Below are 57066 nucleotides of genomic sequence, written 5' to 3'. Positions count from 1 at the left end.
ACGCGGCCGATGACGGCGCGGGCGAACTGGCGCTCGTCCTCCCCGCTCATGGGGGCGACGCCGGAGGAGGCGTCCTCGCGGCGCTGGCGCGCGAGGACGTCGGCGGTCTCCTCGCGCAGGCGGCGCAGGAGCAGCTGGTCCACGGGGACTCCTCCGGGTGAGGTCAGGTTGGGTCAGGTCGGGTCGGGCTGCACCGCAGGGCTGCTCAGCGGCGGGCGAGCACCGGGGCGGGGGTCGTGCGCCGCTCGGCGAGCGCGAGGACGCCCGGGAGCAGGCTCCGGCCGGACCGGACGAAGGACGTGCGACCGGCGCCAGGGCGGGCGGTCTCCAGGGCGCGGACGCCGCGGGCGTCCTCGGCGATCACCCCGAGCACCGGCACGCCCGCCCCGCCGCTGGCCAGCAGCGCCTCGACGTCGGCGGCGGCGCGCGGGTCGCGCTCGCCGGCCCGCACGACGACCCCGAGCGGCACCCCGCCGGGCTCGCCGAGACGCAGCGGCTCCGCCAGCGTGGCGAGGCGCTCGCGCAGGTGCGCGAGCGCGGTGACGTCGGCTTGGACGACGAGCACGACGGCGTCCGCGCCGGCGAGCACCGGCATGAGCGCCGCCCCGGGCAGCACCCGGCCGCAGTCGGCGACGACGTCCCGGTCGGCGGGGTGCAGCGCCGCCGCGACGCTGCCCCACACGGGCCCGAGCCCGGCGACCTGCTCGGGGGCGCTGACGCCGACGAGGACGTCGAGGCCGCCGGCGACGGGCTGCAGGTGCGGTGCCAGCGCGACGTCGGCGCCCCGGCGCACGGCCGCGCCGAGGGAGAGCAGGCCGCGGTCCTCCAGCAGCGGCGTGCCCTCCGGCGACCGGTACCGCAGGGCGACGTCCCCGCCCGCCGGGTCGACGTCGGCGAGGGCGACCTCCCGGGGCCACAGGGAGGCGAGCAGCACGGCGAGGGCGGTCGCCCCCGGGGAGCCCTTGGCGCTGGCGACGGCGACGAGCACGGCTCAGCCCGCCCGCTCGACCAGGACGAGGGCGAGCTGGCCAGCCGCCGCCGCCGCGGCGACCTCCGGCGCCTCGACGGCGTCCACGAGGACGGTGGCGACGGGCGTGCCGCTCGCCGTCGTCCCCTCCTGCGCACCGCTGCTGGTGGCCGAGACCCTCGCCCGGTCCACGAGCACCTCCCCGGTCCCGTCCACGACACGCACGAGCTGGACGACGTCGCCGGTGGCGAGCCCCTGGGCCGGCACGCGGTCGCCGGGCACCGGCACGCCGACGGCGACGGAGCCCCCGGCGAAGGGGTCCTGCCGGTTGAGCATGGCGGTGTCGAGGAGCCGCCCGGCGGGGATCTCCTGGACGGCGTAGGTGCCGACGACCGACGCGACGCCGGCGGCCGGGACGAGGTCGAGGCCCTCGGCGGAGACCTGGCGCTCGACGAGGTCGGCCTCCGTGAGGCGCTCGCCCACCGCGACGTCGCGCGCGGCGACCAGCACGGCGACCCGGTCGTCCGCGCGCAGCGCGACGAGGCCGGCCACCGCGGCGCCCCCGACGACGAGGAGGACGGCGAGCGCCGCCATCGCCGGCCGCCGCTCCCGCGGGGGCGCCGGGAGCCGCTCGGACGCTTCCGCCTCGCGGGCGCTGCGCAGGCCGCGGGCGGTCCGGGCGCGCTGGCGGTCGCGCGGGGCGTCACCCGCCTCGGCGCGCCGCTGCCGGGTGCCCGCCTGCTGGGTACCCCTCTGCGGGATGCCCGCCTGCTGCGTGCTCGTCGCCATCGGCGCCTCCTCTGGTCGGGCGCGGCCCCCCGCGCACCTGTCGGCAGGTCCGGTCGAGACGCTCGAGCCGGTCACCCGCCGTGACGACGCTAGGGCGCCGGCGCCCGCTCCCGTCACCCTCGGGCGAGGAGTTCGCCCGTCCGGGCGCACGTGGGGCCTGCACGCCACCGAGGTGGGTGACGCTGCGCGGCAAGCCTTCCCCCGCTCGGCGTCGCCCTCCTACCGTCGAGCCAGCCTCGCGGCAGCAGCCGCGGGGACCACAGAGGGAGGGGCAGCACATGGCTGGTGGGGTGCACGTCGAGCACGAGGCGCTCGCCGCGCAGGCGAGCAACCTGGCGGCGACGAAGGGCGAGCTGGAGTCCGTCCTGACGCGCCTGCAGGGGCAGATCCAGGAGCTCGTGTCGAGCGGGTTCGTCACCGACTCGGCGTCCGTGAGCTTCGGGGAGGCGCACGAGCGCTGGACGACGGCGGCCCGCGCCACGGTCGTCGAGCTGGAGACGATGGGCAGCTACCTGGGCTCGGCCTCCGAGGCCTTCGCCAGCGTCGACCAGCAGTTCACCGTCCGGCTCTGACGGACGTCGCCCGACCCCCGATCCGCCGGCTGGACCCACGGACGGGCCGCACCACCTGACCACGACGGGACCCATCTCTGTGCTGAGCGGACTAGTCGACGTGCACATGAAGCTCGAAGCGGAAGAGGTCTACGAGGGACGGCAGACCTGGGACGAGAGGTGAGGCGCTCCTACCTGGCCCCCGCCCTGGCCGTCTCCCTGCTCCTCGGGTGCGCGAGACTGCCCGAGGCCCCGGCGTTCCTTCTGCAGCCGGCGGACCTGGAGGGCGTCGAGGTCGTCGAGGCCGTCGAGGCCGTCCTTCCGATGGGCAGCTTCTTGCCCTGCCAGGTCCTCGGTGACCCCCAGCGCCATGTCTGGGGCACCGGTGTGCACGTCGAGTACCGCGTCGAGGTCGACGACGCCGCCGGCTTCGTCATCAGCGGTGCCTTCGCCCCCGCCGACGAGCTCGCCACCGAGCTGCTGGACTTCCTCGACGGCGCGGCCAGCGCCTGCCGCTCAGACGTCGAGGTGGTCCTCGACGAGGGCGCCGCGGCCGCCGTCGCCGACGCCGCAGACGTGGACGAGGCCGACGTGAGGGTCCTGAGGTCCGGGCCCGGCTGGACACCGAACTGGCGCGCCTACGTCCTGCTCGACGACGGCCGCCTGGTCGTCGTGCAGGCCGGCGGCACCGACGTCGTCGCGGCCATCGACCTGCCCGCGACCACCGCTGCCGCCGTCAGCCACCTGCGCGACCACCACGAGAACCCGACCGCCCCATGAAGGCGCCCCTCCCTCCGCACTAGGTGAGCCGGTGGTCCTCGGTCGGCCTCTCTCTCGTGTGCGCCGGGCTCCTCCTCGGGTGCTCCTCCGGCCCGCGGGTCCCGGCGGGCTTCCCCCACCCCGAGGACCTCGGCGCCCCACCGGACGTGCACGTCTACGCCGGCGACCAGCTCAACGACCTGGGCGTCTGCCCCTTCGACGTCGAGGTCGTGGGCGGCCTGGGTTCCTTCCGCGGGGCGCAGGTCGTCTACCTGTCCGACACCCGCGTGGTCGCCGTCCTGCTCAGCGACCTCACCGACGCCGAACGGGCCCAAGACCTCGTCGCGGAGGTCCAGGACTCGACCGGACCGTGCTCACGCGAGCACAACACGCTCGCCGACGACCCGATGATGGCCGCGACCATCGCCCACGCCACCGGCGTCCAGCCCGACGACGTGACCGTCCAGCGCAGCCTCTGGTACGACGTCGTCGACCTGTCCACCGTCGTCCGGCGCTCGGGCCGCTCCGTGGTCTCCCTCGGGGACGGACGCCTGGTCATGGTCACGATGTCCGACGAGCCCGACGGGCAGGACCCCGACGACCTCGCCCAGATCACCACCACTGCCGTCACCAGCGCCCGCACCATCGACGACGTGCCCGATCACGACGACATCCCCGACTTCGACGACCGCTGACCCTTGACCCCCCAGGGCCACCAGGCACGGCCCGCAAGGCCCCAGCCACGACGTCGACCACCGACTACAGCCCGTCCACTCCTGCGACGACACGGAAAGGGAGCGAAGAGGAGTGATGAGAAGAACTCCGCTGGGCCCCGTCGCCCTCGCCGTCGCCGTCCTGCTGGCCGGCTGCGCCACCGAGGAGGCGCCCAGCCCCTACCTCCAGCCCGGCGACGTCGTCAGTCGCGGCGACGTCGAGGTCGTCCTCGACGAGCCGACGACGCTCTCCTTCGGCCGCGGGGCGCCCTGCTACGTGCGGGGCGCCCCGGAGCCTGACATGGGCTCGAGCGGGGACTACGTGGTCTACGAGGTCACCGACCGCCAGGACGGGCAGGACGTGGACGGCGGCCTCATGTCCGCGGCGCTGGCCCCCGAGCCGGAGGTGCTGCAGCGCCTGCCCGCCTACCTCGACGCCGCCCCGGACGCGTGCCTGTCCGACATCGTGGTCGAGCTGGACCAGCAGGCCGCCGACGAGGTCGCCGCGGCCGCCGAGGTCCCCGTCGACGACGTCCGGGTGCTGCGCCGCCCGATCGACGAGCTCTGGCGGGCCTACGTGATCGTCGACGGACGCGTCGCGGTGGTCCAGGTCGACGGCCCGGGTGTGGCCGACGCCGTCGACCTGACCTCGACCGTGGCCGCCGCCGTCGCGCGCCTGCGGGACTACCCCGGCGACCTGCCCCCGCAGGACAGCTGACCCGGCGGCGTCACCGGGGAGCGTCCACGAACAGGCAGGCACGAGGCACAGGGCTCTCGGAGGGCCGCGGCGGACGCCGAGCCGTCACCGCCCCCGCAGGTCCTCGACGCCGAAGGCCTGCGGCAGCACCGCCGTCATGGGCACCACGCCCTCGGGGGTGTCGAGCAGGCACGTGGGGCCGCCGTTCTCCCACAGCAGCTGGCGGCACCGCCCGCACGGCATCAGCGCCGTCCCGGACCGGTCCACGCACGCGACCGCGACCAGCCGCCCGCCACCGGTCGCGTGCAGCGCGCTGACCATGCCGCACTCGGCGCACAGCGTGACGCCGTACCCGGCGTTCTCCACGTTGCAGCCGACGACGACGCGCCCGTCGTCGACCAGCCCCGCCACCCCGACCGGGAACCCGGAGTAGGGCGCGTACGCGCGCGCCATGACGTCGGTCGCAGCCGCCCGCAGGGCGTCCCAGTCGACGTCGCGGGCGTGGGCGGCGTCGCCGGCCGGTGCGTCGCTCACTTCTCGTACGGCGTCCCGGCCGCCGCCGGGCCGCGCACCCGGCCCGCGAGCCCGGCGACGGCGAAGATCGTCGCGAGGTACGGCGCCATGAGCAGGAACTGGCTGGGGATCGGCGTCCCGATCACCGAGAGGATGTTCTGCAGGTTCGACGCGAAGCCGAAGAGCAGCGCGGCGCCCAGCGCCCCCAGCGGGTGCCACCGGCCGAAGATCATGGCCGCGAGGGCGATGTACCCGTTGCCCGCCGTCATCTCCCGGTTGAACGCGAGTCCGGCGGCTGACGCCCCCAGGGTGAAGGACGCGCCGCCCAGCCCCGCGATGGCCCCGCCCAGGACCACGGAGCGGAAGCGCGTGCGCTGCACGGGGATGCCGACGGTGTCGGCGGCCTTGGGGTGCTCTCCCACCGCCCGCACCCGCAGGCCCCACCGGCTGCGGAAGAGCATGACGGTCAGTGCGGCGACGACGACGTACATGAGGTAGACGAGCAGGTTCTGCCCGAACAGCACCGGCCCCACGACGGGGATCGAGTACAGCAGCGGGACCTGGATCTGCGGCAGCCCCGTGGGGGAGTTCCACCCGGGGTTGTCCGCGAGGACCGTCGAGAAGAGGAAGCTCGTCAGGCCGATGGCGAAGACGTTGAGGACGACGCCGACGATGATCTGGTTGACCAGGTACCGGACGGTGAAGACCGCGAGCAGGAAGCCGATGAACATCCCCCCCACCGGCGCGGCCAGCAGCCCGACGTAGGCCGTCCCGGCGAGCGACGCCGCGACCGCGCCCAGGAAGGCCCCCAGCAGCAGCTGCCCCTCGATGGCGATGTTGACGACGCCGGAGCGCTCGCTCACGACGCCGGCCATCGCCCCGAAGACCAGCGGCGCACCGAGCAGCAAGGTGCCGCCGAGCAGGCTGACCAAGGAGATCCGCGAGCCGGTGACCACCCACACGAGGAACGCGAGCACGAGCAGGACGCCGTAGACCGGCACGACCCACCTCGGGGTGAGCCTGCCGGCGGCCGTGGACGCGACCGAGAAGGCCGCGAGCCCCGCGCACCCGAGCAGCAGGACCAGCGCCGCCCAGCGGCTCGGCAGCACCAGGTCGGGCAGCTGGACGACGTCCTGCGCGCTGGCGACCACGAAGGTCGTCGTCCCCCCCTCGGCGAGCACGACGAAGAACAGGACCCCGACCACGGCGAAGGCGGACATGACGACGGCGCCGCGCCGCGAGGGGCGCGGGCCGTCAGGCCCGGCGGCGGTCTGCGAGCCGGCGCTGGGCGCCGTGCTCGTCGCGGACGGCAGGCTCATGCGCCGGCCCCCCGCGGGGTCTTGAGCCGGAAGATCGCCCGCACCAGCGGCGGCGCGGCGATGAAGAGCACGATGAGCGACTGGACGACGAGGACGATGTCCACCGGCGTCCCGGTGCGCGCCTGCATCGAGATGCCGCCCGCCTGCAGCGCCCCGAAGAGCAGCCCCGCGAGCACGACGCCGAGCGGGCGGGAGCGGCCGAGCAGGGCCACCGTGATGGCGTCGAAGCCGAAGGAGCCGGCGATGCCCGCCGTCAGGGAGTCCTCCGTGCCGAGCAGGTGCACGGCCCCGGCCAGCCCCGCCAGGCCGCCCGAGAACAGCATGACGACGACGAAGGACGTCGGCACCGAGATCCCCGCCGTCCGCGCGGCGGCCGGGTTGGCCCCCACCGCGCGCAGCGAGAAGCCGATGGTGCTGCGCTCCAGCAACCACCACACGAAGACCGCCGCGAGCAGCACGAGCAGGAAGCCGGCGTGCAGGCGGAAGCTCGGGCCCAGCAGCAGCGGCAGCTGTGCGGAGTCCGCGACGGGCGGGGTGATGGGGTTCGCCTGGTTCTCGCGCTGGAAGGCCTCGAGCGTCAGCAGGTAGTCCGCCAGCCGCAGCGCCACGTAGTTGAGCATGATCGTCACGATGACCTCGTGGGCGCCGGTGCGGGCCTTCAGCGCCCCGACGACCCCGCCCCACAGCGCCCCGCCGACGATGCCGCCGAGCAGCGCGAGCAGCAGGTGCACCCCGACCGGCAGGTCGAGCGCGAAGCCGACGTAGGCCGCGAGGAGGGCCCCGATGATGATCTGCCCCTGCGCGCCGATGTTGAAGAGGCCGGCGCGGAAGCCCAGCGCCACCCCGAGCCCCGCGGCGATCAGCGGCGTCGCGACCGTGAGGGTCTCGGTGAGGGGCCGGACCACCCGCGCCGGGGTGGCGGCCGTCCAGTCGAGGACGGCGCCCTGCACCAAGGCCGTGTACGCCCCGCCGACCGCGGAGGCGAGGGCGACGAAGAAGTCGCTGGGGCGCGCCGTGAGGTAGGTGGCCGTCTCCTGGACGTCCGGGTCGGCGACGGCGATGAGCACGGCCCCGACGACGAGCGCGAGGACGACCGAGAGCACCGACAGCAGCACCGGCCCGTCCCGCAGCTCGGCCAGCGCCGTGGCGAAGCGCCCCGGCTCGCGGCCGGGTGGCGGCGACTGCTGGTCAGGCTGCTCGCCCTGGGTCTGCGTCTGCTGGGCGCTGCTCACGCGCTCTCCTGCCGCTCGGGTCGGCCGCCGGCCGCGGCGACCGCCGCCGCCTCGTCCGTGCCCGTGCTGCGGTCGTCGGCCCGACCAGCACGGGCCCGGCCCCCCTGGACCCGGACCTGCTCGCGGGCCTCGTCCTCGGGCACGCCCGCCATCATGAGGCCGAGGACGTCCCGCTCGGTGTCGCCGTCGACGACCCCGATGACCGTGCCGCGGTACATGACGGCGATGCGGTCGGCCAGCTGCAGCACCTCGTCCAGCTCGGTGGAGACGATGACGACGGGCGTCCCCGCGTCCCGCTCGGCGACGATCCGCTGGTGCACGAACTCGATCGACCCGACGTCGAGGCCCCGGGTCGGCTGCGAGGCGATGAAGAGCTCCAGGTCCCGCGAGAGCTCCCGCGCGAGCACGACCTTCTGCTGGTTGCCGCCCGACAGCGTGCCGACGGGCGCCTCGACTCCGGTGGTGCGGACGTCGAACTCCTGCACCTGCTTCTCCGCGTTCTCCCGGATCGCGGTGCGGCGCAGGCTGAGACCGCTGCGGTACGCCGGTGACCGGGTGAGGTCGAGGACGAGGTTCTCGGCCACGGTCAACGTGGCGACGACGCCGTCGGTCGAGCGGTCCTCAGGGACGAAGCCGACCCCGGCGTCCAGGACGCCGCGCACGCCGAGGCCGAGCAGCTCGCGGCCCCCGAGCGTCACCGACCCGGACTCGGCGTCGACGAGCCCGAGGACGGCCTCGGCGAGCTCGCTCTGGCCGTTGCCGTCCACCCCCGCCACGGCGAGGATCTCCCCGCGCGCCACGGACAGGGAGACCCTGTCGACGGCGCGGGCGCCGCGGGGGTCGCGCACCACCAGGTCGGAGATCACCAGGTGTGCCTCCCCCGGCTGGGCGGGAGCCTTCTCCACCCCCAGGCTCACCGAGCGGCCCACCATGAGGGAGGCCAGCTCGTTCTCCGACGTCTCCGGGTCCGCGGTGCCGACGACCGCGCCCCGGCGGATGACGGTGATGCGGTCGGCGACCTCGCGGACCTCGCGCAGCTTGTGGGTGATGAAGACGACCGACGTCCCGTCCGCCTTGAGCTGCCGCATGATCTCGATGAGCTCGTCGGTCTCCTGCGGCGTCAGGACGGCGGTCGGCTCGTCGAGGATGAGCACCTTCGCGTCACCGACGAGCGCCTTGATGATCTCCACGCGCTGCTGGACCCCGACGGGCAGGTCCTCGATCCGCGCGTCGGGGTCGACGCCGAAGCCGTACTGGTCGGAGACCTCCCGCACCTGGGCGCGGGCGGCGTCGAGGTCGAGCAGCAGGCCCTTGGTCTTCTCGTGACCGAGCACGACGGACTCGGCGACGGTGAAGACAGGCACGAGCATGAAGTGCTGGTGGACCATGCCGATGCCGGCGTCGATGGCCTCGCCCGGGCCGTCGAAGGTCATCTCCTCGTCGTCGACGAGGATCTTCCCCTCGTCGGGCTGGTAGAGCCCGTAGAGCACGTTCATCAACGTGCTCTTGCCGGCGCCGTTCTCCCCCAGCAGGCAGTGGATCTCGCCGGGCTCGACGACGAGGTCGATGCTGTCGTTGGCCGTCAGCGAGCCGAAGCGCTTGGTGATGCCTCGCAGCTCCAGCTTCACCGGCGTCCTCCCGCTCCTCGTGCGTGCGTCCCCGTCGTGCTGGCGCCCTCGGCCGAGGCCTGGACGCCTCGGCGGCGCCGACCCGGCTCGGGTCGGCGCCGCCCTGGCGCGTGGTCGATCAGCCCGGCGACGAGGCCGAGTCGACCGTGACCTCGCCGGAGATGATCTGCTCCTGCAGCTCGGCCACCTGGTCTTGCAGCTCCTGCGGGACGGCGTCGGCGAAGTCGTGGTAGGGCGCGAGGGAGACCCCGCCGTTCTCCAGCGTCCCGACGTAGGGCTCGCTGGTGAAGCTGCCCTCGACGCCCTCGGAGATCGCCTCCTCGACGGCCGCGCCGATCTCCTTGATGACGCTGGTGAGGATGATGTCGCCGTAGTCGGTGCTCTCGAAGCCGTCGGTGTCGACCCAGATGACGCTGACGCCGTCAGCGCCCTGGGCGGCCGAGGCGGCCCCGAGCCCGACCGGCCCCGCCACCGGCAGGATGATGTCGGCGCCCTGGTCGATGAAGTTCTGGGTCGTGTTGACGCCGTTGGTCTGGTTCTCGAAGTCACCGGTGAAGGAGCCGGTCTGCGCGTCGACGTCCCAGCCCAGCACCGTCGTGTCGGAGCCGTTCTCCTCGTCGTAGTACGCCGCGCCGAGGGCGAAGCCGTCCATGAAGACGGTGACCGACGGGATCTGCAGGCCGCCGAAGGTGGCGATGGTGCCGGTCTCGGTCATGCCCGCCGCGACGTACCCGGCGAGGAAGGAGGCCTGCGCGGTGTCGAAGAGCAGCGGCTTGAGGTTGTCGTAGGACTCCTCGGTGGCCGCGTCGACGAGCGCGTAGCTGAGGTCGGGGTTGGCCTGCGCGGCCTCCGCGGTCGAGTCGGCGAGCAGGAAGCCGACACCGACGGTGAGGTCGCACCCGAGCTGCACCGTCTGGTCGATGTTCTGCTCGAAGTCCGCCGCGGTCTGGGACTCGATCTCCTGCACGGTGACGCCGAGGGACTCCTCGGCGGCGCTGGCGCCCTCGCTGGCGGACTGGTTGAAGGACTGGTCGTCGAAGCCGCCCTGGTCGGAGACGAGGCAGGCCGTGTAGTCGCTGCCGGCGTCGCTGTCGGCGCCCGGGTCGGGGGTCGTCGCGTCAGGCTCGGGGGCGTCGCCGCAGGCGGTGAGCGTCAGGGCGAGCGCGCCGACGATGGCGGCGCCGCGCAGGGTCTTCGTCACGGTGGGTCCTCCTCGCGCTCCCGGGTCGGTCCTCGGGATCGCCGGACTATAGGCAGCGGCGACGGCCCGCGGGGCACCGCCGCCCCCGGTCGGTGCGAGGGAGACCGGACCGTGACTCGGGTGGCGTCGGCGGGGCGGGCGGCGTCGGCGGGGCGGGCGGCCTCGGCGGGGCGGGCGGCCGCGGCTCAGCCGAGCAGCGCCACGGCCAGCAGCAGCCGCACGCCGACCTCGATCGCGTCCTCGTCGGCCCTGAAGTCACCCTGGTGCAGGTCGTAGGAGCGACCGCCCGGGGTGCGGGTGCCCAGGCGGGCGAGGGCGCCCGGCGCGCCGTCCTGCAGGTACCAGCCGAAGTCCTCGCCGCCGAGGCTCTGCTCGGTACGGGCCTCGGCACCCTCGGCCAGCACGAGGCGGGCGGCGTGCTGGAGGGCCCGCACGCTCTCCTCGTCGTTGTCGACCGGCGGCACGCTGGGGGTGACCTCGACGGTCGCCTCGACGTCGTAGGGCGCGGCGACGCCGGCCACGACCTCCTGCAGCAGCTGGCCGGCCTGCTTCCAGGCGGCCACGTCCAGCACCCGCAGGGTCCCCTCGACGCACCCCTCGGCGGGGATGGCGTTGGCCGCCCCACCGGCCTCGATCCGGCCCCACGTGAGGTTGACGCCCGTCCGCGGGTCCAGCCGCCGCGAGAGGACGCCGGGCAGCGACGTCACGACCTGCCCGAGGGCGAAGACGAGGTCCCCGGTGAGGTGCGGGCGGGAGGTGTGCCCGCCGCGCCCGCTCAGGCGCACGAGCACGTGGTCGGACGCCGAGGTGATCGGCCCGTGCCGCAGCCCGACGCCGCCGACGTCGAGGCGGGGGTCGCAGTGCACGGCGTAGAAGCGGTGGACCCCGTCGAGGACGCCGGTCGCGAGCACGTCCAGCGCCCCGCCGGGGGTGATCTCCTCGGCGGGCTGGAACAGCAGGCGCACGCGACCGGGCACGGCCCCGCGGGCCTGCGCCTGCGCCAGCGCCAGCCCGACGCCGAGGACGACCGCCGTGTGCACGTCGTGCCCGCACGCGTGCGCCACCCCGGGCGACGTCGAGGCGAAGGGGACGCCGCTCGTCTCGGTGAGGGGCAGGGCGTCGAGGTCGGCGCGCAGCACGACCGGTGCGGCGTCGGCGTCGCCGACGTCGCAGACGAGCCCGGTGCCGGGCAGCAGCTGGGGCCGCAGGCCGGCCGCCACGAGCCGGTCGGCGAGCACCTGGGTCGTGCGGTGCTCCCGGCGGCCCAGCTCGGGGTGGGCGTGCAGGTCCCGGCGCAGCTCGACGAGCTCGGCGACCAGCGGGGGCACCAGCTCCTCCACGAGCCCGGCGACGACCTCGTCCCGGGCCAGGCCCGCGGGCACGGAGGACGGCAGGACCGGGGCGGGCACGACCGGGGCGGGGGCGGGAGGCGCGTCGCTCGGGTCGGGGCTCGTCACAGGCGGCGACGGTATACCGGTCCGGTGCCCGGGGCGGCCGCCGCCGGCCCGCCTAGGGAAGGCCACGGACGAGGGTCTGGGACTCCATCACCGGGACGGTGTCCTGAGCCGTCCGCACGAGCCCGGGCAGGGGGCCGCCCGCGCCGTCGCTGGAGCGCCACGTCGCCGTCCACCGGGTGCTGACCTCGACCGGCAGCCCACCGGGGAAGCCGGCCGAGGAGCGGGTGAAGGCGAGCGTGCAGCCGCTCTCGTCCTGCGCCCCCGGGGACCACGGGGTCGTCGCCTGCTGCGGGTCGCACGTCGTCGCCCCCGCGGGGCTGCTCACCGTGATGCCCGCGGTCTCGACGGTGACCTCGGCCCACGAGCTGCCGGCCTGGGCCCGGATGGTGCGCGTGCCGCTGATGCCTCCGACGGACTCGGGGTCGACCACCCAGAACCATGTCGGCAGGCCCACGAAGGTCGCGCCGAGGCCCTGGGAGCGCGGGTTGCGCTCGACCTCGGGAGCGGGGAGGTCCAGCTCGCCGCGGGCCAGCTCGACGAGGGTGCGGGCGTCGACCAGCGCCTGCGGCGGCCGGCCGGCCGGGTAGGCGCCGTAGGTGACGGGCAGCGTGCCGGCCTCGCCCGCCTCGTAGGTGCGCCCGGTGTACTCCGCCAGCCGCTGCAGGTGCTCGCCGCCGTCGACCTGCGCCTGGGCGCCCGGCACCCCGCTGCCGGCGTCACCGGCGGCGCCGCCGCGGCACTGGGCGTGGTACCAGGTGACGTCCTGGCCCGACGCCTCCTGCTCGGCGGCGGCGGCCCACTCCTGCGGCGTGCCGAGCATGGGTCGGGCCACCTCCAGCGGGCCGACCAGCACCTCGGCGCGGTCCTCGAACCAGCCCACCATGGCCGCGGCGTCGTCGGCGGGGGCGCCCGGGACCGGCGTCCACCAGCAGCTCGCCGTCGCCGCGGCGCTGGCCGTGCGGCTGCCGCCGCCCCCGCCGCGACCACCGCCGCCCCCGGAGCTCCCGCCCGCGCTGCGGGTGAAGGACGTCTCGACGCTGTACCCGCTGCCGTCCGAGCCGGCCCAGCTCCCGCGGGCGGACGCCACGGCCGTCGAGGCGGGCAGCAGCGCCCCGCCCACGGCGAGCGCGGCGACCGCCGCCAGCGTGGGCCGGCGCCTCAGCACGGCCCCTCCTCGCGCCAGCGGCTGACCTTCCACACACCCTCTTCCTGCACGAGCTCGGTGCGCAGGACGGCGAGCCCGGCGGCGGCCTCCTGGGGCACCCCCGCGCCGTCGACCTCGTAGTCGCGGGCGTCGGAGCACCCGAGGACGACGGCCGCGCCCTCGGACACGGTGACCTCCTCGGCGCCGACGACGAGGCGACCCGCGATCCGCAGCCGGGTCTCGACGAGGTGGTCGACGTAGCCCTGGGCGCTGCCGAAGGCCTCGCCCGTCGCGACCTGGCCCAGGGCGGCCGGGTCGGCGGCGGGCACGCCCGCCGCGGCGGTGAAGGTCTTCCAGAAGCCCGCCCAGGCGTCGACGACCGCGACGGACTCCCCCTCGACCGGCGCGGGGACCTCGACCTCCAGCTCGTGCGGAGGCAGGTCCGGGGCCACGACGGCCGGGTCGTGGACGACGACACCCGCGACGTCAGAGACCGTCCCCGTCCCCTCCCCCGTCGCCGTCCCCGTCCCCGTCCCCGTCTCCGACGCCGGCTCGGGCTGCGGGGTCGGGTCGGCGTCCGAGGTGGTGACGGCCGGCGGGCCGTCGGGGACGTCCACCACCGGCGCGGGGGCGGAGCAGGCGGCCACGAGGCCGACGACCGCGGCAGCCCCCACGAGGCCCGGGCGGCCCGCTCGCGGGCCGGGCACCCCGCGGGGGCGGCCTCCCGGGGCGGCACGAGAGACGGCGCGACGGGCGACGCGAGGGGCAGGCACCGGACGACGCTAGGTGGGGCGCCCGCCACCCTCGGCGTCCCCGAGACCCCTGTCACCCCCCAGGGACGGCACGTCACCCGTCCGAAGCACCCCCTGGTCGGCGGCCGCCGACGCCACCGGCCGGCAGCCAGGGCCAGGTCTCCGGAGACGTCCCGGGCGGGCTCAGAGCAGGTCCGCGCGACCCTTCGCGCGCAGCGCCTCGACGACCTGCTTGACCTCCTGGGCGCGGGCGCGCGTCGTCACCAGGACGGCGTCGTCGGTGTCGACGACGACGACGTCGGAGAGGCCGACGACGGCCACCGTCCGGTGCCCTCGCGGCACGACGACCCCCGTGGAGTCCTGCGTGAGCACCGACTCCATGTCCCCGAGGACGCGGACGTCGGAGCCGGAGCCCAGGTCGGGCACGAGCGAGGCCAGGGCGTCCCAGTCCCCCACGTCGTCCCAGGAGAAGGAGCCGCGCACGACGGCGACGCCCCCGGTCGCGGCGACCGGCTCGGCGATGGCGTGGTCGATCGCGATCTTCGTCAGGGTCGGCCAGACCCGCTCGACGACGGCGGCGGCCTTGTGGGCGGGCAGGTCCTCGTGCGCCTCGGCCAGCTCCAGCAGCCCCGCGTGGAGCTGGGGCAGCTGCGCCTCCAGGTGACCGAGCAGGACGTCGGCCCGCGCGACGAACATGCCCGCGTTCCAGCGGTACTCGCCCGTGGCGAGGTAGTGCTCGGCGGTCACCGCGTCCGGCTTCTCGGTGAAGCCCGTCGCCTGCACGGCGTCGGGGGCGCCCGCCACGCCGAGCGGCTCCCCCGTGCGCACGTACCCGAAGGCGGTGGAGGCGCTCGTCGGCTCGATGCCGATGGTGACGACGTGCTTGTCCTGGGCCACGGCGACCGCCTGGCGCACGGCGGCCCCGAAGGCGCGCGCGTCGGGGATGAGGTGGTCGGCGGCGAAGGAGCCGACGACGGCGTCGGGGTCGCGCCGGGCGACCACGGCGGCCGCCAGGCCGATGGCGGCCATGGAGTCGCGCGGCGAGGGCTCCAGCAGGAGGTTGCCGCGCTCCAGCTGCGGCAGCTGCTCGCTGACGGCGCGCGCGTGCACCTCGCCCGTGACGAGCAGCAGCCGCCCGGGCGAGGCGAGCGGCACGAGCCGGTCCCAGGTGGACTGCACGAGGGTGCGGCCCGAGGAGGTGAGGTCGTGGAGGAACTTCGGCGCCCCGGCGCGTGAGAGCGGCCACAGCCGGGTCCCCGACCCGCCGGCCGGCACGACGGCCCAGAAGTGGTCGAGCGGTCCCCCGGTTGTCCTCATGGGGCCAGGTTCGCAGACCGGCGAGGGTCAGATGGGTCACAGTCTGCCGACTTCGGCCCTCCCGGTGCCGAGACCACCCGACCGCCTCCGTAGCATGGTCAGGTCGTCGTCGCCCGGGCCTCCACCGCGAGGTCTCACGGTGACGACCCCGCCGGCCGCCGGCCGCTGGGAGCCACCTCACCGGGGAGAGCGCTCGTGGCCACAGCCACCACCTCCAGCAGCGGGCCGGAGTCCGTCTCCGACACCGGCCGACCGGGCCGGACGAGCCGGGGCCTGAAGCCTCAGGGGACGCTGTACCGCGGCCGGGAGGGCATGTGGTCCTGGGTGGGCCACCGCATCACCGGCCTGCTGATCTTCGTCTTCCTCCTCGTGCACGTGCTCGACACCTCGCTCGTGCGCGTCTCGCCCGAGGCCTACAACGCCGTCATCGAGACGTACAAGAACCCGGTGGTCGGGCTCGGCGAGGCCGGCCTGGTCGGCGCCATCGTCTTCCACGCCTTCAACGGCCTCCGCGTGATGCTCGTCGACTTCTGGTCCCAGGGGCCGCGCTACCACCGCCAGCTGCTCTGGGGCGTCGGCGCTGTCTGGGTGCTGCTCATGGTGCCCTTCCTCGTCCGTCACCTCGGCCACGTCTTCGGAGGCTGACCATGGCTGCTCCCGCCCTCGAGACCCCGCGCTCGACGCCGTACCGCCGGTCGGCCTCGCGGCGCTCCAACTACGAGATGTACAGCTGGCTCTTCATGCGGCTGTCCGGCGTCGTGCTCGTCGTCCTCGTGCTGGGTCACCTCTTCGTGAACCTCATGGTCGGCGAGGGCATCAACGCCCTGGACTTCGGCTTCGTCGCCGGCAAGTGGGCGAGCCCCTTCTGGCAGGTGTGGGACCTGGCCATGCTGTGGCTCGCGATGATCCATGGCAGCAACGGCGTGCGGACCATCATCAACGACTACGCCGAGCGGGACATGACCCGCATCGTCCTCAAGACCGGCGTCGCGGTGGCCCTGGTCTTCACGGTCGTCCTCGGCACCCTCGTCATCTTCACCTTCGAGCCCTGCCCGGTGAACCTGGACGGCGAGCTGCTGCCGGCTGCGGCCAGCTTCTGCACCGGCTGAGCCCACCTCCCCACCCGCCACACCGCACCGCACCAGACGACGACGCGAGGAGAGCCGCCCGCCGATGAGCACCACCGAGCGTGAGAAGGCCGCGGCGAAGCGGAACGACGAGCCCTTCGACGAGGACGGCCCCCGCGGCCGCGCCGGCGAGGAGAACTCGGCCGAGGACGGCCAGATGGGCGCCGTCCCGAGCTTCGACGTCACCCTGAAGGTCCGCCGCTACAACGCCGAGGACGCCGCCGACGGCGTGACGCCGCAGGCGCACTGGCAGGAGTTCACGGTCACCGTCCACGGCACCGACCGGGTGCTCGACGCCCTGCACAAGATCAAGTGGGAGCAGGACGGCTCGCTGTCCTTCCGCCGGTCCTGCGCGCACGGCGTCTGCGGCTCCGACGCCATGCGGATCAACGGCGTCAACCGGCTCGCGTGCAAGGTGCTGCTCAAGGACGTCAACCCCGACAAGCCGATCACGGTCGAGCCGATCAAGGGCCTGCCCGTCGAGAAGGACCTCATCGTGGACATGGAGCCCTTCTTCCAGTCCTACCGCGAGGTCATGCCGTTCCTCATCACCTCGGGCCACCAGCCCACGAAGGAGCGGCTGCAGAGCCCCGAGGACCGCGAGCGCTTCGACGACACGACCAAGTGCATCCTCTGCGCCGCCTGCACCTCCTCGTGCCCGGTCTTCTGGACCGACGGGCAGTACTTCGGCCCCGCCGCCATCGTCAACGCGCACCGCTTCATCTTCGACAGCCGCGACGAGGGCGCCGACGTGCGCCTGGAGGTCCTCAACGACCGTGAGGGCGTGTGGCGCTGCCGCACCACCTTCAACTGCTCCGAGGCCTGCCCGCGCGGCATCGAGGTCACCAAGGCCATCCACGAGGTCAAGCGCGCCCTGCTCACCCGCACCGTCTGACGGTCGGCCCTGGCGGGCGGACTTCGTAGCCTCTCTCCGCCCAACGGGGCGCCGCAGGCGGACTTCGTAGCCTCTCTCCGCCAGAGGGGGCGCGCTGCGCGGACTTCGTAGTCCTTCTCCGCCGGGTGCAGGCGCTGGGCGTCAGTCGCGGCGGCGGAGGCCCTCGGTGACGGCCCGGCCGGCACCCGCGAAGAGGTGCACCAGGGTCGCGCCGACGACGCCGAGGACAGCCCCCGCCGCGAGCGTCGTCCGGTCGGTCGTGCGCTGGTCGAAGCTGACGGCGGTGCGCGGCCGCGGGCCCACGGGCACCTCGGCGTCACCTCGCCGCGCGCCGGTGGGCACGCTCGCCCGGCGCTCCAGCTCGACGCTGCCGGCGTCCTCGGCCGTCGTCGCCGCCCAGGCCGCCGCGACGAGCGTCACCCGCGAGAGCAGCCCGAGCCACACGAGGATCGCGCCTAGCGTCGCGCTGGCCGCGACGACCGGGTTGTCCCCGCCGACGAGCTGCAGCAGCGTCCCCCCGGCGCTGGTCAGCACGGCGAGGGCGACCCCCCCGACGACGGCGCCGCCGAGGACGTCCCGCAGCGGCAGCCGCAGGTCGGACAGCACGCGGAAGAGCAGGAGGAAGACGCCGGTGTCCAGCGCGGCGACGAGCAGGAACGTCGCCGCGCGCAGCCCCAGCGAGCCGACGAGGGAGCCCTCCAGACCCACGGCCCGCAGGATCGGGCCGGCGGCAGCCCCGACGACCACGGCCGCGACCCCCGAGACCAGCACCGCCAGGCCGAGCGTCAGCAGGACGCCGAGGTCGCGCACCTTCTTGCGCAGGAACGGACGTGTGTCGGGGGGCTCGGTGAAGACGGCGCGGATGCCCTCGCGCAACGCGTCCAGCCAGCTCAATCCCGTGAGCAGGGCGACGAGCAGCGCGACGGCCCCCGCGAGGCTCAGGACGTCCGGCCGGAGCAGCTGCTCGGGGTCGAGCAGCCCGTCGGCGTTGCCCGGGGTCTGCAGGAGGTTGGGCACGGCGACGTTCAGCTGCGCGTAGACCTGCTGCTGCAGCCCCGAGCTGGCCCCGAAGACGAGCCCGAGGACGGTGACGGCGACCACGAGCAGGGACACGAGCGAGAACAGCCCCACGAAGGCGACGCCGCCGGCCAGGACGTTGCCGCGGTTGCCGCTGTACTGCAGGAAGGCCCGGACGGGCTTCAGGTGCAGCACCTTCCCGAGCAGCCCGGAAGGCGCCTCCTCGGCGGTCGCGCTCATGCCTGCCCCCTCCGACCGGCGTCCTCGCCGGTCCTGCTCGCCGCGCCCCCGAGGGAGAAGCGGTGGTGCGGTCGCCACAGGTCGTCGTCGTGCCGGTAGAGCCAGAAGCAGTCGACCGAGAAGGACAGGTCGTAGTCGGCGAGGGTCGCCTGCGCGCGGTCGAGGTCGCAGGCCGGCAGGTGGTGGGCCACGGTGACGTGCGGGTGGTAGTCGAAGTCCACCGCTCGCTCCAGCGGGCCGCACCGCACCTCCCGCTCCAGCCGCTCGCAGCTGGCGAAGCCCTCGGCGACCTGCACGTAGACGACGGGCGAGACCGGCCGGAAGGTGCCCGTCCCCCGCAGCCGCAGCGTGAAGGGCTCCGTGCGGGCCGCGGCGGCGTGCAGGTGCTCCACGACGTCGTCCACCTCGAGGCGCCGCACCGTCGTCGGCGGCAGCAGCGTCACGTGCGCGGGCACGGCGTCCGCCAGCGGGTCGCCGAAGTCGCGGCGGTGGCGCTGCAGGTCGGCGCCGTGGGGGTCGGGGACGGCGACGAAGACCCCGACGGTGACGGTGCCCGCCGCGACGGGCCCGAGGTCCATGCTCATCGTGGCGTCGGAGACGCCTGTCCTCGCCGTGGCGTCGGAGCCGCGGGCGTCCGGTGCCCCCGAGAGGCTCATGGCGACAGCCGGGCCCCTCACCCGCGCCGCGGCGGCGTCGCGGGGACGGGCGACGGCGGCAGCAGGCCGACCCGGTCGTGCACCCGCGCCAGGACGCCGGAGGCGAGCTCGCGGGCGCGCTCGGCGCCGACGGCGAGCAGGGCGTCGAGCTCGGCCTCGTCGGCCATGAGCTCCAGCGTGCGCTCGCGGACCGGCGTCAGCGTCTCCAGCACGACGTCGGCGACCTCCTTCTTGAGGTCGCCGTACCCGCGGCCGACGAAGCGCTCCTCCAGCTCGGGCACACCGGTCCCGGACAGGGCGCTGTGGATCGCCAGCAGGTTGGAGACGCCGGGCTTGCCCGCCGGGTCGTAGACGACCTCGCGACCGGTGTCGGTGACGGCCGAGCGGATCTTCTTGGCGACGACCTTCGGCTCGTCGAGCAGGTCCACGAGCCCCGCGGCGCTCGCGGCGCTCTTGCTCATCTTGGCGGTGGGGTCCTGCAGGTCGGCGACGCGCGCCGTCCGCGGCGGGAGGTAGGCCTGCGGCACGGTGAAGGTCGGCCCGAAGCGGCTGTTGAAGCGCACGGCGAGGTCGCGGGTGAGCTCCAGGTGCTGGCGCTGGTCGTCGCCCACGGGCACCTGCTCGGTCTCGTACAGCAGGATGTCGGCGGCCATGAGCACCGGGTAGGTGAAGAGGCCGACGTTGGCCGAGTCGGCGCCCACCCGCTGGCTCTTGTCCTTGAACTGCGTCATCCGCGCCGCCTCGCCGAAGCCGGTGAGGCAGGAGAGCACCCACGCCAGCTGCGCGTGCTCGGGCACGTGGCTCTGCACGAACAGCGAGCTGCGCGCCGGGTCGACGCCGGCCGCGAGGTACTGGGCCGCCGTCAGGCGCGAGCGCCGGCGCAGGACGGCCGGGTCCGTCGCCACCGTCAGGGCGTGCAGGTCGACCACGCAGTAGAGCGGGTCGTGCGTGTCCTGCAGCGAGACCCACTGCCGCAGCGCGCCGAGCAGGTTGCCGAGGTGGAGGGAGTCCGACGTCGGCTGCATCCCGGAGAGGATGCGGGGGCGGCGGGAGGCGCCGGTGACCCGCTCCGCCTGCTGCGACCCCTCCTGCTGCGACGTCGGGTGGGTCGTCTGCTGGGCGGGAGCACCGGCGGCCACCTCGGTGCCGGAGAGCGGGGCGGGCATGTCGCCATCATGGCAGTCGTGGGCGGCTGCCCCAGCAGGTCACCCGCTCGGGTCGCGGCCGTGCGACCGGCCCGCACCCACCCCACACTCAAGAGCCATGAGCGCCGCCACGACGAGCCCCACGACGATCTCAGGGACGGCCGCCGCCGCACCGCAGCAGGACGGCCCCTCGCGCACGGTCGACGTGGTCGTCGTCGGCGGGGGCTCGGCCGCCGAGACCGCAGGGCCGAGGGCAGCGGCGGCGGGGCTGTCGGTCGTCGTCGTCGAGGCCGCTCTCGTGGGCGGGGAGTGCCCCTTCTGGGCGTGCGTGCCGAGCAAGGCGATGCTGCTGGCCGCCCACGCCCACCGCAGGAGCGGGTCGCAGGACCACGAGGGTGCGTGGATGGCCGCGATCCAGCGGCGCAGCACGGCGACCGCCGGGCGCGACGACAGCGGCAAGGCGGAGGGCCTCGCCGAGGCCGGCGTCGAGCTGGTCCGCGGTTGGGGCGAGGTCGAGCGGTTCGAGGGCGGTGGCGGGCTCGTGCGGGTCCGCCGCGTCGGCACCTCGGCGCAGGAGCCGGGCGAGCTGGTCGACGTCGTCGGCTGGCGCACGCTCGTCGTCGCGACCGGCAGCACGCCGTCGGCCCCGCCGGTCGAGGGGCTGGAGGACGTCGCGACGTGGACGAGCGACGAGGCCCTCTCCAGCGAGGAGCGACCGGCCAGCCTGCTCGTGCTGGGCGGCGGCGCCGTGGGCTGCGAGCTGGCGCAGGTGTACGCCTCCTTCGGCGTGCGGACGACGCTGGCCACCCCCTCCGGGCTGCTGTCCACCGAGCAGCCGTCGGTCGGCGCGGCGGTGGAGAAGGCCCTCGTCGCCTCGGGCGTCGACGTGCGGACAGGCACGACGGCCTCGCGCGCCCGGCCTGGGGGCGACGGCGTCGTCCTCGAGCTCGACGACGGCAGCGAGCTGACCGTCGAGCGGGTGCTCCTGGCGACGGGCCGCAAGCCCCGGCTGGAGTGCGTGCAGACGCAGGGCTTCGACGTCACCGACGGCGGCGCGCTCGCGGTCGACGACACCTACCGGGTGCTCTCGGGCGGCGAGCCGCTGGACGACGTCTACGCCGTCGGCGACGTCAACGGCCGCGCGCCGTACACCCACGGCGGCAACTACCAGGCGCGCGTCGTCGCCGACGCCCTCGTGGGCCACCGCCGGGCGGGCGACGAGACAGGCATGCCGCGCGCGGTCTACGTGCAGCCGGCGGTGCTCGCGACCGGGCTGACGGCCGAGGGCGCCCGCGCGAAGGGCCACGAGGTCGTGGTCGCGGTGCAGGAGACGCACGACACCGGGCGCGCGCACGTCGAGGAGTACGACGGGCCGGGCACGGTCGAGCTCGTCGTCGACGCGGACACCGGTGTGCTGCTGGGGGCCTCGGCCGTCGGGCCGGAGGCGGACAGCTGGGGCGGGGAGCTGGTGCTCGCCGTCCGCGCGCGCCTGGACGTCGAGCTGCTGTCCGAGGTCGTGCACCCCTTCCCCGCGTGGGGCGAGCTGCTGCAGCCGGCCGTCGAGAGCGCCCGCGACCAGGTGCGCGAGCGGCGCGGCGTGCTGCCCAGGCCGACGCAGGGCGCGGCGGAGGTCACGCACACAGCGGCGTGACGGCGGCCGGCGCGCGCCGCTGCGGGGGCTGGACGGTCAGAGGGCGTACGTCGCCACGACGGGGGCGTGGTCGCTCCAGCGCTCGGCGTAGGTGGCGGCCCGGTCGACCACGCAGCCCGTGGCCGCGGCGGCCAGCGCCGGCGTGGCCAGCTGGTAGTCGATGCGCCAGCCGGTGTCCCGGTCGAAGGCCTGCCCGCGCCAGGACCACCACGAGTAGGGGCCGTCGACGTCGCCGGCGAGGCGGCGGGCGACGTCGACCCACCCGAGGCCGCCGTCCTGCGGCGCGCGCAGCCAGTGGTCGAGGGCCGCGCGCTCCTCGGGCAGGAAGCCGGCCTTCTTCCGGTTGCCCTTCCAGTTCTTGATGTCGCGCTCGGTGTGGCCGACGTTCAGGTCGCCGGTGACGACGGCGAGCGCGTCCTCGGCGGCCAGCTTCGCGAGCCGGTCGGTCGTCGCGGCGAGGAAGGCCATCTTGTCCTCCTGCTTCGGCGTGCCGGCCTCGCCGGAGTGCACGTAGGCGCTGACGACGGTGAGCGTGCGGCCGTCCACCAGGGCGAGGTCGGCCTCCACCCAGCGCCCCGCAGCGGCGAAGCGGCCCTCGGGGTCGGCGTCGCCCAGGTCGGTGCGGACCGCCGTCACCGGCAGCCGGCTCGCGACGGCGACCCCGGCGCGGCCCTTGGTGCCCTCGTCCGCCGGCTCGACGTGGACGAGGTGCCAGCCGCCCGAGACCTCGCCCTGGGCGGGATCCTCGCCCGCCGGGCGGTCGGCGCCCTGCTCGGCGCCCTCGTCGGCCATCTCGGCCAGCACGCAGCGCAGCGTCGCGTCGTCGGCACGCACCTCCTGCAGGCACAGGACGTCGACCCCACGCCCCGTAGCGGCACGGTCGGCGAGCCAGGCGCCCATGCCGCGCCGTGCCGCCGCCCGGATGCCGTTGACGTTCGCGGTGGCGAGCACGAGCGGGGCGGCGGTCAGGGGTCCAGGGGCTGCGTCAGGCACGCGCGGATGCTAGGCAGCACCCATGACGACCGACGAATCCCCCGCCCGCCGGACCGCGCTCGTCACGGGCGCCAGCAGCGGTATCGGTGCCGCCACGGCGCGCCGCCTGGCCGCCGACGGCTTCGACGTCGTCCTCGCCGCCCGCCGGGAGGACCGCATCGCCGCGCTCGCCGCGGAGGTCGGCGGCCGCGCCGTCGTCTGCGACGTCACCGACGACGCCTCCGTGGCGGCGATGGCGCGGGAGGTCGGCGACTGCTCGGTGCTCGTGGCCAACGCCGGCGGCGCGGTCGGCATGGACGCGGTCGTCGACGGCGACGTCGAGGAGTGGCGCTGGATGTACGACGTCAACGTCCTCGGCACCCTGCGCGTCATCCAGGCGATGATGCCGGCGCTCGTCGCCAGCGGCCAGGGGCACGTCGTCGTCATGGGCTCGACGGCCGGCCGCGTCACCTACGAGGGCGGCGGCGGGTACACGGCCGCCAAGCACGGCGCGAAGGCGCTCGCCGAGACGCTGCGCCTGGAGCTGCTCGGCCAGCCCGTGCGGGTCAGCGAGATCGCCCCCGGCATGGTCAAGACGGAGGAGTTCTCCGCGAACCGCTTCCGCGGCGACGCCGACGCCGCCGCGAAGGTCTACGACGGCGTCGCCGAGCCCCTGGTCGCCGAGGACGTCGCCGACTGCGTCTCCTTCGTCGTCACCCGCCCGGCGCACGTCGACGTCGACCTCCTCGTCGTCCGCCCCCTCGCCCAGGCCGCCCAGCACCGCGTCCACCGCGAGGGCTGACCCCGCCGCCGGGCACGAGGGCGACGAGGCGCAGCCCCAGGACGGTCAGGGGCGTGCACTTCGTCGCTCTCGTCACCCGAGGAGAGCGTGCAGCTGGGCGACGAGCGCCTGCGGGTAGGCGAGCATCCGGGCGTCCACCTGCAGGACCGTCCACCCGAGCGCCCGCAGGCGGTCGTGCCGCTCCAGGTCGCGGCTGCGCTGCTCCGCGCCCCAGTGGTGGGCCCCGTCGTACTCGGGCGGCGACCAGCGCCCAGGGCCACGCGAGGTCCAGGCGGGCGACGAGGCGCCCCTGGGCGTCGAGGACCTCGTGCTGGCTGACGGGGGCCGGGAGCCCGGCGTCGACCAGCAGCAGCCGCAGGTCCGACTCGCGGGCCGACTCCGCCGCGGCGTCCAGCCGCTCGAGCCGCTCGCGGGCCAGGGCGACCCCGCGCGCCCGTGGTGGCAGCGCGGCGAGCACCGCGTCCACCTCCTCGACGGCGAGACCGGTGCGGTGGAGCAGGGCGTCGGCCGTGCGGACCGCCCGGCCGCGCGGCAGCGCCCGCAGGACGTCGCACGTCGTCCGGACCGGCGTCGTCACCCAGCCTCGCGCTGACCACCGGAGCTCGTGCGGCTCCAGCCGGCAGCGGCGCACCACCAGCCCCTCTCGGCTGCGCGGGAGCGCGGGCGTCGTGCGCCGGAGGAGCTCCCTCGTCGGCGTCGGGTGCTCGGGCGGCTCGTCCTGAGGGTGCCCGGTCGGTGAGGCGCCCGCTGCGGGCCTGTGGACGACGACGAGAGCGACGAAGCGCAGCCCCCGCAGGTGCTCGGGGCTGCGCTTCGTCGTCCTCGTCGTCCGTGCCTCAGCCGGCGGCGCGCTCCGCCGCCTCGACGACGTTCGCGAGCAGCAGGGCACGGGTCATCGGGCCGACGCCGCCGGGGTTGGGCGACAGCCAGCCGGCGACGTCCTCGACGCCGGGGGCGACGTCGCCGACGAGGGAGGCCACGCCGGCGGTGTCGACGACGCGGCTCACCCCCACGTCGAGGACGGCGGCGCCGGGCTTGACGTCCTCGGGGCGCACGATCCCGGCCACGCCCGCGGCCGCGACGACGACGTCCGCGCGGCGCAGGTGCTCGGACAGGTCCCGGGTCCCGGTGTGGCAGAGCGTCACCGTGGCGTTGACGTCGCGGCGGGTGAGCAGCAGCCCGATGCTGCGCCCGACGGTCGTGCCGCGCCCGACGACGACGACCTCCGCGCCGTCCAGGGGCACCTCGTGGCGCTGGAGCAGGTCGATGACGCCGCGGGGCGTGCACGGCAGCGGCGACGTCACCTCCTCGCGCACCCGCAGGACGAGGCGCCCCAGGTTGGTCGGGTGCAGGCCGTCGGCGTCCTTGGCGGGGTCGACGAGCTCGAGCACCCGGTTGGCGTCCATGCCCCCCGGCAGGGGCAGCTGCACGATGAAGCCCGTGCAGGCAGGGTCGGCGTTCAGCTCGGCGACGCGCTCCTCGACCTCGGCCTGGGTGGCGTCACCGGGCAGGTCCACCCGGATCGAGGCGATGCCGACCTGGGCGCAGTCGCGGTGCTTGCCCGCCACGTAGGTCCTGCTGCCGGGGTCGTCCCCCACGAGCACGGTGCCGAGCCCGGGCGTCACGCCGCGCTCGCGCAGGGCCGCGACGCGCTCGGCGAGGTCGGTCTTGATCGCGGCGGCCGCTGCGCGCCCGTCGAGCACGACGGCGCGGTCACCTGCCGGGACAGCCGGGGACGGGGCGCTCACCACTGCTCCAGACCCGGGTAGAGCGGGAAGCGCTCGGCGAGGTCGGCGACCCGGGCGCGCAACGCGCCCTCGTCGCACTCGGGCTGCAGGGCGGCGGCGATGACGTCGCCCACCTCGGCGAACTCGACGTCGTCGAAACCGCGGGTGGCGAGCGCCGGCGTCCCGATCCGCAGGCCCGAGGTGACCATCGGCGGCCGCGGGTCGAAGGGCACCGCGTTGCGGTTGACGGTGATGCCGCAGCGGTGCAGCCGGTCCTCGGCCTGCTTGCCGTCGAGCTCGCTGGCGCGCAGGTCCGCCAGGACGAGGTGGACGTCGGTGCCGCCGGTGAGGACGTCGACGCCCGCGGCGCGGCCGGCCTCGCCCGTCAGCGCCGCGGCGACGGCCTTCGCGCCGCGCAGCGTGCGCTCCTGCCGCTCGCGGAACTCCTCGCTCGCGGCGATCTTGAAGGCCACCGCCTTCGCCGCGACCGCGTGCATGAGCGGGCCGCCCTGCTGGCCCGGGAAGACGGCCGAGTCGATCTTCTTGGCGTGCTCGGCGCGGCAGAGGATGACGCCGCTGCGAGGGCCGGCGAGCGTCTTGTGCACCGTCGAGGTGACGACGTCGGCGTGTGGCACGGGCGAGGGGTGCAGCCCGGCGGCCACGAGGCCGGCGAAGTGCGCCATGTCGACCATGAGCAGCGCGCCGACCTCGTCCGCGATCTCGCGGAAGGCGGCGAAGTCGAGGTGGCGGGCGTAGGCCGACCAGCCGGCGATGATGAGCCGCGGCCGGCGCTCGAGCGCGGTCTCGCGCACCCGGTCCATGTCGACGAGCGACGTGCGCTCGTCGACGCCGTAGGTGGCGACGTCGTAGAGGCGCCCGGAGAAGTTGATCTTCATGCCGTGCGTGAGGTGGCCGCCGTGGGCCAGCTCCAGGCCCATGATCGTGTCGCCGGGGCGGATGAGCGCGTGCATGACGGCCGCGTTGGCCTGCGCGCCGGCGTGCGGCTGGACGTTCGCGTGCTCGGCGCCGAACAGGGCCTTGGCGCGGTCGCGGGCCAGGTCCTCGGCGACGTCGACGAACTCGCAGCCGCCGTAGTACCGCTTGCCCGGGTACCCCTCGGCGTACTTGTTCGTCAGCACCGAGCCCTGGGCCTCCAGGACGGCTCGCGGGGCGAAGTTCTCGCTGGCGATCATCTCCAGCGTGCCGCGCTGGCGGCCGAGCTCGCGCTGCAGGACCTCGGCGATCTCGGGGTCGAGGTCGGCGAGGGGGCGGTCCGTGACGCCCCCGCCCACCGGGGTCCGGGCACCGGTCGCGGGCGGCGGCTCCTCGTGCACCTGGTCGGGGCTGTACGGCTGGACGGGCTCGAGCGTGGTCATCGGCGGCGTCTCCTCGTGGCTGGCGGGCACGGGCAGGGCTCGCGCACGCGGCCCAGGCGGTCGACCGCGTCGCGCAGGCCGGCGCACAGGGCACCGGCCTCGCTGCCGCTCCCCGGTGGTGTCCACCCTCGCCAGTCGCGGCGCGGCCCAGGGTAGCCGTCGGCGGGGGCCGCCGAGGCCGCGCACTACCCTGCGCCCGTGACCCCCGAGCCCGCCGACGAGCCACCGACGGACGACCGGCCCACGGGCGAGCGGGCCTCCTTCGTCCTCGTGCTCACCTGCCCCGACGGGCCCGGTATCGTGCACGCGGTCAGCGGCGCCCTGGCCGAAGCCGGCGGCAACATCACCGAGAGCCAGCAGTTCGGCGACGCGGGCACCGGGCGCTTCCACCTGCGCGTGTCGGTCGACGTCGCCGTCGGCCGCGAGCAGCTGGCCGGTCGGCTCGCGCCGGTGGCCGAGCGCTTCGGCATGACCTGGCGCCTGGACGCCGTCGGCCGGCCCGTCCGCACCCTGCTGCTCGTCTCGCGGGCCGGGCACTGCCTCAACGACCTGCTCTTCCGGCAGCGCTCGGGGCGGCTGCCCGTGGACGTCGTCGGCGTCGTCGGCAACCACCGCGACCTGGAGCCGATGGCGACCTCCTACGGCGTCCCCTTCACCCACGTCCCGGTGGAGAAGGGCGCCAAGGCGCAGGCGGAGGCGCGCCTGCTGGCGCTGGTGGACGAGCTCGACGTCGAGCTCGTCGTCCTCGCCCGCTACATGCAGGTGCTCTCCGACGAGACCTGCCGGGCGCTGGCCGGGCGGGCCATCAACATCCACCACTCGTTCCTGCCGAGCTTCAAGGGCGCCCGCCCCTACGCCCAGGCCCACGACCGCGGCGTCAAGCTCATCGGCGCGACGGCGCACTACGTGACGGGCGACCTCGACGAGGGTCCGATCATCGAGCAGGACGTCCACCGCGTCGACCACGCCTCGACCGAGCGCGAGATGGTCGGCATCGGCCAGGACGTCGAGGCCCAGGTGCTCGCCCGCGCCGTCCGCTGGCACGCCGAGCACCGCGTGCTCCTCGACGGGCACCGGACGGTCGTCTTCCGCTGACGCGGCGCGGGCGGGCGACGCGCGTCCCCGGTCGGGGCACGGCTCCGGCCAAGGCCCCTCGTCCCGGTAGGGCCGTACCTACCGCGCGCCCATGAGCCCGTTGCTGGTGGCCGTGCTCGTCGGGCTGCTCACCGCTGCCCCGGTCGTCGTCGTGGCCGTCGTCCTCCTCCGACGGCAGCGACGAGTGGTCGCTGCGCAGACGACGTGGCCGCGGTGGCGGGAGGAACGCAGGACCCTCTCGCGCGAGGACCGGCGGACGGTCGAGCGGTCGGTGCGGCGAGGCCGGCCGGTGCCGACGCACCTGGCGGGCAGCGCGGTCCGCTACGCCCACGCCTTCCTCGGGCTGCTGGACCTCCAGCGTGAGCGGACGCGGTCACGCCGGTGGCGCGGCCTCTTCGCCGCCGTCGCCGTCCTCGGCCTCGTCTCGCTCGGCCTCAGCAGCGCGCGGCTGGTGCAGGAAGGCGTCACGGCCGTCGGGCTGACGGCGGTCGCGCCCTGGCTCTGGGTGGTGCCCTACCTCGGAGCGCTGGCGCTGGGCAAGCAGCCCTTCGCGCCGGGCCGGGACCTGGGCCTCCTCGGCGGTCCACACCGGGCCGCCCTCCACAACGCCCACCGCTGCCACCAGCGACAGCGGTGGGACCGCGTGCCGGGCGACCATCCGCACCCGCGGCAGCACCCTCTGCACCCACCTCTCCGGCCGGCCGGGCAGCGCCTGAGCCAAGACCCAAGCCACCCCGTCCTCGACCGGGCCGGGCGCCGGGGTCGACGGCCACGACGAGCGACATCTCGGCTCGACGACCACACGCGCCCTCCCCATCAGATGAGGGGACGCGGAAGCCGTCCTCTCCCGACGTCGGGTCGTGTCAGCGCCGCCGCCGGCAGCGTCAGAAGCGCCTGCCGCGTCGCTGCGCGATGGCCCCTCCGCGCCACGCTTGACCCCACCGCCAGCGCCGACGAGAGGGCACGGGGCGGTGTGTGGCGTGTTGGTAGGAGCGCCGCTCGCGCGCGATGGGATGCGTCGTGCCTGTTCGACGTCCGAGCATCGACCTGGGTCAGATCTTCGGTGTCCATCCCGGGGGTGGTCGGGTACCCAAGATGCTGGGGTCCCAGATAGCTTCGCCGCGGTGGTAGGCGATGCCGTCGATGACGGTGATGGTGCGGGACTCGGGCTCGATGGTGGTCGCGTCGGGGTGGGGGATGCCGATCCTGTCGGGGTTTCCGTTGCTCTGGGCGTCCGCGATGCTGGCCAGCCGTTCCCTCCAGATGGCGGGTCCGGTGTGCTCGACCAAGACGGCGGTGCGGTCGGAGGCGTAGAAGTCGGCGTCAAAAGGACGCAGGCCGAGCTCGGCGGCGTAGTCGATAAGCGTCTGCTGGGTGAAGCGGTTCTTGACCCGGGGCGCGGTGTAGGCGCTGGCGTCCTCGAACGGCAGTCGATCTCCGAGATCGACGAAGATCCACCCTCCGCGGTCGCTGATGCGGACCCCGACGGACCGCCCGGTGTAGCCGCGGTCGTCCTGCTCGACCGGCACCGGCCGCATCACCCCGAGGTGGTGGATGCCGTGGAAGCCTCGCGGCCAGATCAGCCCGCGGGGGTCGTTCGGGGAGCTGGTGACCTGGACCGACCCGACCCCGCGGGTGGCGAAGGCGGCCCGCTCCGAGCCCGGGTCCGTGCCTAGCCACGAGCTGCGGAGCATCATGGTGCGGTAGGGCCCGTCGGTGGCGACCGGCACGAAGAGGTTGCGCCGTCCCATCGCCACCTCCATTGGTGTCAGCTCGGCGAGCAGTGTCTCGAGGTCACCGGTGAGGTCGCGTCGGCGCAGCGGGTGGCCGGTGCGCTCAATCACGCCGCGGCCGCGCCAATCCAGGAAGCTGGCGACGCACTCCTCGACGTCGGCGGCGAAGAACGTCAGGCTCTTGGTGAGCGGGTGCCAGGCCCCGCCGAGCAGCAGCCGTTCGGTTTCCTGGCGTGCCGCTGACGTTCGTCCCACGGTCTCCATCCTCTCCTGGACCCTCGCCCGAGCCCAACCGGCGAGCTCAAGACCTTCGGCGAGCCAGTCGGCCGTCCTCACTCACATGCGCCGATCACGAGGCGGATGACCTGGATCGGCTCGTCGGCGTTGGCGCGGATCCGCAGCTCGTGCCCGGCGTGCCCCGGCTTAGATGGGTACACCCGACCCGAGGCACTTCAGAAGTAGACCTCCGCGGAACCGACCTAAGCCAAGCCGCGATAACGCACGTCGCCGGCGAAGCGTGCCAGGATGGCAGCACCAAGCGGCCGGGCGGAATTCCCTAACCGCGAGGTACGCTCTACCTTGAAGTCCCGCCTCTACCGCCGCCCGCGGTGAGCAGAATGCCCCATGGCGGTGGACTAGACGCCTAGCACATTCCCGCCCCAATCGGCTATAACGCCTCCGAGGTGCCGGCGCACCGGACGGACGGCGCGCAGCCGGCACGGACGGTCAGTCCGTGAAGCGCCGCCCGCTCGGGTAGCCCTGGGCGCCGTCGACGACGACGTCGGTGCCCGAGACCCAGGAGGCGCGCTCGGAGAGCAGGAAGGCGACGACCTCGCCGACCTCCTCCGGCCTCCCCAGGCGGCCGAGGGGGAACTCGCGGGCGACGAAGTCCTCGTAGCGCTCGGGGTTCTTCTGCTCGAAGGACTCCCAGCCACCGCCGGCGAAGTAGATCGAGCCGGGGCTCACCGAGTTGACCCGCGTGCCCTGGGGCGCCAGCTCTCGCGCCAGCGTCGCCGCCAGGTGCGTCTCCCCCGCCTTCGCGGCGGCGTAGGCCGTCCGCGGCGCCGGTCGCTGCCCCGTGATGGAGGAGACGACGACGGCCGCCCCTCCCCCGGCCGCCGCCAGGTGCGGGGCGGCGGCGCCGAGCAGCGCGACGGCGTGGCCGACGTTGAGCGCGTAGGTGTCGACGAACTCCTGCGGCGTGCCCGTCAGCAGGTTGCCTCCGCCGACCGTGCCGCCGGCGTTGGCGACGACGCGCGAGAGCCCGCCGAGGTCGGCTGCGGCGGCGTCGACCTCGGCGGCCAGCGCCGCGAAGTCGGTCACGTCGAGCGCGGCGGTCCGCACCCGCGTGCCGTGCCGGCCCACCCGCTCGGCGGCCGCCGCGAGACCGTCCGCGCCCCGGGCGACGAGCGCGACGTCCGCGCCCTCCGCGGCGAGCGCGTCGGCGATCGCCAGCCCTAGCCCACGGCTCGCGCCCGTCACGAGCGCCTTCGTCCCTGCCAGCCCGAGATCCATGGGCGCGACCCTAGGAGGCCTCGTCGCACCCGACCGCCTGGACGCGGCGCCGCGGCCGGCCGCCCCGTCGAGGGTCCCTCCCGCCGGCGGCAGCTAGCCTGCCCGACCGTGACTGCCGTGACTGACGACGACGTCCTCGCCCGGTCCCTGCTCGACGGCACCGCCGGCTGGTGGAGCTCGGCGGCGCTGACCGTGCGCCACGACGGGGGGCTGCTGCCCGAGGGCGCCGCCCGCCTCCTGCTGCGCCGCCCGCTCATGGGCGTGCCCGCGGGGGTCCGCGTCGAGGACGTCAGCGGCGCCGTCCTGGCGCAGGGGCTCGGGCCGGAGCTGGCCGACCAGAGCACGCGCGCGGACGTGGGCCATGACCTCGGCGCCCTGCTCGACCCGCTCGCCCTCGCCACCGGGCTGCCGGCCGCGGCCGGCGCCGTCCCCTCCTCCGAGCGCCAGGCCGCCGCCGCCTCGCTCGAGGTCGTCAGCGTCAACGAGGTCACCTGCGACGACGAGCCGGCCCTGCTCGTGGTGGTCCGCGGGCTGCCCGTGCCCGGCGTCGACCAGCACGGCGACGACGACGCCACCTCGCTCGTCCTGCACCGGGAGACCGGCCTGCCGATGGAGGTCGGCACCTCCGGCGGCATGTCCCGGCTCGCGCTGCGGGTCGAGCAGCTCGGGGAGCGCCTCGACGACGAGGTCTTCACGGCCTGAGGCCGGCCGCCGACCTCGGGGGTGGCCGCCCGGCAGCACGGCCGCCAGGACGCCGGCACCGCGAGGGCCCGCCACCACCGGTGACGGGCCCTGCTGCGGGAGACGGACTCCCCCGTCGCGGACGCAGTCGTCAGCCCAGGCGGGCCGCCAGGTTCTCGTCGAGCGCGGCGAGGAACTCCTCGGTGCTGAGCCAGCCCTGGTCGGGGCCGACGAGCAGGGCGAGGTCCTTGGTCATCTTGCCGCTCTCGACGGTCTTGACGACGACGTCCTCGAGCGTCTCGGCGAACTCGGTGACCTCGGGCGTGCCGTCGAGGCGGCCGCGGTGGGCCAGGCCCCGGGTCCAGGCGTAGATCGACGCGATCGGGTTCGTCGACGTCGGCTTGCCCGCCTGGTGCTGGCGGAAGTGCCGCGTCACCGTGCCGTGCGCCGCCTCGGCCTCGACGGTGCGGCCGTCGGGCGAGGTGAGGACCGAGGTCATGAGGCCGAGCGAGCCGAAGCCCTGGGCGACGGTGTCGGACTGCACGTCGCCGTCGTAGTTCTTGCAGGCCCAGATGTAGCCGCCCTCCCACTTGAGGGACGCCGCGACCATGTCGTCGATGAGGCGGTGCTCGTAGGTGATGCCCGCCGCCTCGAACTTCTCCTTGAACTCGGCCTCGAAGACCTCGGCGAAGATGTCCTTGAAGCGCCCGTCGTAGGCCTTCAGGATGGTGTTCTTCGTCGACAGGTAGACCGGGTACCCCCGGTCCAGGCCGTAGTTCATCGAGCTGCGGGCGAAGTCGCGGATCGACTCGTCGAGGTTGTACATGGCCACCGCGACGCCGGCGCCAGGCGCCTGGAAGACCTCGTGCTCGATGGGCTCGGAGCCGTCGGCGGGCTGGAAGGACACGGTGAGCGTGCCCTCGCCCGGGAAGCGGAAGTCGGTGGCGCGGTACTGGTCCCCGAAGGCGTGACGACCGACGATGATCGGCTTGGTCCAGCCCGGCACCAGGCGCGGGATGTTCGAGATGACGATCGGCTCGCGGAAGATGACCCCGCCGAGGATGTTGCGGATCGTCCCGTTCGGGGAGCGCCACATCTTCTTCAGGCCGAACTCCTCGACGCGCGCCTCGTCGGGCGTGATCGTCGCGCACTTGACGCCGACCCCGTGCTTGGCGATGGCGTGCGCCGCGTCGACCGTCACCTGGTCGTCGGTGGCGTCCCGGTGCTCCATCCCGAGGTCGTAGTACTCCAGGTCGACGTCGAGGTAGGGGTGGATGAGGCGGTCCTTGATGAACTGCCAGATGATCCGCGTCATCTCGTCGCCGTCGAGCTCGACGACCGTCCCCTCGACCTTGATCTTGGACATGCTGGTGGCTCTCCTCGTCGCGAGCGGGCGGGTGTCTCGACGTCAAACTAGCGGCACGGCACCGACGGGCCCACCGCACGCCCTTGCGGCAGCGCCTCCCCGACCGGCGGCGGGAGCGGCCCGGGAGCGGCGCACGTCACACCGCGCGGCGGCGCCGGGGCCGATAGCGTCGCCGCGGGCGTACCGGCCCGCAGACCCGCCAGACCCTCACGAAGGAGTGCAGCGTGACCGCGAGCACCACCAGCAGCCAGCCCGTCACCGTCGCGGTCACGGGAGGCGCGGGGCAGATCTGCTACAGCCTGCTCTTCCGCATCGCCAGCGGCGCCCTCCTCGGGCCCGACGTCCCGGTGCGCCTGCGCATCCTGGAGATCACGCCCGCCCTCGGCGCCGCGCAGGGCGTCGCGATGGAGCTCGACGACTGCGCCTTCCCGCTGCTCGAGAGCGTCGACATCAGCGACGACGCGACCGTCGCCTTCGACGGCGCCAACGTCGCCCTCCTCGTCGGCTCCCGCCCGCGCACGCAGGGGATGGAGCGGGCCGACCTGCTGGAGGCCAACGGCGCGATCTTCACGGGCCAGGGCAAGGCCCTGGCCTCCTCGGCCGCCGACGACCTGCGCGTCCTCGTCGTCGGCAACCCGGCGAACACCAACTGCCTCATCGCGATGAACAACGCGGACGGCGTGCCGACCGAGCGGTTCTCGGCGATGACGCGCCTGGACCACAACCGGGCCGTCACCCAGCTCGCGCAGAAGGCGGGTGCGCCCGTCGCCGACGTCGAGCGCCTCACCATCTGGGGCAACCACTCCGCGACGCAGTACCCCGACATCACCCAGGCCACCGTCGGCGGCCGCCCCGCGCCCGAGCTGGTGGAGCAGGCGTGGGTCGAGAGCGACTTCATCCCCACGGTGCAGAAGCGCGGCGCGGCGATCATCGAGGCGCGCGGCTCCTCCTCGGCCGCATCGGCGGCCAACGCCGCCATCGACCACGTGCGCACCTGGCTCACGGGCACCCCCGAGGGCGGCTGGACGTCGATGGCCGTGCGCTCCGACGGCTCCTACGGCGTCCCCGAGGGCCTCGTGTCGAGCTTCCCCGTGACGACGAAGGACGGGGAGTGGGAGATCGTCCAGGGCCTGGACGTCGACGACTTCTCCCGCAGCCGCATCGACGCGAGCGTCGGCGAGCTCGCCGAGGAGCGCGACACCGTCGCCGGCATGGGTCTGCTCGGCTGACGACGGCGCCCGGCCCGCCGCCCCGGGACCGCTCGCGCGGAGCCCGTCTCAGGGCGGCGGGCCGACCCCCGGCGGCACGCCGGGCGTCGTCAGCGACAGGGCGAGCAGGCCCGCGGCCAGGACGAGCGCGACGAGGACGTCGACGATGCGGGAGCGGACGGCGAGAGGACCCACCAGGCGGGCCGGGCCGAGCAGCCGCGCGACGGCCAGCCCGACCAGACCCGCCCCCAGCAGCAACCCCGTCCAACGGAAGCCCACGAGCACGCCGGCGAGCAGCGCGGCGACGACGACGGCGGTCACGAGGACGAGCACCCGTGTGCCGTGCCGCCGGACGGCGACGACGTCGTCCTCCCGCGGGTGGTGCTCGTCCTGCGCCACGCCTGCGTGCCCGTGCCGCTCAGTGCGTGAAGTGACGGGCGCCCGTGAGGTACATGGCGGCGCCGGCCGCCTGCGCGGCGGCGACGACCTCCTCGTCGCGCACCGACCCACCGGGCTGCACGACGGCGCGCACCCCGGCGTCGAGCAGCACGGCCAACCCGTCGGCGAAGGGGAAGAAGGCGTCGGAGGCCGCCACCGAGCCGGCGGCCCGCTCCCCCGCGCGCGCCACCGCGAGCCGGGCGGAGTCGACCCGGTTGACCTGGCCCATGCCGACGCCCGTCGTGGCGCCGCCGCGGGCGAGCAGGACGGCGTTGGACCGGACGGCGCGGACGGCCCGCCACGCGAAGGCCAGGTCGGCCAGCACCTCGTCCTCCACGGCCGTGCCGGTCGCCAGCGTCCACGTGGCGGGGTCGTCGCCCGGCGCCTGGAGGCGGTCGGCGGTCTGCACGAGCAGCCCCCCGTCGACGGGCTTGAGCTCGAGCGGGCTGCCGCCGCCCGGCGAGCCGGCGCGCAGCAGCCGGACGTTCTTCTTCCGGGTGAGGACCTCCAGCGCGCCGTCGTCGAAGGCCGGGGCGACGACGACCTCGGTGAAGACCTCGGCGACCTGCTCGGCCATGGCCACGCTGACCGGGCGGTTGACGGCGATGACGCCGCCGAAGGCGGAGACCGGGTCGCACGCGTGCGCCGCGCGGTGCGCCGTCGCGACGTCGTCGGCGACGGCGATGCCGCACGGGTTGGCGTGCTTGATGACGGCGACGCAGGGCGCGTCGTGGTCGTGCGCGGCCCGCCAGGCGGCGTCGGCGTCGGTCCAGTTGTTGAAGCTCATCTCCTTGCCGTGCAGCTGCTCGGCCCCCGCCAGGCCGCCCGCCGCCGCCCCGGCGGGGACGTACAGCGCCGCCTGCTGGTGGGGGTTCTCGCCGTAGCGCAGCACGGCCGAGCGCTCCCACACCTGCTCCAGCCGCGCCGGCGGGCCGTCCTGCACCTGCTCGCCGTCCTCTCCCGGGGCGGGGGCGTCGACGGCCTCCCCCGAGGTGGCCGGCACCAGCACGTCCCGCGTCCACGCGGCGACGGCGGCGTCGTAGGCGGCCGTGGCGGCGAAGGCCCGCGCCGCGAGCCGTGCCCGCTCGGCGAGCGAGAAGCCCTCGCCCGCGGCCGCGGCGAGCACCTCGGGGTAGGCGTCCGGGGACGTGACGACGGCGACGCTGGGGTGGTTCTTGGCGGCGGCGCGCACCATCGACGGCCCACCGATGTCGATCTGCTCGACGCAGGCGTCCACGTCCGCGCCGCTCGCCACGGTCTGCTCGAAGGGGTAGAGGTTGACGACGACGAGGTCGAAGGGCTCGACGTCGAGGTCGGCCAGCTGCGCCTCGTGGTCGGCCCGGCGCCGGTCGGCGAGGATCCCGGCGTGCACCCGCGGGTGCAACGTCTTCACCCGCCCGTCGAGGCACTCGGGGAAGCCGGTGAGCTCCTCCACGGCCGTCACCGGCACGCCGGCGGCGGCGATGCGCCCGGCCGTCGAGCCGGTGGAGACGAGCGCGACGCCCGCCTCGTGCAGGCCGAGCGCGAGGTCCTCCAGCCCGCTCTTGTCCCAGACCGACAGGAGCGCTCGGCGCAGCGGCCGCCGGCCCTGCGCGAGGGCGTCGGGGGCGGCCGCGGGGGTCGGGGCCTGCGGAGGGGCGGGGACGGTCACGGGAGAAGCACCTTCCGGGGGTTGGTGGGAGAGGTCGACCAGCCGTGGCGGGCCATCCGGCCGACGACGTCGACGAGCATCGGCCGCTCGACGGCCTTGATGCGCTCGTGCAGCGACGCGACGTCGTCGTCGTCGAGCACGGGGACAGCGGTCTGGGCGACGACGGCGCCCGTGTCGACGCCCTCGTCGACGAGCAGCACGGTGGCCCCCGTGACGCGGACGCCGTAGGCCAGCGCGTCGGCGGGGGCGCGCACGCCGGGGAAGGACGGCGAGAGCGCCGGGTGGGTGTTGACCACGCGGCCGCCGAGACGGGCGAGGAACGCGGGCCCGACGAGGCGCATGAAGCCGGCCAGCACGACGAGGTCGGGCTCGTGGGCGAGCACGGCCTGGGTGAGCGCCTGGTCCCAGGCGGACCGGTCGGCGTGCGCGTCGAGCGGGACGACGTCGGTCGGCACACCGGCGGCTCGGGCCCGCCCCAGCGCCCCGGCGGCCGCCTGGTCGGAGACGACGCCGACGACGTCGGCGCCCCACGCCGGGTCCTGCGCGGCCTCCAGCAGCGCACCGAGGTTGGTGCCCGTGCCCGAGACCAGGACGACGAGCCGGGTGCGATCCGGCGCGTCCTCCGGGGTCGCCGTCCCGCCTGCCGCCACGGTCGGAGACCATAGCGGTGTGCCCGGAGCACCCCGGGCCACCAGACGAGCACCCCGGAGGACGCCGTGACCGCCCCCACACCGCCACCGGGGCGGCCGGGACCGCAGGGCGACGGCGCCCGCACGCCCGGTCCGCGTCACCAGGGGCAGGGCCAGCAGGACGAGCAGGGCCGGGGCCAGCAGGGCCGGGGCCAGCGTGGGGACGACGACCGGGACGCCGCCCGCGAGGCGGCCGGCCGGGCGCTCGTCTTCTCCCTGCTGCTGCTGGGGGCGCTGCTCGCCTCCCGCCTCCCGGGGCTGTGGTCCGCCGTCGGGCTGCTCTTCACGGTCTCCGCCCTGGTCGTCGGCGGCCTCGCGCTGGCCGCCGCCTGGAGGGCGCGGCGTCGCGGCAGCGTGTCCGTCCTCGCCGGCGGCCTCGTCCTCACCGGGTTCGTCCTGGTGTCCCAGAGCGCCGCGCTGCTGATCTACCCCCTCCAGGGCGACCTGAGGGACTGCCTGGCCGGCGCCGTGACGACGCAGGCGCAGGCGGCGTGCCAGCAGCAGTTCACCCAGGACGTCACGTCCTGGGCCGAGCGGCTGGGTGGGTCGGCGCCGGGCGGCTGAGGGCCTGCCGGCGGGCGGGCGCGGCCTCAGGCGCCGCGCAGATGACGCCACCCGGGCAGCAGCAGGCACAGCGTCGCCCCGGCGAGCACGAGTCCCCCCAGGGCCGCGCCGGTCTGCCACCACACGGGGCCGACGACGGCGAGCACACCCGGCCCGACCGGGCCCGAGGACGCCGCGGCGAGGAGCGCTGCTCCGGCACCGGCGACGGCACCGACGCCGGACGAGCGGACGAGCGCGGGGCGCCAGCGGCGGGCCAGCTCGTCGCGGGTGCGCTGCCACCGCGTGCCGACCACCTCGCCCGGGTCGGGGCGCAGGAGGGGCTCGGCCCGCCGCAGCCGGAGCACGGCCACCGCGCCGGCGGCGACCGGCAGCAGGAGGACGACCCACAGGGCTCCCCCGCCCATGCCCTGCTCCGGCAGCCCCCCGAGCATCGGGAGTGCCGGCAGGGCCCCGAGCTCGGTCGAGCCCGGGGTCACGGCCGTCCCCTCGCCCACGGCGAAGCCAGGGCCTGCGACCCAGGACAGCGACCACACCAGCGCCGTCGGCAGCAGGAGCAGCTGGCCGGCGACGAGGACGACGCCGCCGACGGCTCCCGCGTCCAGCGCTTGGTGCAGGTCGGCGACCCGCGCGGCGCCCGCGACGAGGGAGACCACGAGGACGACGGCGGCGCCGAGCAGGCACAGGAGCAGGGAGCGGGCACCGGCTGCCACGACCGCCCGGCCGGGCGCGGGGAGGCGGACGAGGTCGGCCAGGGCACCGGGGAGGCCGACGTCGCCGGAGGCCTCGCGCGCCGGGGCGCGGCCGACGGGCGTGCGGCCGACGGGTGGGCCGGGTCGGCCGGCCGGCCGCCGGGTGCGGGAGGGGTGCGCCGCCGCCAGGCGCAGCCGCGCCGCCGCCATCGCGAGCCCCGAGGAGGCCCCGGCCACCAGGGCCGTGCCGAGGACGACGGTGCCCAGCACGGGGCGGACGACCGGCGAGCCGGCGAGCAGCGCGACGACCACCGCGAGGACGACCGAGGACGCCACGACCCCCAGCAGGGCGGCCACGAGGGCACCGTCCAGGCCGTCCCGGCGGGCGCGGCCGGCCGGGTGGGTCTCCTCGAGGGCGACCGCGGTGCGGCGTCCGGCCGAGACGAACCAGGCGACGGGCAGGAGCGCGAGCCCGAGCGGCCACAGCCCCACGCGCCCGCCCGGCACCGCGAGGACGGCGCCCGAGGCGAGGAGCCACCCGTCGGCGGCGATCCGGAGGGCGTCGTCCCAGGTGGCGCCGGTCCGGGAGGCCACCAGCCACGTCGCCGCGACGGGCCCGACGACGCAGAGCAGCGAGCCGAGGACCGCCTGGGCGCCCGCGAGGAGGCCCAGCAGCGCGGGTGAGGTGAGGACGGCGCTCCCGCCCGGTGCGGCGTCGCCGCGAGAGCGCGCCCTGCCGGCGGTGACGACGGCAGGCGTCCCCGCCCGCCCCCGTGCCTCCGACGGCTCCTCGTCCACCTCTTCGTCGCGGAGCTCGTCGACCTCCTCGCCGCCGGGATCCTCCGTCTCTGCGCCGAGGAGGTCGTCGAGCTCCTCGGCCGGCTCGTCGTCGACGTCGGAGGCCCCGGAGGGGCGGGTGCGCTCGCTCATCACGGCCATGGTCGCCCGCGCGGACGCGGCGGGCGGCCCGCCACGCCGCGTCAGCCGGCGATCGCCTCCCGCAGCAGCCTCGCCGTCTCGGTCGGCGTCTTGCCCACGCGGACGCCGGCCTTCTCCAGGGCCTCCTTCTTGGCCTCGGCCGTGCCGGCCGAGCCCGAGACGATGGCGCCGGCGTGGCCCATCGTCTTGCCCTCGGGGGCGGTGAAGCCGGCGACGTAGCCGACGACCGGCTTGGTGACGTGCTCGGCGATGTACGCGGCAGCCCGCTCCTCGGCGTCCCCGCCGATCTCGCCGATCATCACGACGGCGTCCGTGTCGGGGTCGGCCTGGAAGGCCGCGAGCGCGTCGATGTGCGTCGTCCCGACGACCGGGTCGCCGCCGATGCCGACGGCGGTGGAGAAGCCCAGGTCCCGCAGCTCGTACATCATCTGGTAGGTCAGCGTGCCCGACTTGGAGACGAGCCCGATGCGGCCCGGGCCGGTGATGTCCGCCGGGATGATGCCGGCGTTGGCCTTGCCGGGGCTGATGAGGCCGGGGCAGTTCGGCCCGACCAGCCGGGTGGTGCCCTTCTCGGCGGCGTAGGCGTAGAACTCGGCCGTGTCCTTGACCGGGATGCCCTCGGTGATGACGACCGCCAGGCCGATGCCCGCGTCGACCGCCTCCACGACGGCGGCCTTGGCGAAGGGCGGCGGCACGAAGAGCACCGTGACGTCCGCGCCGGTCTCGGCCATGGCCTCGGCGACGGAGCCGAAGACGGGCACCGCCGTCGTCTGCTCCTGGCCGCCCGCGTCGGTGTAGGTGAAGTCCTGCGAGGTCCCCGCCTTGCGCGGGTTGACGCCGCCGACGACGCGCGTGCCGGAGGCCAGCATCCGCGTCGTGTGCTTGGTGCCCTCCGAGCCCGTCATGCCCTGGACGACGACGGTGCTGCTCTCGTCGAGGAAGATCGCCATGTCTGTGCCGTCCTTACTTCGCTGCCGCGAGCTCGGCCGCTGTCGCGGCGGCCCCGTCCATGGTGTCGGCGAGGGTCACCAGCGGGTGCGCCGCCTCGTCGAGGATCCGTCGCCCCTCGACGACGTTGTTGCCGTCCAGCCGGACGACGAGGGGCTTGGTGGCCGCGTCGCCGAGGATCTCCAGCGCCGAGACGATGCCGTTGGCGACGGCGTCGCACGCCGTGATACCGCCGAAGACGTTGACGAAGACGCTGCGCACCTGCTCGTCGCCGAGGATGACGTCGAGGCCGTCGGCCATGACCTGCGCCGAGGCGCCGCCGCCGATGTCGAGGAAGTTGGCGGGCTTCACCCCGTGCGCCTCGCCGGCGTAGGCGACGACGTCGAGGGTGCTCATGACGAGCCCCGCGCCGTTGCCGATGATGCCGACCTCGCCGTCGAGCTTGACGTAGTTGAGGCCCTTGGCCGCGGCCTTGGCCTCCAGGGGGTCGGCCGCCTCGGCGTCCTCCAGCCCGGCGTGGTCCTCGTGCCGGAAGCCGGCGTTCTCGTCGAGCGTCACCTTGCCGTCGAGGGCGACGACGTCGCCGCCCTCGGTGCGCACGAGGGGGTTGACCTCGACGAGGGTCGCGTCCTCCTCGCGGTAGACGAGCCACAGCTTCTGGAAGACCTCGACGGCCTGCTCGCGCACGTCGGCGGGGAAGCCGGCGGCGTCGGCGATCTCCTCGGCCTTCGCCCGGTCGACGCCGGTGCGCGGGTCGACGGCCACGCGGGCCAGGGCCTCGGGCCGCTCGACGGCGAGCTGCTCGATCTCCACGCCGCCCTCGACGGAGGCCATCGCGAGCAGCCGGCGCTCGGAGCGGTCCAGGAGGAGGGAGAAGTAGTACTCCTGCGCGATGGCGGCGCCCTCGGCGACCATCACGCGGTGCACGGTGTGGCCCTTGATGTCCATGCCGAGGATGGCCTCGGCGTGCGCCTGCGCCTCCTCGGGCCCCTTGGCCACCTTGACGCCGCCCGCCTTGCCGCGACCGCCTGTCTTGACCTGCGCCTTGACGACGACGACACCGCCGCCGAGCTGCTCGGCCGCCTCGCGCGCCTCCTGCGGCGTCGTGGCGACGACCCCGCGCAGCACGGGGACGCCGTGCCGCTCGAAGACGTCCCGGGCCTGGTACTCGAAGAGGTCCACCAGCGATCCTCACCTCGGGGTCCTGCCGCCGGTCGGCGGCACCGCGGGCGACCCTAGTGGCGAGGCCCCTGCCCCCTCCTCGCGGGCGACAGGCCGCCGCGAGGTGCTGCCCACGGACGCCGTCCCCCGCCGCCGGCCCGGGCGGGGGCGGGCGCACGCCCACGGGCCGGCCGACGGGAGCCTGTCGGCCCCCGCGGTTACCGTGGTCGCGGGCGCAGCTGTGCCCGACGACGCGCAGACCCCTCGGGGCCACCCCGGGCGGCACGGCGAGAGGCAGGACGATGGCGACCGACGCACCCGTGCAGGACATCGACGAGCTGGACCTCGAGCGCGGCCACGTGCACGACAAGGCCGCGGGTGTCACCGCCGTCGCCGTCGCGCTCTCCCGGTCGGTGGAGCAGATGGGCCTGGTCCGCACCGCGAGGACGCTGTCGCGGCTCAACCAGGTCGACGGCTTCGACTGCACCAGCTGTGCGTGGCCCGACCCGGCCACCGGCGAGCGCCACCTGGCGGAGTTCTGCGAGAACGGCGCCAAGGCCGTCGCCGAGGAGGCGACGCTGCGTCGCATCGGCCCCGAGTTCTTCGCCCGGCACTCGATCACCGACCTCGCGCAGAAGACGGACTACTGGCTCGGCCAGCAGGGGCGCCTCACCCACCCGGTGGTCCGCCGCGCCGGCTCCGAGCACTACGAGGCGATCTCCTGGGAGGACGCCTTCGACCTGCTCGCCGACCGCCTCGCCGGCCTGGACAGCCCCGACGAGGCCCTCTTCTACACCTCGGGGCGCACGAGCAACGAGGCCGCGTTCCTCTACCAGCTGCTCGTGCGGGCCTACGGCACGAACAACCTGCCCGACTGCTCGAACATGTGCCACGAGTCGACGTCGGTGGCGCTCGCCGAGACGATCGGCATCGGCAAGGGCAGCGTCAGCCTCAAGGACGTGCAGGAGGCGGGCCTGCTCGTCGTCGTCGGCCAGAACCCGGGCACCAACCACCCGCGCATGCTCTCCGCGCTGGAGATCGCGAAGAAGAACGGGGCGAAGATCCTCGCGGTCAACCCCCTGCCCGAGACCGGGCTCATGGGCTTCAAGAACCCCCAGCACGTCGGTGGCGTGGTGCGCGGCATCGACCTCGCCGACGAGTACCTGCCCATCCGCATCGGCGGGGACATGGCGCTGTGGCAGGCCATCGGGCACCTGCTCCTGCGCTGGGACGAGGAGTCCCGCGCCGCGGGCGGGCCTGGCGTCGTCGACCGCGACTTCCTCGCGCAGTACACGACCGGCTTCGAGTCCTACGCCGAGAACGTCCGCGACCTGGACTGGGACCTCGTGCTCCGCTCCACCGGTCTCACGCGTGAGCAGATCACCACGGCGGCGGGGATGTTCCGCGACTCCCCCGCCACGGTCGTCTGCTGGGCGATGGGCATCACCCAGCACCGGCACGCGGTCGCCACCATCAAGGAGCTCGTCAACGTCGCCATGCTCAAGGGCGACATCGGGCGCCCCGGCGCGGGGCTGTGCCCCGTCCGCGGGCACTCCAACGTCCAGGGCGACCGGACGATGGGGATCTGGGAGAAGGTGCCGGACCACTTCCTCGACGCGCTGGCGGCGGAGTTCGGCTTCGAGCCACCGCGCGAGCACGGGCACGACACGGTCGACGGCATCCGCGCCCTGCGCGACGGCGAGGCCAAGGTCTTCATGGGCATGGGGGGCAACTTCGTCTCCGCGGCGCCCGACACCGACGTCGTGGAGGCCGCCATGCGGCGGGCCGGGCTGACGGTGCACGTGTCCACCAAGCTCAACCGCTCGCACGCGGTCTGCGGCCAGGAGGCGCTCATCCTCCCCGTCCTGGGCCGGACGGAGAAGGACATGACGGGCGGGCGCGAGCAGGCCATCACGGTCGAGGACTCGATGTCGGCCGTCCACGCCTCCCGCGGCCGGCTGCCGGCGGCGAGCCCGCACCTCAAGAGCGAGGTCGACGTCGTGTGCTCCCTCGGCGAGGCCCTGGCCCGTCGGCTGGCCGACCGCCCGGGCGCCGGGGACGGCGCGGCGCTGGGCTCGATCGGCTGGTCGGCCTTCCGCAGCGACTACACGACGATCCGCCGGGCCATCTCGCGGGTCGTGCCGAGCGCGGCGGCCTACGCCGAGAAGGTCGAGCGGCCCGGCGGCTTCGTGCTGCCCCACCCGCCGCGGGACTCGCGCACCTTCCCGACGAAGCAGGGCAAGGCCGTCATGAGCACGAGCCCGCTGGAGACCATCGAGGTCCCCGAGGGCCGGCTGCTGCTGCAGACCCTGCGCAGCCACGACCAGTTCAACACGACGATCTACGGCCTCGACGACCGCTACCGGGGCATCAAGCTCGCCCGCCGCGTCGTCATGATGAACGAGGCGGACATCGCGGCGCACGGCCTGCGTGACGGCCAGGTCGTCGACATCGCGAGCCACTGGCCGGGCGAGGCCGACCGCTGGGCCCGGGAGTTCCGGGTCGTCGCCTACCCGACGCCCGAGGGCTGCGTGGCCTCCTACTACCCCGAGACCAACCCGCTGGTGCCGCTGGAGTCGGCGGCCGAGGGCAGCAACTGCCCGACGTCGAAGTCGGTCGTCGTCACGGTGCACCCCTCGCGGCCCCACCACGGCGACGAGCGGCCGCACGACACGGGCGAGGTCGAGGACGGCTGGAAGAAGAAGCACGACGTCCAGCCCCGCGTCCCGAGCTGACCGGCACCGCCTCCGCCGCGTCGAGGCAGTCGTCGCAGTCCGGCGCAGGGAGCCGGGGCGCTTGACCGACGACGAAGGGCCCCACCCGAGTCGGGTGGGGCCCTTCGTCGTCCGCGACGGGAGCGCCGCTCAGCCGGTGAAGAGCGTGAGGGCCCGGCGGACCGTCTGGACGAGCCCGTAGACCAGCGGGACACCGGTGACGGTCCACCCCACGGCGACGAAGATCTTCTGGACGGACGGGGCGGGGTCGTTGGCGCCGGGCTCGACGGCCGCGTCGGCAGAGCTCATGGGTCCTCCTGGGTCGAGACGGGCGCGGCCCGCCTCCTGGTGGGAGAGATCGGTGCTGCCGGGTGGACCCGCCGGGCAGGCAGGTCCACCCAGCAGCGGTCAGCCGCGGCTGCCCGAGGACTCGGGCTGACGGCTCCCCGCCTTCGTGGCGTCGTCGGTCGAGGCGCCCGCCCCGGTCGGCCCGGAGGACGCGGGAGGCTCCTGCAGCGCCTCGGAGACCGGCTTCACGAGCAGGTTGGCGATGAAGCCGACGACGAGCAGCACGACCATCGTCAGCAGCGCCGGGCGGTAGTCGGCCGCGTTGAGCGAGCCCGGCTGCCCCTGCGCGTCGAGGATGGCGTTGACGATGAGCGGCCCAGCGATGCCGGCGGCAGACCAGGCCGTCAGTAGCCGGCCGTGGATGGCGCCGACCTGCAGGGTGCCGAACAGGTCCCGCAGGTACGCCGGGATGGTGGCGAACCCGCCGCCGTAGAAGGACAGGATGACGAAGGCGAAGAGGACGAAGAGCGCCGTCGACGTCTGCCCGAAGAGCGCCAGCAGCGCGTAGAGCACGGCACCGACGCCCAGGTAGACCATGTAGATGTTCTTGCGGCCGATGACGTCGCTCGTCGAGCTCCACACGAAGCGCCCCGCCATGTTGCCGAGGGCGATGAGGCCGACGAAGCCGCCGGCGGCGGCCGCGGTGATGGCGGAGGTCCCGCCGTCGCGGAAGAAGTCCTGGATCATCGGCGAGGCCTGCTCGAGGATGCCGATCCCGGCGGTGACGTTGCAGAACAGCACGACCCACAGCAGCCAGAACTGCGGGGCCTTCATGGCGTTGCGGACCGTGACCTGACCCGTGGTCACCATCGACTTCTGCTTCTTCGTCGAGGGGTCGTAGCCGGCGGGGGCGTAGTCCGGCGGGGCGACGCGGACGGTGAAGACGCCGAACATCATGACGACGAAGTAGACGACGCCGAGCGTGAGGAAGAGCCGGGCCACCGCACCGCCGTCCACGTCCGCGATGTCGCCGCCGCTGAAGACGGTGAGCAGCTGCGTCGAGAGCGGGCTGGCGATGAGCGCACCGCCGCCGAAGCCCATGATGGCCATGCCGGTGGCCAGGCCCGGGCGGTCGGGGAACCACTTGATGAGGGTCGAGACCGGGGAGATGTAGCCGATCCCGAGCCCGATGCCGCCGATGACGCCGTAGCCGAGGTAGAGCAGCCACAGCTGGCTCGTCGCGATGCCGAGGGAGCCGACGAGGAAGCCGGTGGCCCAGCAGCACGCGGAGACGAACATCGCGGCGCGGGGGCCGTTCTTGTCGACCCAGGAGCCGAAGGTCGCGGCCGAGAGCCCGAGCATGACGATGGCGATGGAGAAGACGACGCCGATCGCCGTCTGCCCGGTGCCGAAGTGGTCGACGAGGGCTTGCTTGTAGACGCTGGTCGCGTAGACCTGGCCGATGCACAGGTGGACCGCGAGGGCCGCCGGCGGGATGATCCACCGGTTGAAGCCGGGTCCCGCGACCGTGCGGGACCGCTGGAGGAAACCTGGCAGCACGCGGGCTCCTTGGTCGTCGTCGATCTGCCGACCGGACGCCCCGGCGCGGTGGACGGACCGTACCTGTGAGCAGGCTGGACCGCCGCCCACGGCACACCCCTGGCTCCCCTTGCTCCCCCGCCCCGTCACCGGGCGACGGCCAGCGCCTCGCGTGACGTCGCGGAGGCGGGCGAGGTGGAGCAGCGGGCGGGAGGGTCAGAGCTTCTCGACGGGCGCGTAGCGCAGCAGCAGACGCTTGACGCCCTGGTCGCCGAAGTCGACGTGCGCGACGGCCTTGTCCCCGGAGCCGTCGACCCGCACGACCGTCCCCAGCCCGAAGGCGTCGTGCGTGACGCGGTCGCCGCCCTCCAGGTGCACCACCTCGCGGTTGCCCGGCGAGCGGACGCCGGGCCGCTGCGCCAGACGCGCGACCGCCGGCGTCGAGCTCGGCGCCACCGAGCTCGACGCGCCGCGGCGCCAGTGCAGCAGGTCCGGCGGGACGTCGTCGAGGAAGCGGCTCGCCGGGTTGAACTGCGGCTGGCCCCACGCCGTCCGGACCGCCGCCCGGGAGAGGTAGAGCCGGTCCCGGGCGCGGGTGAGCCCGACGTAGGCCAGGCGCCGCTCCTCGGCCAGCTCGGTGGGGTCGGCCAGCGAGCGCTGGTGCGGGAAGACGCCCTCCTCCATGCCGGTGAGGAAGACGACGGGGAACTCCAGCCCCTTCGCCGTGTGCAGGGTCATGAGCGTGACGACGCCCTGCGCCGCCGCCGCCTGAGCCGCGGCGACGTCGTCGGGGTGCGCCTCGCCGTCCGGCTCGTCGGGGATCTCGTCGGCGTCGGCGACGAGCGAGACCTGCTCGAGGAAGTCCCCGAGGGAGCCCTGCGGGTTGGTCGTCTCGTACTCCCCCGCCACCGCGACGAGCTCGGCGAGGTTCTCCACCCGCGACTCGTCCTGCGGGTCCCCGCTGCGGCGCAGCTCGTCGACGTACCCGGTGCGGTCCAGCACCGCCTCGAGCACGGCCGCGGGGCCGGCGCCGCCCTCGACGACCGTGCGCAGCTCCTCGAGCAGGTCCCGGAAGCGTGAGACGGCGGCGAGGCTGCGCGTCGCGATGCCGGGGGCGTCCTCGGCCCGGCCGAGCGCCGCGGCGAAGGGGATGCGCTCGCGCTCGGCCAGCGCGGCGATGCTCGCCTCGGCGCGGTCCCCGATGCCGCGCTTCGGCACGTTGAGGACGCGGCGCAGGTTGACGGTGTCGGTGGCGTTGGCGAGCACCCGCAGGTAGGCGAGCGCGTCCTTGATCTCGCGGCGCTCGTAGAAGCGCGTGCCGCCGACGACCTTGTAGGGCACGCCGGTGCGGATCAGCACCTCCTCCAGCGCCCGGGACTGGGCGTTGGTCCGGTAGAAGACCGCGACGTCGCCGTACCGCACGCCCGCGGTGTCGTGCAGGCGGTCGACCTCCTCGGCGATGAAGGCGGCCTCGTCGTGCTCGGTGTCGGCGACGTAGCCGACGACCGGCTCGCCCTGGCCCGACGCCGTCCAGAGGTTCTTCGGACGCCGGTCGGGGTTGCGGGCGATGACGGCGTTCGCCGAGGAGAGGATCGTCTGCGTCGAGCGGTAGTTCTGCTCCAGCAGGATCGTCGTCGCGTCGGGGTAGTCGCTCTCGAACTCCTCGATGTTGCGGATCGAGGCGCCGCGGAAGGCGTAGATCGACTGGTCGGCGTCGCCGACGACGGTCAGCTCGGACGGCGCGAGCGCCCCCGTCGTCCCGGGCGTCGAGCCGTCGGTGGCCCGCTCCGCCTCCGCGCCGTGCACGGCGCCGCCGACGAGCTCGCGCACGAGCACGTACTGGGCGTGGTTGGTGTCCTGGTACTCGTCGACGAGCACGTGCCGGAACCGGCGCCGGTAGGTCTGCGCCACCTCGGGGAAGGCCTGCAGCACGTTGACCGTGAGCATGATGATGTCGTCGAAGTCGAGGGCGTTGGCCTGGCGCAGCCGCGCCGTGTAGAGCCGGTAGGCCTCGGCCAGCACCTTCTCGGCGGGCGTGCCCTCGGCCGCCACGCGCGAGGAGTACGTCTCGTCGTCGACCAGCTCGTTCTTGAGGTTGGAGACCTGCGCGCTGAAGGACCGCGGCGGGTGCCGCTTGGGGTCGAGGTCGAGCTCGCGGCAGACGAGCGCCATGAGCCGCTGGCTGTCGGCGGCGTCGTAGATCGAGAAGCTGCTGCGCAGGCCGACGGACGTCGCCTCGCGCCGCAGGATCCGCACGCACGCCGAGTGGAAGGTGGAGACCCACATCGCCTTCGCAGCCGGCCCGACGAGCGCCTCGACCCGCTCGCGCATCTCGGCCGCGGCCTTGTTGGTGAAGGTGATGGCGAGGACCTCGCCGGGGTGGACGGCGCGGGCGGCCAGCAGGTACCCGATGCGGTGGGTGAGCACCCGGGTCTTGCCCGAGCCGGCTCCGGCCACGAGCAGCAGCGGGCCGCCGCGGTGCAGCACCGCCTCACGCTGCGGCGGGTTGAGGCCGTCGAGCAGCGCCAGCGCCCGCGGCGACCCGGGCCCGGTGCGAGGGGCCTGCGACGTCGCGCTGGCGGCCTCGCCCCGTGCCGCCCGCAGCCGCTCGCGGACCCCGGCGGCACCCCGCGCGGGCGCGGCGCCGGACGGGCCGGACCCGCTGCCCCGCGGTCGCAGGCCGGGCAGCGGGAGGTCGTCGAAGAGGGTGCTCATGGCGCCCTCGAGCCTACGACCGCCCACCGACGCGCACGCCCGGCGACGTCGGCAGCCCGGGAGCCCGGCCGCGTCCGCCGCGCCATGAAGGTCGCATCGCGGAAGCACCACGCGAGGAGGTCACACATCGCGGTGAGGGGGCGGGGACGGCGGCGAGGTCGTCGCGGGAGAGGAGCGGGCTGAGGGAGGAGAGCGGGCAGGGGGAGGTCTCAGCCGTCGCGGGCGGCGGCGAGCGCGGCCTCGACGACGTCGGTGACGGGCACCGCACCTGAGGCGACGTCGGCGAGCGGCACCCAGGCGGCGGCGTCCGTCGTGCCGCCGACCTCGGTGACCGTGGGCTCGCGCTCGTCCTCGCACGTGCCGCGGAAGACGATCGCGATGCTGTGGAAGTCCTCGAGCACCCCCGCCGGCGAGCGCCCCGTGAAGTGCGCCGAGGTGACCTGCAGGACGGGGCCGACGACGACGTCGAGGCCGGTCTCCTCGTGCGCCTCGCGGCGGGCTCCGTCGCGCGGGTCCTCGCCGTGGTCGAGCCCGCCGCCGGGCAGCGACCACCGCCCCGGCCGCGGCGTGCCCGGCGCCAGCCGCGACAGCAGGACGGCGTCGCCGCGCAGGCAGAGCGCGTAGGCGCCGACCCGCTGCCGCGGGACCGCCACCTCCCCCGTGACGCCTGACGGGTCGACCTCGACCGGCCACCCACCGGGCTCGCCGGCGACCTGCATCTCCTCGGCCTTGCCGTCGCCGCCCGCCCGCCGGTCCGTCCGCACGTCGGCGACGCTACCGCCGCCCCGCCGGGCCCGGTCGCCCGCCGGGCCCACCCCGCCCGACGCCCACCCGCGCCCGAGGCGGCGCAGCCCTACGCTCGTGACCATGGCCGACGACGCACCCCCCGACGCGGCCTCGTCGGCGGCGGCTCGCGACGGCCGGGCCCGGCGGGCCTCGCCCGGCGGGGAGACCGGGCTGGCGCGCCTGGCCCCGGCCGTGCTGCGGCGGCGCGCCTACACCGCCGCGCTGCTCGCCTTCCGCGCCTCCCCGGCGCCCGTGCGCCGCGCCGTCGTGCGGGCGGCCACCCCGGGCTTCACGGTGGGTGCGGTGGTCGCCATCGAGCACGACGGCGAGGTGCTCTTCCTGCGCCAGCCCCACCGCGTGGGCTGGTCGCTGCCGGGAGGCCTGCTCGACGCCGGCGAGCGCCCCGAGCAGGGCGTCGTCCGCGAGGTCCACGAGGAGACGGCGATGCGGGTGGAGGTCGGCCTGCCGGTGACGACGCAGGTCAACGCCCGCGTCCGCCGCGTCGACGTCATCTACCGGCTTCGCACCTCCGAGCGACCCCACGTCGTCGCCGGGGGCGAGGCCAAGGAGCACCGCTGGATGGCCCTCGACGCGCTGGAGGACGCCGACGACTCCACCCGCGAGATCGTCGAGCTGCTGCGGCGCACGCAGGACGTCGGCTGCTACGACGGGCGCGTGGTCGCCGAGGCGCCGTCGACGTCGTGACCGCCCTCGCCGGCGTCGTCCTCGCCGCGGGCGCCGGCACCCGCCTCGCCCCGCTGACGCACCTGCGTCCCAAGGCGCTGTGCCCGGTCGGCGGTCGCCCGCTGCTCGACCACGCCCTCGACCGGCTCGCCGCCGTCCTGCCGACCGTCGCCGACCCGAGGCACCACCTCGCCGTCAACGCCCACGCGCACGCCGCGCAGGTCCTCGGTGCCGTGGCGGGGCGCGCCCACGTGTCCGTCGAGGCCCCCGTGGCCCTCGGCACCGCCGGGGCGCTGGGCGCGCTGCGGAGCTGGCTCGACGGGCGCGACCTCGTCCTGACCAACGCCGACGCCTGGCTGCCGGCGGGTCTCGACGGCCTCCTCGACGGGTGGGACGGCGAGCGCTGCCGGCTCCTCGTCGTGCCCGAGGGCCACGGCCCGGGTGACCCGCTGCACGCCGCCCCCGCCGCTGGCCCCCCTCCGCCGGCGGTCCGGTACGTCGGCGCCTGCGCCCTGCCCTGGCGGCTCGTCCGCGACCTGCACCCGGAGCCGACAGGCCTCTTCGAGGTGCTCTGGCGCGCCGAGCGCGACGCCGGCCGCCTCGACCTGCACCTGAGCCTGCAGGCGGCCGTCGACTGCGGGACGCCAGCCCGGTACCTGGCCGCCAACCTGGCGGCCTCCGGCGGTCGCAGCGTCGTCGACCCTCGGGCTCGGGTCGAGGGCGAGGTCGAGCGGTGCGTCGTCTGGGACGGTGCGGTCGTCGACGCGGGCGAGCACCTCGTCGACGTCGTCCGCGCGGGCGACGAGCAGCACCGGCTGACCGTCGGGGCGGCCGCCCCGGGGTGAGGACAGCCGACGGCCCGCACGGCTGCCGGCCGGAGAACTGGGCACCGCCCGGCCACGGCTACTAGCGTCGAGGCCGTGGCCAGCCTCTACGTCGCCTCCGTCGAGGGCGAGACCCGCAAGTCCACCGTGGCCCTCGGCGTCCTCGCCGCGATGTGCGCCACCGGGCGCCGGGTCGGCGTCTTCCGCCCGCTCGTGCGCGACGGAGAGGGCCGCGACGACGTCCTCGACGTCCTGCTCTCGGAGCTGACCGGCGGGGAGGTCGACGACGAGGCCTACGCCGCGAGCGTCGGCGTCGGCTACGAGGCGATGCGCGTGGACCCCGAGGCCGCCCTCGACGAGGTGCTGGGCCGCTACCGCGCGCTGGCGGCGGGCGTCGACGACGTCATGGTCCTCGGCAGCGACTACACCGACGTCGCCGGCCCGACCGAGCTGGCCGCCAACGGCCGCATCGCCGCCGACCTCGGCACCCCCGTCCTCCTGGTCGTCAAGGCCCTCGGGCGCTCGCCGAAAGAGGTGCGCGACGTCGCCGCCGTCGCCCGCGGGGAGGTCGAGGCCCAGCACGCCACCGTGGTCGGCGTCGTCGCCACCCGCGCCGACCCCGACGCGCTCGCCGACGTCGTCGCCGCCCTGGAGGAGCCGGGCCGGCGCGGGGCCCCGCCCTCCCGCCCGGCCTTCGCCGTCCCGGAGGACCCGCTGCTGACCGCCGTCGGCGTCCGCGAGCTCGTCGAGGCCTGCGACGGCCGCCTCGTGCTGGGCGACGAGGCCGGCCTGGACGAGCAGTCCGGCGGTCTCGTCGTCGCCGCCATGTCGATGGCCAACGCCCTCGACCACCTCGTCGACCGGGCCGTCGTCATCGTCCCGGGCGACCGCAGCGAGGTCGTCCTCGGGCTCCTGACGGCGCACACCTCCAGGACCTTCCCGCCGCTGGCCGGCGTGGTCCTCACCGGCGGCTTCGCCCTGCCGCAGACGGTGGTCCGGCTGCTCGAGGGGCTCGGGGAGTCCACCCCGCCCGTCGTCTCCACCGACCTCGGCACCGTCGAGACCGCCGCACGGCTCCTCGCGGTGCGCGGGCGGCTCTCCCGGCGGACCGAGCGCGAGCGCGAGCAGGTGCGGGCGGCGCAGCAGCTCTTCGCCGCGCACGTCGACGGCGACCGGCTGCTCTCCCTCGCGAGGGACGCCGACGTCGTCACCGTGACGCCGCGGATGTTCGCCGCCGTCCTGCACGAGCGGGCCCGCAGCCGGCGGATGCGCGTCGTGCTGCCCGAGGGCCTGGAGCCGCGCGTGCTGCACGCTGCGGCGGAGCTGCTGCGCGGCGGCGTCGTCGACCTCACGCTGCTGGGCCCGCAGGAGGAGGTGCGCCAGGTCGCCGAGGAGGTCGGCGCCGACGTCGGCGGCGCGGCCGTGGTGGACCCCGCCACCTCCCCCGACCTGGAGCGCTACGCCGCCGAGTACGCCCGCCTGCGCGCCCACAAGGGCGTCACGGCGGAGGCGGCGCGAGGGCTGCTCACCGACGTCACGCGCTTCGGGACGCTCATGGTCCACCTCGGCGACGCCGACGGCATGGTCTCCGGCGCCGTCCACACCACCGCCGAGACGCTGCGGCCGGCCTTCGAGGTCATCAAGACGGCCCCGGGCCGTGACGTCGTCTCCAGCGTCTTCCTCATGTGCCTGCCGGACCGGGTGCTCGTCTACGGCGACTGCGCCGTCAACCCCGACCCGGACGCCGGTGCGCTCGCCGACATCGCGGCGAGCAGCGCCGACACCGCCGAGGCCTTCGGGGTCGAGCCGCGGGTGGCGATGATGAGCTACTCCACGGGCGGCTCGGGCTCCGGCGCCGGGGTCGAGAAGGTGCGGGAGGCCACCGCCCTGGTCAAGCAGCAGCGGCCCGACCTGGAGGTCGAGGGCCCCATCCAGTACGACGCCGCCGTCGACGTCGGCGTCGCGCGCACGAAGCTGCCGGACTCGGCGGTCGCCGGGCGCGCCACCGTCTTCGTCTTCCCCGACCTGAACACCGGCAACACGACGTACAAGGCGGTGCAGCGCAGCGCGAACGCCGTCGCCATCGGCCCGGTGCTGCAGGGGCTGCGCCGGCCCGTCAACGACCTCTCCCGAGGAGCCCTCGTGCGCGACATCGTCAGCACCGTGATCATCACGGCGGTCCAGGCCCAGGTGCAGCAGCAGGCCGACCAGGAGCAGGGGGCGAGCGCGTGAGCGTCGTCCTCGTCCTCAACTCCGGGTCCTCCTCGGTGAAGTACCAGCTGCTCGACGTCGACGGCGAGCGGTCGCTGGCCGCGGGTCAGGTCGAGCGCATCGGCGGCCAGGGCCCGGGCGCCCTTGAGCACGAGGTGGCCGGCGCCGACCCGGTCGAGCGCGAGGTCGACGTCCCCGACCACGGCGCCGCGCTGCGGGTCGTCGTGGACGCCTTCGCCGAGCACGGCCCCGACCTGGCCGAGGCCGGCCTGGTCGCGGTCGGCCACCGGGTCGTCCACGGCGGCGACCGCTTCTCGACGCCGGCGCTCGTCGACGACGGCGTCGAGCGGGCGATCGCCGAGCTCGCCGACCTCGCCCCGCTGCACAACCCGGCCAACCTCGAGGGCATCTCGGTCGCCCGTGCGGTCGTCCCCGGCGTGCCGCACGTGGCCGTCTTCGACACCGCCTTCCACGCCACGTTGCCGCCGGCGGCCTTCACCTACGCCCTCGACCGCGACCTCGCCCGGCGCGAGAAGCTGCGGCGCTACGGCTTCCACGGCACGTCGGTGGCCTCCGTGGTGCCGCGGGCGGCCGCGGTGCTGGGCCGCCCGGTCGAGGAGCTCGCGATGGTCGTGCTGCACCTCGGCAACGGCGCCTCGGCCACGGCCGTGCTCGGCGGTCGCAGCGTGGACACGTCGATGGGCCTGACGCCGCTGCAGGGCCTCGTCATGGGCACGCGCTCCGGTGACGTCGACCCCAGCGTGCTGCTGCACCTGCTGCGCCGCACCGGCGTGAGCGTCGAGGAGCTCGACGCGCTGCTCAACCGCGGCAGCGGCCTCAAGGGCCTCGCCGGCGCCTCGGACGTGCGCGAGGTGGAGAGCCGTGCCGCCGACGGGGACCAGGACGCCGAGCTGGCGCTGGAGGTCATGGCCCACCGGATCAAGCACTACCTCGGCGCCTACGCCTTCGAGATGGGCCGCCTGGACGCCGTCGTGCTCACCGCCGGCGTCGGGGAGAACAGCAGCGGGGTGCGCGCCCGGGCCCTCGCCGGCCTGGAGGCCTTCGGGGTCGTCCTCGACGACGCCCGCAACGCCGAGCGCTCCCGTGAGCCGCGGCGCATCTCCCCCGACGACGCGCCCGTCGCCGTCCTCGTCGTCCCCACCGCGGAAGAGCTGCAGATCGCCCGCGAGACGCTGGCGGTCGTCAGGGGCTGAGCGACGACGTCACCGGTCCTTGGCGATGCGGACGGCTCCGCCGGCCAGCCGGAGGAAGCGGACGTAGGAAGCGTCATCGCCGGCGCGCAGGCGCCGAAGCCGTTGCACCGCGTCGTCGGCACTGAGCGCCGCCGACCTCGCGCTCCTGCGGTCGACGTCGAACGAGTGCTCGCAGTCCGCCAGGTGCCTCAACGACTGGAGAGTGACGAAGGTCTCGCACACCCGGGCGAGGTCATCAGGGGCCTCGACGAGAAGGGAGCGCAGCGCTCGGAGTCCCTTCTGGCCCAGCACCGCCTGGCAGAGCGTGAGCATGTCCGTGTGGGAGAACCACCGCGCCGCCGAGATGGCCTCACGCGAGGGCGGCCGGGAGAGCTCCCCGTCGACGAGGACCTGCGCGGCGCGCGTGGTCAGCTCGTGGAACAGCGCGTAATAGGCCCGCGAGATGGCGCACCGCAAGTCGACAGTCCTCGGCCGCCCCCTCCCAGCGTCGAAGCCCGCCAGGCGCCGTGCCTGAGCCACCAGCTCTCCAGCGTCGAGAGGACGTGCGCTCACCCCTGGTCCTCGTCGGACGGCTGTTCGTCAGGGTCGGCGGAGGCCAGGACGACGACGACGTCGTCCACAAGCCCGAGCTCGGCCGCACGCCGCCTGACCGCCTGACGGACGTGGAAGGCGCCGTCGAGGTCCCAGTCTCCCCGTGTCGGACCGATGGTGACAAGCACGTAGACCGGCGCACCGTCCGGCCCCTCGCGATGCTCCGCCCTCACGGACTGGACGGGGATCCGGGCGTCCTGGATCGGGTCGACTTGTGACAGCTCCGTCAGCGCGGACTCACTCGTCGTGACCATGAGGGTCTCCCACTGCTCGCTCTTCCGGCCTGACCAGCAGCATGACGGCTCACGGACTCTCCGGCCCTGTCCGGGCTCGGCGAGCTGTCAGCTCACTCCCACTCGATCGTCCCCGGCGGCTTGCTGGTGACGTCGAGGACGACGCGGTTGACCTCGTCGACCTCGTTGGTGATGCGGGTGGAGATCCGCGCCAGCAGGTCGTGCGGCAGACGTGACCAGTCGGCCGTCATCGCGTCGTCGGAGGACACGGGCCGCAGGACCACGGGATGGCCGTAGGTGCGACCGTCGCCCTGGACGCCGACCGAGCGGACGTCGGCGAGCAGCACCACGGGGCACTGCCAGATGGAGCGGTCGAGGCCAGCGGCCGTGAGCTCCTCGCGGACGATCTCGTCGGCGGCGCGCAGGGTGTCGAGCCGCTCGCGCGTCACCTCGCCGATGATCCGGATGCCCAGGCCTGGGCCGGGGAACGGCTGGCGCCACACGATGGCCTCCGGCAGCCCCAGCTCGGCCCCGACGGCGCGCACCTCGTCCTTGAACAGCGTGCGCAGCGGCTCGACGAGCTCGAACTGCAGGTCCTCCGGCAGGCCGCCGACGTTGTGGTGGCTCTTGATCGTCGCCGTCGAGCTGGTGCCGCCGTGCACGGTGCCCCCGGACTCGACGACGTCGGGGTAGAGCGTGCCCTGCACGAGGAAGCGCACCTCGGTGCCCTCCGCGCCCGCTGCCGCGACGAGGTCGGCCGCCGCACCCTCGAAGGCCCGGATGAACTCCCGACCGATGGCCTTGCGCTTGGTCTCGGGGTCGGTGACGCCGGCGAGCGCGGCCAGGAACTGCTCCTCGGCGTCGACGACGACGAGGTCGACACCCGTCGCCTCCACGTAGTCCCGCTCGACCTGCTCGGCCTCGCCGGCACGCAGCAGGCCGTGGTCGACGAAGACGCACGTCAGCTGGTCGCCGACCGCGCGGTGCACGAGCGCCGCGGCGACGGCGGAGTCGACCCCGCCGGACAGGCCGCACACGACCCGCGCGTCCCCCACCTGGGCGCGGATGCGCTCGACCTGCTCGGCGATGACGCCCTCGGTCGTCCAGTCAGCGGGCACGTCGGCACCGCGCAGGAAGTTCTCGATGACCGCCTGCCCGAAGGTCGAGTGCTTCACCTCGGGGTGCCACTGGACGCCGTAGAGGCGGCGGGCGTGGTCCTCGAAGGCCGCGACCGGCGCCCCGGGCGAGGACGCCGTCACCGTGAAGCCGGGCGGGGCGCTGCGCACGGCGTCGCCGTGGCTCATCCAGACGCTCTGGTGCTGCGGCTGCCCGGACAGCAGCACGCTGCTGCCCCCGGGGCCGTCGGCGGCCTCCTCGACCGGCTCGCGCTGGGCGTCCGTGCCGCCGTACTCGCGCAGGCCGGTGCGGGCGACGTCCCCACCGAGGGCCTTGGCCATGGCCTGGAAGCCGTAGCAGATGCCGAGGACGGGCACCCCGGCCTCGAAGAGGTCCGCCTCGACGAGGGGAGCTCCCTCGGCGTACACCGACGCCGGGCCGCCGGACAGGATGATCGCGGCCGGATCACGGGCCAGGAGGTCCTGCACGCTCGAGCTGGCCGGCACGACCTCGGAGTAGGAGTCGGCCTCACGCACCCGCCGGGCGATGAGCTGGGCGTACTGGGCGCCGTAGTCGACGACGAGCACCGGGCGGGCGGTGCGCTCCCCCGGCGGCAGGCCGCCGTCGGCCACCGGCCCCGGCGCCCCGGGGGCGGCCGAGGGCTCTTGGCCCGGGACCGGCTCGGCCTGCTGGCCGCTCGGCGCGTCGTCGGGCCCTGGGGCCCCGGGGTCTGCGGCGCCGGCGTCGCCGGTGGCCTCGCGGGTCGGCTCGCTCACGTGCGCCAGGCTAGTTGTACTGACCACGGAGGTTGGTGACGGCGCGTCGGT

At 75.0% G+C, this 57066-nt stretch carries 54 protein-coding genes (1 of these 54 only partly in view); 19 read left to right on the top strand and 35 right to left on the bottom strand.

Annotated features, from left to right (window positions below):
• The 3 genes from WDV86_RS10275 to WDV86_RS10265 all read right to left on the bottom strand — a co-directional run.
• On the bottom strand, positions 1-143 hold the 5' portion of the coding sequence (locus tag WDV86_RS10275) for a CpaF family protein (protein ID WP_339567536.1). Its footprint begins 1156 nt before the window's first position; only the first 143 of its 1299 coding nucleotides appear in the window; its start codon is at positions 141-143; its stop codon lies beyond the left edge, outside the window.
• Positions 144-205: 62 nt separating this feature from the next.
• Positions 206-988 (bottom strand): hypothetical protein, encoded by a 783-nt coding sequence (locus tag WDV86_RS10270; RefSeq protein ID WP_339567535.1) that lies wholly within the window; start codon positions 986-988, stop codon positions 206-208.
• Between the two features lie 3 nt (positions 989-991).
• Positions 992-1756 (bottom strand): SAF domain-containing protein, encoded by a 765-nt coding sequence (locus WDV86_RS10265; protein WP_339567534.1) that lies wholly within the window; start codon positions 1754-1756, stop codon positions 992-994.
• A gap of 278 nt (positions 1757-2034) precedes the next feature.
• Between WDV86_RS10265 and WDV86_RS10260 the strand changes: the two genes are divergently transcribed.
• From WDV86_RS10260 to WDV86_RS10245, 4 genes are all read left to right on the top strand, one after another.
• Entirely contained in the window at positions 2035-2328 is a 294-nt protein-coding gene (locus WDV86_RS10260; RefSeq protein WP_339567533.1) for a WXG100 family type VII secretion target, read from the top strand.
• A gap of 159 nt (positions 2329-2487) precedes the next feature.
• Positions 2488-3087, top strand: coding sequence for a hypothetical protein (locus tag WDV86_RS10255; protein WP_339567532.1), 600 nt, complete (start codon positions 2488-2490; stop codon positions 3085-3087).
• A 56-nt stretch (positions 3088-3143) separates the two neighbouring features.
• On the top strand, positions 3144-3761 hold the full coding sequence (locus WDV86_RS10250) for a hypothetical protein (RefSeq protein ID WP_339567531.1): 618 nt from the start codon (positions 3144-3146) through the stop codon (positions 3759-3761).
• 115 nt (positions 3762-3876) lie between these two features.
• A complete protein-coding gene (locus WDV86_RS10245; protein ID WP_339567530.1) occupies positions 3877-4497 on the top strand; it encodes a hypothetical protein in 621 nt (206 codons plus the stop codon).
• Between the two features lie 84 nt (positions 4498-4581).
• On the opposite strand, the gene WDV86_RS10240 is transcribed toward WDV86_RS10245, so the two are convergent.
• The 9 genes from WDV86_RS10240 to WDV86_RS10200 all read right to left on the bottom strand — a co-directional run bounded on the left by WDV86_RS10240 (position 4582) and on the right by WDV86_RS10200 (position 15039).
• On the bottom strand, positions 4582-5010 hold the full coding sequence (locus WDV86_RS10240) for a cytidine deaminase (protein WP_339567529.1): 429 nt from the start codon (positions 5008-5010) through the stop codon (positions 4582-4584).
• Entirely contained in the window at positions 5007-6308 is a 1302-nt protein-coding gene (locus WDV86_RS10235) for an ABC transporter permease (protein ID WP_339567528.1), read from the bottom strand. Before WDV86_RS10235 ends, WDV86_RS10240 begins: the two co-directional genes overlap by 4 nt.
• Positions 6305-7540 carry an ABC transporter permease gene (locus tag WDV86_RS10230; protein ID WP_339567527.1) on the bottom strand — a complete coding sequence of 412 codons (1236 nt, stop codon included), beginning with the start codon at positions 7538-7540 and terminating at the stop codon, positions 6305-6307. The genes WDV86_RS10235 and WDV86_RS10230 overlap by 4 nt, the downstream gene beginning before the upstream one ends.
• Entirely contained in the window at positions 7537-9168 is a 1632-nt protein-coding gene (locus tag WDV86_RS10225) for an ABC transporter ATP-binding protein (RefSeq protein ID WP_339567526.1), read from the bottom strand. The genes WDV86_RS10230 and WDV86_RS10225 overlap by 4 nt, the downstream gene beginning before the upstream one ends.
• A 118-nt stretch (positions 9169-9286) precedes the next feature.
• A complete protein-coding gene (locus tag WDV86_RS10220) occupies positions 9287-10369 on the bottom strand; it encodes a BMP family lipoprotein (protein WP_339567525.1) in 1083 nt (360 codons plus the stop codon).
• A 185-nt stretch (positions 10370-10554) separates the two neighbouring features.
• On the bottom strand, positions 10555-11826 hold the full coding sequence (locus tag WDV86_RS10215) for an amidohydrolase (protein WP_339567524.1): 1272 nt from the start codon (positions 11824-11826) through the stop codon (positions 10555-10557).
• A 52-nt stretch (positions 11827-11878) separates the two neighbouring features.
• Positions 11879-12991 carry a hypothetical protein gene (locus tag WDV86_RS10210; protein WP_339567523.1) on the bottom strand — a complete coding sequence of 371 codons (1113 nt, stop codon included), beginning with the start codon at positions 12989-12991 and terminating at the stop codon, positions 11879-11881.
• Positions 12985-13743 carry a hypothetical protein gene (locus WDV86_RS10205; RefSeq protein WP_339567522.1) on the bottom strand — a complete coding sequence of 253 codons (759 nt, stop codon included), beginning with the start codon at positions 13741-13743 and terminating at the stop codon, positions 12985-12987. The genes WDV86_RS10210 and WDV86_RS10205 overlap by 7 nt, the downstream gene beginning before the upstream one ends.
• Before the next feature lie 162 nt (positions 13744-13905).
• A complete protein-coding gene (locus WDV86_RS10200) occupies positions 13906-15039 on the bottom strand; it encodes a mannose-1-phosphate guanylyltransferase (RefSeq protein WP_339567521.1) in 1134 nt (377 codons plus the stop codon).
• Positions 15040-15351: 312 nt separating this feature from the next.
• Here WDV86_RS10200 and sdhC point away from each other — a divergent pair, with 312 nt between their 5' ends.
• From sdhC to WDV86_RS10185, 3 genes are all read left to right on the top strand, one after another.
• Positions 15352-15684, top strand: coding sequence for a succinate dehydrogenase, cytochrome b556 subunit (gene sdhC / locus WDV86_RS10195; protein WP_445263025.1), 333 nt, complete (start codon positions 15352-15354; stop codon positions 15682-15684).
• Between the two features lie 2 nt (positions 15685-15686).
• Complete coding sequence (gene sdhD, locus WDV86_RS10190) at positions 15687-16148, top strand: succinate dehydrogenase, hydrophobic membrane anchor protein (protein ID WP_339567520.1); 462 nt, start codon at positions 15687-15689, stop codon at positions 16146-16148.
• A 175-nt stretch (positions 16149-16323) separates the two neighbouring features.
• Positions 16324-17061, top strand: coding sequence for a succinate dehydrogenase iron-sulfur subunit (locus WDV86_RS10185; protein ID WP_445263024.1), 738 nt, complete (start codon positions 16324-16326; stop codon positions 17059-17061).
• Positions 17062-17202: 141 nt separating this feature from the next.
• Here WDV86_RS10185 and WDV86_RS10180 read toward each other — a convergent pair whose 3' ends face one another.
• From WDV86_RS10180 to trpS, 3 genes are read right to left on the bottom strand one after another with little or no spacing between them, the layout of a single operon-like run.
• Positions 17203-18318: a YihY/virulence factor BrkB family protein gene (locus tag WDV86_RS10180; RefSeq protein WP_339567518.1), complete on the bottom strand. Its 1116-nt coding sequence runs from the start codon at positions 18316-18318 to the stop codon at positions 17203-17205.
• Positions 18315-18974, bottom strand: coding sequence for a 2'-5' RNA ligase family protein (locus WDV86_RS10175; RefSeq protein ID WP_339567517.1), 660 nt, complete (start codon positions 18972-18974; stop codon positions 18315-18317). Before WDV86_RS10175 ends, WDV86_RS10180 begins: the two co-directional genes overlap by 4 nt.
• 17 nt (positions 18975-18991) lie before the next feature.
• Positions 18992-20140 (bottom strand): tryptophan--tRNA ligase, encoded by a 1149-nt coding sequence (gene trpS / locus WDV86_RS10170; RefSeq protein WP_339567516.1) that lies wholly within the window; start codon positions 20138-20140, stop codon positions 18992-18994.
• A 97-nt stretch (positions 20141-20237) separates the two neighbouring features.
• Between trpS and WDV86_RS10165 the strand changes: the two genes are divergently transcribed.
• The gene (locus tag WDV86_RS10165; RefSeq protein ID WP_339567515.1) at positions 20238-21770 is read left to right on the top strand and encodes a dihydrolipoyl dehydrogenase family protein; all 1533 of its coding nucleotides are present in this window, start codon (positions 20238-20240) and stop codon (positions 21768-21770) included.
• A 36-nt stretch (positions 21771-21806) separates the two neighbouring features.
• On the opposite strand, the gene WDV86_RS10160 is transcribed toward WDV86_RS10165, so the two are convergent.
• The gene (locus tag WDV86_RS10160; RefSeq protein WP_339567514.1) at positions 21807-22763 is read right to left on the bottom strand and encodes an exodeoxyribonuclease III; all 957 of its coding nucleotides are present in this window, start codon (positions 22761-22763) and stop codon (positions 21807-21809) included.
• A gap of 22 nt (positions 22764-22785) precedes the next feature.
• Between WDV86_RS10160 and WDV86_RS10155 the strand changes: the two genes are divergently transcribed.
• Complete coding sequence (locus WDV86_RS10155; RefSeq protein WP_339567513.1) at positions 22786-23544, top strand: SDR family oxidoreductase; 759 nt, start codon at positions 22786-22788, stop codon at positions 23542-23544.
• A gap of 307 nt (positions 23545-23851) precedes the next feature.
• Positions 23852-24136 carry a hypothetical protein gene (locus tag WDV86_RS10150; protein ID WP_339567512.1) on the top strand — a complete coding sequence of 95 codons (285 nt, stop codon included), beginning with the start codon at positions 23852-23854 and terminating at the stop codon, positions 24134-24136.
• A gap of 244 nt (positions 24137-24380) precedes the next feature.
• On the opposite strand, the gene WDV86_RS10145 is transcribed toward WDV86_RS10150, so the two are convergent.
• Entirely contained in the window at positions 24381-25292 is a 912-nt protein-coding gene (locus WDV86_RS10145) for a bifunctional methylenetetrahydrofolate dehydrogenase/methenyltetrahydrofolate cyclohydrolase (RefSeq protein ID WP_339567511.1), read from the bottom strand.
• On the bottom strand, positions 25289-26647 hold the full coding sequence (gene glyA, locus WDV86_RS10140; protein ID WP_339567510.1) for a serine hydroxymethyltransferase: 1359 nt from the start codon (positions 26645-26647) through the stop codon (positions 25289-25291). The genes WDV86_RS10145 and glyA overlap by 4 nt, the downstream gene beginning before the upstream one ends.
• 198 nt (positions 26648-26845) lie before the next feature.
• Here glyA and purU point away from each other — a divergent pair, with 198 nt between their 5' ends.
• Positions 26846-27742, top strand: coding sequence for a formyltetrahydrofolate deformylase (purU, locus tag WDV86_RS10135; protein ID WP_339567509.1), 897 nt, complete (start codon positions 26846-26848; stop codon positions 27740-27742).
• A gap of 373 nt (positions 27743-28115) precedes the next feature.
• Here purU and WDV86_RS10130 read toward each other — a convergent pair whose 3' ends face one another.
• The 3 genes from WDV86_RS10130 to WDV86_RS10120 all read right to left on the bottom strand — a co-directional run bounded on the left by WDV86_RS10130 (position 28116) and on the right by WDV86_RS10120 (position 30990).
• The gene (locus tag WDV86_RS10130) at positions 28116-28427 is read right to left on the bottom strand and encodes a hypothetical protein (protein ID WP_339567508.1); all 312 of its coding nucleotides are present in this window, start codon (positions 28425-28427) and stop codon (positions 28116-28118) included.
• 367 nt (positions 28428-28794) lie between these two features.
• The gene (locus tag WDV86_RS10125; protein ID WP_339567507.1) at positions 28795-29730 is read right to left on the bottom strand and encodes a hypothetical protein; all 936 of its coding nucleotides are present in this window, start codon (positions 29728-29730) and stop codon (positions 28795-28797) included.
• Between the two features lie 471 nt (positions 29731-30201).
• Complete coding sequence (locus WDV86_RS10120; protein WP_339567506.1) at positions 30202-30990, bottom strand: SDR family NAD(P)-dependent oxidoreductase; 789 nt, start codon at positions 30988-30990, stop codon at positions 30202-30204.
• Positions 30991-31098: 108 nt separating this feature from the next.
• On the opposite strand from WDV86_RS10120, the gene WDV86_RS10115 reads away from it, so the two are divergent.
• Positions 31099-31692, top strand: coding sequence for a hypothetical protein (locus WDV86_RS10115; RefSeq protein ID WP_339567505.1), 594 nt, complete (start codon positions 31099-31101; stop codon positions 31690-31692).
• A gap of 130 nt (positions 31693-31822) precedes the next feature.
• On the opposite strand, the gene WDV86_RS10110 is transcribed toward WDV86_RS10115, so the two are convergent.
• On the bottom strand, positions 31823-33037 hold the full coding sequence (locus tag WDV86_RS10110; RefSeq protein ID WP_339567504.1) for an NADP-dependent isocitrate dehydrogenase: 1215 nt from the start codon (positions 33035-33037) through the stop codon (positions 31823-31825).
• 224 nt (positions 33038-33261) lie between these two features.
• Between WDV86_RS10110 and WDV86_RS10105 the strand changes: the two genes are divergently transcribed.
• Positions 33262-34266, top strand: a complete 1005-nt coding sequence (locus WDV86_RS10105) for a malate dehydrogenase (protein WP_339567503.1) — start codon at positions 33262-33264, stop codon at positions 34264-34266.
• A 48-nt stretch (positions 34267-34314) separates the two neighbouring features.
• Here WDV86_RS10105 and WDV86_RS10100 read toward each other — a convergent pair whose 3' ends face one another.
• The 3 genes from WDV86_RS10100 to purN all read right to left on the bottom strand — a co-directional run bounded on the left by WDV86_RS10100 (position 34315) and on the right by purN (position 36984).
• Positions 34315-34644: a DUF3017 domain-containing protein gene (locus tag WDV86_RS10100; protein ID WP_339567502.1), complete on the bottom strand. Its 330-nt coding sequence runs from the start codon at positions 34642-34644 to the stop codon at positions 34315-34317.
• Between the two features lie 19 nt (positions 34645-34663).
• Entirely contained in the window at positions 34664-36259 is a 1596-nt protein-coding gene (purH, locus tag WDV86_RS10095; protein WP_445263023.1) for a bifunctional phosphoribosylaminoimidazolecarboxamide formyltransferase/IMP cyclohydrolase, read from the bottom strand.
• Positions 36260-36330: 71 nt separating this feature from the next.
• On the bottom strand, positions 36331-36984 hold the full coding sequence (purN, locus tag WDV86_RS10090) for a phosphoribosylglycinamide formyltransferase (RefSeq protein ID WP_339567500.1): 654 nt from the start codon (positions 36982-36984) through the stop codon (positions 36331-36333).
• A gap of 66 nt (positions 36985-37050) precedes the next feature.
• Between purN and WDV86_RS10085 the strand changes: the two genes are divergently transcribed.
• Positions 37051-37587, top strand: a complete 537-nt coding sequence (locus WDV86_RS10085; protein ID WP_339567499.1) for a hypothetical protein — start codon at positions 37051-37053, stop codon at positions 37585-37587.
• Between the two features lie 26 nt (positions 37588-37613).
• Here the strand turns inward: WDV86_RS10085 and WDV86_RS10080 are convergent, their stop codons facing one another.
• The 3 genes from WDV86_RS10080 to sucC are packed head-to-tail and all read right to left on the bottom strand — an operon-like array spanning position 37614 to position 41345.
• Entirely contained in the window at positions 37614-39206 is a 1593-nt protein-coding gene (locus WDV86_RS10080; protein WP_339567498.1) for a cell division protein PerM, read from the bottom strand.
• 50 nt (positions 39207-39256) lie between these two features.
• Complete coding sequence (gene sucD, locus WDV86_RS10075; protein WP_339567497.1) at positions 39257-40165, bottom strand: succinate--CoA ligase subunit alpha; 909 nt, start codon at positions 40163-40165, stop codon at positions 39257-39259.
• A gap of 13 nt (positions 40166-40178) precedes the next feature.
• The gene (gene sucC, locus WDV86_RS10070) at positions 40179-41345 is read right to left on the bottom strand and encodes an ADP-forming succinate--CoA ligase subunit beta (RefSeq protein WP_339567496.1); all 1167 of its coding nucleotides are present in this window, start codon (positions 41343-41345) and stop codon (positions 40179-40181) included.
• Between the two features lie 281 nt (positions 41346-41626).
• On the opposite strand from sucC, the gene WDV86_RS10065 reads away from it, so the two are divergent.
• Positions 41627-44059 carry an FdhF/YdeP family oxidoreductase gene (locus tag WDV86_RS10065; RefSeq protein WP_339567495.1) on the top strand — a complete coding sequence of 811 codons (2433 nt, stop codon included), beginning with the start codon at positions 41627-41629 and terminating at the stop codon, positions 44057-44059.
• Between the two features lie 129 nt (positions 44060-44188).
• Here WDV86_RS10065 and WDV86_RS10060 read toward each other — a convergent pair whose 3' ends face one another.
• The 4 genes from WDV86_RS10060 to WDV86_RS10045 all read right to left on the bottom strand — a co-directional run bounded on the left by WDV86_RS10060 (position 44189) and on the right by WDV86_RS10045 (position 49449).
• Complete coding sequence (locus WDV86_RS10060; RefSeq protein ID WP_339567494.1) at positions 44189-44347, bottom strand: MFS transporter small subunit; 159 nt, start codon at positions 44345-44347, stop codon at positions 44189-44191.
• Between the two features lie 99 nt (positions 44348-44446).
• Positions 44447-45883, bottom strand: a complete 1437-nt coding sequence (locus WDV86_RS10055; protein ID WP_445263022.1) for an L-lactate MFS transporter — start codon at positions 45881-45883, stop codon at positions 44447-44449.
• A 198-nt stretch (positions 45884-46081) separates the two neighbouring features.
• A complete protein-coding gene (gene pcrA, locus WDV86_RS10050) occupies positions 46082-48580 on the bottom strand; it encodes a DNA helicase PcrA (protein WP_339567492.1) in 2499 nt (832 codons plus the stop codon).
• A gap of 209 nt (positions 48581-48789) precedes the next feature.
• Positions 48790-49449: an NUDIX hydrolase gene (locus tag WDV86_RS10045; RefSeq protein ID WP_339567491.1), complete on the bottom strand. Its 660-nt coding sequence runs from the start codon at positions 49447-49449 to the stop codon at positions 48790-48792.
• Here WDV86_RS10045 and WDV86_RS10040 point away from each other — a divergent pair.
• From WDV86_RS10040 to WDV86_RS10025, 4 genes are all read left to right on the top strand, one after another.
• A complete protein-coding gene (locus tag WDV86_RS10040) occupies positions 49448-50071 on the top strand; it encodes an NUDIX hydrolase (protein WP_339567490.1) in 624 nt (207 codons plus the stop codon). The two genes, WDV86_RS10045 and WDV86_RS10040, sit on opposite strands and share 2 nt — an antisense overlap.
• Entirely contained in the window at positions 50068-50895 is an 828-nt protein-coding gene (locus WDV86_RS10035) for a sugar phosphate nucleotidyltransferase (protein WP_339567489.1), read from the top strand. Before WDV86_RS10040 ends, WDV86_RS10035 begins: the two co-directional genes overlap by 4 nt.
• Before the next feature lie 75 nt (positions 50896-50970).
• Positions 50971-53106, top strand: coding sequence for a phosphate acetyltransferase (pta, locus tag WDV86_RS10030; protein ID WP_339567488.1), 2136 nt, complete (start codon positions 50971-50973; stop codon positions 53104-53106).
• On the top strand, positions 53103-54299 hold the full coding sequence (locus WDV86_RS10025) for an acetate/propionate family kinase (protein ID WP_339567487.1): 1197 nt from the start codon (positions 53103-53105) through the stop codon (positions 54297-54299). The genes pta and WDV86_RS10025 overlap by 4 nt, the downstream gene beginning before the upstream one ends.
• Positions 54300-54308: 9 nt before the next feature.
• On the opposite strand, the gene WDV86_RS10020 is transcribed toward WDV86_RS10025, so the two are convergent.
• The 3 genes from WDV86_RS10020 to guaA all read right to left on the bottom strand — a co-directional run bounded on the left by WDV86_RS10020 (position 54309) and on the right by guaA (position 56871).
• Positions 54309-54851: a hypothetical protein gene (locus WDV86_RS10020; protein WP_339567486.1), complete on the bottom strand. Its 543-nt coding sequence runs from the start codon at positions 54849-54851 to the stop codon at positions 54309-54311.
• Positions 54848-55144 carry a hypothetical protein gene (locus tag WDV86_RS10015; protein WP_339567485.1) on the bottom strand — a complete coding sequence of 99 codons (297 nt, stop codon included), beginning with the start codon at positions 55142-55144 and terminating at the stop codon, positions 54848-54850. Before WDV86_RS10015 ends, WDV86_RS10020 begins: the two co-directional genes overlap by 4 nt.
• Positions 55145-55236: 92 nt before the next feature.
• Positions 55237-56871 (bottom strand): glutamine-hydrolyzing GMP synthase, encoded by a 1635-nt coding sequence (gene guaA, locus WDV86_RS10010; protein ID WP_445263021.1) that lies wholly within the window; start codon positions 56869-56871, stop codon positions 55237-55239.
• Positions 56872-57066 lie beyond the last annotated feature (195 nt).

The sequence above is a fragment of the Pseudokineococcus sp. 1T1Z-3 genome (assembly GCF_037482365.1).
GTDB lineage: Bacteria > Actinomycetota > Actinomycetes > Actinomycetales > Quadrisphaeraceae > Pseudokineococcus.
The sequence above is the reverse complement of the archived record's forward strand: the minus strand, read 5'-3'. Positions and strand labels throughout refer to the sequence as shown.

Coding starts and splice junctions, on each gene's coding strand:
- WDV86_RS10265 (WP_339567534.1), bottom strand. CDS start 1,756: ATGGCGACGAGCACGCAGCAGGCGGGCATCCCGCAGAGGGGTACCCAG.
- WDV86_RS10260 (WP_339567533.1), top strand. CDS start 2,035: ATGGCTGGTGGGGTGCACGTCGAGCACGAGGCGCTCGCCGCGCAGGCG.
- WDV86_RS10245 (WP_339567530.1), top strand. CDS start 3,877: ATGAGAAGAACTCCGCTGGGCCCCGTCGCCCTCGCCGTCGCCGTCCTG.
- WDV86_RS10235 (WP_339567528.1), bottom strand. CDS start 6,308: ATGAGCCTGCCGTCCGCGACGAGCACGGCGCCCAGCGCCGGCTCGCAG.
- WDV86_RS10200 (WP_339567521.1), bottom strand. CDS start 15,039: ATGAGGACAACCGGGGGACCGCTCGACCACTTCTGGGCCGTCGTGCCG.
- sdhC (WP_445263025.1), top strand. CDS start 15,352: ATGTGGTCCTGGGTGGGCCACCGCATCACCGGCCTGCTGATCTTCGTC.
- sdhD (WP_339567520.1), top strand. CDS start 15,687: ATGGCTGCTCCCGCCCTCGAGACCCCGCGCTCGACGCCGTACCGCCGG.
- WDV86_RS10185 (WP_445263024.1), top strand. CDS start 16,324: ATGGGCGCCGTCCCGAGCTTCGACGTCACCCTGAAGGTCCGCCGCTAC.
- WDV86_RS10180 (WP_339567518.1), bottom strand. CDS start 18,318: ATGAGCGCGACCGCCGAGGAGGCGCCTTCCGGGCTGCTCGGGAAGGTG.
- WDV86_RS10175 (WP_339567517.1), bottom strand. CDS start 18,974: ATGAGCCTCTCGGGGGCACCGGACGCCCGCGGCTCCGACGCCACGGCG.
- trpS (WP_339567516.1), bottom strand. CDS start 20,140: ATGCCCGCCCCGCTCTCCGGCACCGAGGTGGCCGCCGGTGCTCCCGCC.
- WDV86_RS10165 (WP_339567515.1), top strand. CDS start 20,238: ATGAGCGCCGCCACGACGAGCCCCACGACGATCTCAGGGACGGCCGCC.
- WDV86_RS10155 (WP_339567513.1), top strand. CDS start 22,786: ATGACGACCGACGAATCCCCCGCCCGCCGGACCGCGCTCGTCACGGGC.
- glyA (WP_339567510.1), bottom strand. CDS start 26,647: ATGACCACGCTCGAGCCCGTCCAGCCGTACAGCCCCGACCAGGTGCAC.
- WDV86_RS10120 (WP_339567506.1), bottom strand. CDS start 30,990: ATGGATCTCGGGCTGGCAGGGACGAAGGCGCTCGTGACGGGCGCGAGC.
- WDV86_RS10110 (WP_339567504.1), bottom strand. CDS start 33,037: ATGTCCAAGATCAAGGTCGAGGGGACGGTCGTCGAGCTCGACGGCGAC.
- WDV86_RS10080 (WP_339567498.1), bottom strand. CDS start 39,206: ATGAGCGAGCGCACCCGCCCCTCCGGGGCCTCCGACGTCGACGACGAG.
- sucD (WP_339567497.1), bottom strand. CDS start 40,165: ATGGCGATCTTCCTCGACGAGAGCAGCACCGTCGTCGTCCAGGGCATG.
- WDV86_RS10065 (WP_339567495.1), top strand. CDS start 41,627: ATGGCGACCGACGCACCCGTGCAGGACATCGACGAGCTGGACCTCGAG.
- WDV86_RS10060 (WP_339567494.1), bottom strand. CDS start 44,347: ATGAGCTCTGCCGACGCGGCCGTCGAGCCCGGCGCCAACGACCCCGCC.
- pcrA (WP_339567492.1), bottom strand. CDS start 48,580: ATGAGCACCCTCTTCGACGACCTCCCGCTGCCCGGCCTGCGACCGCGG.
- WDV86_RS10040 (WP_339567490.1), top strand. CDS start 49,448: ATGGCCGACGACGCACCCCCCGACGCGGCCTCGTCGGCGGCGGCTCGC.
- WDV86_RS10045 (WP_339567491.1), bottom strand. CDS start 49,449: ATGGTCACGAGCGTAGGGCTGCGCCGCCTCGGGCGCGGGTGGGCGTCG.
- WDV86_RS10015 (WP_339567485.1), bottom strand. CDS start 55,144: ATGGTCACGACGAGTGAGTCCGCGCTGACGGAGCTGTCACAAGTCGAC.